The organism is Litoreibacter janthinus, from assembly GCF_900111945.1.
GTDB classification, from domain to species: domain Bacteria; phylum Pseudomonadota; class Alphaproteobacteria; order Rhodobacterales; family Rhodobacteraceae; genus Litoreibacter; species Litoreibacter janthinus.
This window is the reverse complement of the sequence record NZ_FOYO01000001.1, coordinates 2117490-2174597: the sequence shown is the minus strand read 5'-3', so window position 1 is coordinate 2174597 and position 57108 is coordinate 2117490. Positions and strand designations below refer to the sequence as shown.

General features: G+C 59.1%; 55 protein-coding genes (2 of these 55 running past the window's edge). 33 read left to right on the top strand and 22 right to left on the bottom strand.

The window, feature by feature from the left end; translation table 11 throughout:
- From BM352_RS10885 to BM352_RS10870, 4 genes are all read right to left on the bottom strand, one after another.
- Positions 1 to 134, bottom strand: the 5' portion of a protein-coding gene (locus tag BM352_RS10885; RefSeq protein WP_090216657.1) for a DUF1203 domain-containing protein. The gene continues 331 nt to the left of window position 1, outside the view; the window shows 134 of its 465 coding nt (coding positions 1-134); it begins with the start codon at positions 132 to 134; the stop codon falls past the left edge of the window.
- 65 nt (positions 135 to 199) lie between these two features.
- Positions 200 to 1450, bottom strand: coding sequence for a vWA domain-containing protein (locus BM352_RS10880; RefSeq protein WP_090216654.1), 1251 nt, complete (start codon positions 1448 to 1450; stop codon positions 200 to 202).
- Positions 1451 to 1458: 8 nt separating this feature from the next.
- Positions 1459 to 2145, bottom strand: a complete 687-nt coding sequence (locus BM352_RS10875; protein ID WP_090216651.1) for a hypothetical protein — start codon at positions 2143 to 2145, stop codon at positions 1459 to 1461.
- Positions 2146 to 2203: 58 nt separating this feature from the next.
- Positions 2204 to 3115: an AAA family ATPase gene (locus tag BM352_RS10870; protein ID WP_090216649.1), complete on the bottom strand. Its 912-nt coding sequence runs from the start codon at positions 3113 to 3115 to the stop codon at positions 2204 to 2206.
- Between the two features lie 109 nt (positions 3116 to 3224).
- Between BM352_RS10870 and BM352_RS10865 the strand changes: the two genes are divergently transcribed.
- Complete coding sequence (locus BM352_RS10865; RefSeq protein ID WP_090216646.1) at positions 3225 to 4445, top strand: acyl-CoA dehydrogenase; 1221 nt, start codon at positions 3225 to 3227, stop codon at positions 4443 to 4445.
- A 174-nt stretch (positions 4446 to 4619) separates the two neighbouring features.
- Positions 4620 to 5642: an extracellular solute-binding protein gene (locus BM352_RS10860; protein WP_090216644.1), complete on the top strand. Its 1023-nt coding sequence runs from the start codon at positions 4620 to 4622 to the stop codon at positions 5640 to 5642.
- Between the two features lie 55 nt (positions 5643 to 5697).
- Here BM352_RS10860 and BM352_RS10855 read toward each other — a convergent pair whose 3' ends face one another.
- The 3 genes from BM352_RS10855 to BM352_RS10845 form a co-directional block, all read right to left on the bottom strand.
- Positions 5698 to 7347, bottom strand: a complete 1650-nt coding sequence (locus BM352_RS10855) for an ABC transporter permease (RefSeq protein ID WP_090216642.1) — start codon at positions 7345 to 7347, stop codon at positions 5698 to 5700.
- A gap of 65 nt (positions 7348 to 7412) precedes the next feature.
- Positions 7413 to 8504, bottom strand: coding sequence for a glycosyltransferase family 2 protein (locus tag BM352_RS19290; RefSeq protein WP_425434555.1), 1092 nt, complete (start codon positions 8502 to 8504; stop codon positions 7413 to 7415).
- Between the two features lie 1168 nt (positions 8505 to 9672).
- Complete coding sequence (locus tag BM352_RS10845; protein ID WP_245780974.1) at positions 9673 to 10704, bottom strand: glycosyltransferase family 2 protein; 1032 nt, start codon at positions 10702 to 10704, stop codon at positions 9673 to 9675.
- A gap of 140 nt (positions 10705 to 10844) precedes the next feature.
- Between BM352_RS10845 and BM352_RS19155 the strand changes: the two genes are divergently transcribed.
- Genes BM352_RS19155 through BM352_RS10820 form a run of 4 tightly spaced genes read left to right on the top strand, consistent with a single transcriptional unit; the run spans position 10845 to position 16269 of the window.
- Positions 10845 to 12380 (top strand): class I SAM-dependent methyltransferase, encoded by a 1536-nt coding sequence (locus BM352_RS19155; protein WP_245780973.1) that lies wholly within the window; start codon positions 10845 to 10847, stop codon positions 12378 to 12380.
- A complete protein-coding gene (locus BM352_RS10830; protein ID WP_175500663.1) occupies positions 12377 to 13387 on the top strand; it encodes a glycosyltransferase family 2 protein in 1011 nt (336 codons plus the stop codon). Before BM352_RS19155 ends, BM352_RS10830 begins: the two co-directional genes overlap by 4 nt.
- The gene (locus tag BM352_RS10825) at positions 13384 to 14346 is read left to right on the top strand and encodes a hypothetical protein (protein ID WP_090216635.1); all 963 of its coding nucleotides are present in this window, start codon (positions 13384 to 13386) and stop codon (positions 14344 to 14346) included. The genes BM352_RS10830 and BM352_RS10825 overlap by 4 nt, the downstream gene beginning before the upstream one ends.
- A 27-nt stretch (positions 14347 to 14373) precedes the next feature.
- Positions 14374 to 16269, top strand: a complete 1896-nt coding sequence (locus tag BM352_RS10820; protein WP_090216633.1) for a hypothetical protein — start codon at positions 14374 to 14376, stop codon at positions 16267 to 16269.
- A 91-nt stretch (positions 16270 to 16360) separates the two neighbouring features.
- Here BM352_RS10820 and BM352_RS10815 read toward each other — a convergent pair whose 3' ends face one another.
- Positions 16361 to 16579: a hypothetical protein gene (locus tag BM352_RS10815; protein ID WP_090216631.1), complete on the bottom strand. Its 219-nt coding sequence runs from the start codon at positions 16577 to 16579 to the stop codon at positions 16361 to 16363.
- Between the two features lie 129 nt (positions 16580 to 16708).
- Positions 16709 to 16999 (bottom strand): DUF4156 domain-containing protein, encoded by a 291-nt coding sequence (locus BM352_RS10810; protein ID WP_090216628.1) that lies wholly within the window; start codon positions 16997 to 16999, stop codon positions 16709 to 16711.
- A gap of 205 nt (positions 17000 to 17204) precedes the next feature.
- On the opposite strand from BM352_RS10810, the gene pyrC reads away from it, so the two are divergent.
- The 3 genes from pyrC to BM352_RS10795 all read left to right on the top strand — a co-directional run bounded on the left by pyrC (position 17205) and on the right by BM352_RS10795 (position 20716).
- A complete protein-coding gene (gene pyrC, locus BM352_RS10805) occupies positions 17205 to 18239 on the top strand; it encodes a dihydroorotase (RefSeq protein ID WP_090216626.1) in 1035 nt (344 codons plus the stop codon).
- Between the two features lie 40 nt (positions 18240 to 18279).
- Positions 18280 to 18954 carry an orotate phosphoribosyltransferase gene (locus BM352_RS10800; RefSeq protein WP_090216624.1) on the top strand — a complete coding sequence of 225 codons (675 nt, stop codon included), beginning with the start codon at positions 18280 to 18282 and terminating at the stop codon, positions 18952 to 18954.
- Positions 18955 to 19201: 247 nt separating this feature from the next.
- The gene (locus BM352_RS10795; protein WP_090216622.1) at positions 19202 to 20716 is read left to right on the top strand and encodes a replicative DNA helicase; all 1515 of its coding nucleotides are present in this window, start codon (positions 19202 to 19204) and stop codon (positions 20714 to 20716) included.
- 187 nt (positions 20717 to 20903) lie between these two features.
- Here BM352_RS10795 and der read toward each other — a convergent pair whose 3' ends face one another.
- The 3 genes from der to BM352_RS10780 form a co-directional block, all read right to left on the bottom strand.
- Positions 20904 to 22376 carry a ribosome biogenesis GTPase Der gene (der, locus tag BM352_RS10790; RefSeq protein ID WP_090216620.1) on the bottom strand — a complete coding sequence of 491 codons (1473 nt, stop codon included), beginning with the start codon at positions 22374 to 22376 and terminating at the stop codon, positions 20904 to 20906.
- A gap of 51 nt (positions 22377 to 22427) precedes the next feature.
- Entirely contained in the window at positions 22428 to 23771 is a 1344-nt protein-coding gene (locus BM352_RS10785; RefSeq protein WP_090216618.1) for a PQQ-like beta-propeller repeat protein, read from the bottom strand.
- A gap of 85 nt (positions 23772 to 23856) precedes the next feature.
- Positions 23857 to 24507, bottom strand: coding sequence for a hypothetical protein (locus tag BM352_RS10780; protein WP_090216615.1), 651 nt, complete (start codon positions 24505 to 24507; stop codon positions 23857 to 23859).
- Between the two features lie 260 nt (positions 24508 to 24767).
- On the opposite strand from BM352_RS10780, the gene BM352_RS10775 reads away from it, so the two are divergent.
- The 12 genes from BM352_RS10775 to BM352_RS10720 all read left to right on the top strand — a co-directional run bounded on the left by BM352_RS10775 (position 24768) and on the right by BM352_RS10720 (position 37450).
- Positions 24768 to 26006, top strand: a complete 1239-nt coding sequence (locus BM352_RS10775) for an efflux RND transporter periplasmic adaptor subunit (protein ID WP_090216613.1) — start codon at positions 24768 to 24770, stop codon at positions 26004 to 26006.
- Positions 26003 to 29665 (top strand): efflux RND transporter permease subunit, encoded by a 3663-nt coding sequence (locus BM352_RS10770; protein ID WP_090216611.1) that lies wholly within the window; start codon positions 26003 to 26005, stop codon positions 29663 to 29665. The genes BM352_RS10775 and BM352_RS10770 overlap by 4 nt, the downstream gene beginning before the upstream one ends.
- A 57-nt stretch (positions 29666 to 29722) precedes the next feature.
- Positions 29723 to 30742: an alanine racemase gene (gene alr, locus BM352_RS10765; protein WP_090220149.1), complete on the top strand. Its 1020-nt coding sequence runs from the start codon at positions 29723 to 29725 to the stop codon at positions 30740 to 30742.
- A gap of 5 nt (positions 30743 to 30747) precedes the next feature.
- The gene (locus BM352_RS10760) at positions 30748 to 31524 is read left to right on the top strand and encodes an MlaE family ABC transporter permease (RefSeq protein WP_090220154.1); all 777 of its coding nucleotides are present in this window, start codon (positions 30748 to 30750) and stop codon (positions 31522 to 31524) included.
- On the top strand, positions 31521 to 32267 hold the full coding sequence (locus tag BM352_RS10755) for an ABC transporter ATP-binding protein (protein ID WP_090216609.1): 747 nt from the start codon (positions 31521 to 31523) through the stop codon (positions 32265 to 32267). Before BM352_RS10760 ends, BM352_RS10755 begins: the two co-directional genes overlap by 4 nt.
- Before the next feature lie 166 nt (positions 32268 to 32433).
- Entirely contained in the window at positions 32434 to 33213 is a 780-nt protein-coding gene (locus tag BM352_RS10750; protein WP_090216607.1) for a DNA repair protein, read from the top strand.
- A gap of 48 nt (positions 33214 to 33261) precedes the next feature.
- A complete protein-coding gene (locus tag BM352_RS10745) occupies positions 33262 to 33690 on the top strand; it encodes a paraquat-inducible protein A (protein WP_090216605.1) in 429 nt (142 codons plus the stop codon).
- Positions 33687 to 34022 (top strand): hypothetical protein, encoded by a 336-nt coding sequence (locus tag BM352_RS10740; RefSeq protein WP_090216603.1) that lies wholly within the window; start codon positions 33687 to 33689, stop codon positions 34020 to 34022. The genes BM352_RS10745 and BM352_RS10740 overlap by 4 nt, the downstream gene beginning before the upstream one ends.
- Positions 34023 to 34028: 6 nt before the next feature.
- Positions 34029 to 34337: a hypothetical protein gene (locus BM352_RS10735; RefSeq protein ID WP_090216601.1), complete on the top strand. Its 309-nt coding sequence runs from the start codon at positions 34029 to 34031 to the stop codon at positions 34335 to 34337.
- A gap of 15 nt (positions 34338 to 34352) precedes the next feature.
- The gene (radA, locus tag BM352_RS10730) at positions 34353 to 35726 is read left to right on the top strand and encodes a DNA repair protein RadA (protein WP_090216599.1); all 1374 of its coding nucleotides are present in this window, start codon (positions 34353 to 34355) and stop codon (positions 35724 to 35726) included.
- A gap of 12 nt (positions 35727 to 35738) precedes the next feature.
- The gene (locus BM352_RS10725) at positions 35739 to 36311 is read left to right on the top strand and encodes a CvpA family protein (RefSeq protein ID WP_090216597.1); all 573 of its coding nucleotides are present in this window, start codon (positions 35739 to 35741) and stop codon (positions 36309 to 36311) included.
- An 86-nt stretch (positions 36312 to 36397) separates the two neighbouring features.
- Positions 36398 to 37450 carry a fatty acid desaturase gene (locus BM352_RS10720; RefSeq protein ID WP_090216594.1) on the top strand — a complete coding sequence of 351 codons (1053 nt, stop codon included), beginning with the start codon at positions 36398 to 36400 and terminating at the stop codon, positions 37448 to 37450.
- A gap of 1 nt (position 37451) precedes the next feature.
- Here BM352_RS10720 and BM352_RS10715 read toward each other — a convergent pair whose 3' ends face one another.
- The gene (locus BM352_RS10715) at positions 37452 to 38153 is read right to left on the bottom strand and encodes an SGNH/GDSL hydrolase family protein (protein ID WP_090216591.1); all 702 of its coding nucleotides are present in this window, start codon (positions 38151 to 38153) and stop codon (positions 37452 to 37454) included.
- Positions 38146 to 38682, bottom strand: coding sequence for an rRNA large subunit pseudouridine synthase E (locus BM352_RS10710; protein ID WP_090216589.1), 537 nt, complete (start codon positions 38680 to 38682; stop codon positions 38146 to 38148). The genes BM352_RS10715 and BM352_RS10710 overlap by 8 nt, the downstream gene beginning before the upstream one ends.
- A 117-nt stretch (positions 38683 to 38799) precedes the next feature.
- Here BM352_RS10710 and purF point away from each other — a divergent pair, with 117 nt between their 5' ends.
- Both purF and BM352_RS10700 read left to right on the top strand, forming a co-directional pair.
- Entirely contained in the window at positions 38800 to 40287 is a 1488-nt protein-coding gene (gene purF / locus BM352_RS10705; protein WP_090216587.1) for an amidophosphoribosyltransferase, read from the top strand.
- A 168-nt stretch (positions 40288 to 40455) separates the two neighbouring features.
- Complete coding sequence (locus BM352_RS10700; protein WP_090216585.1) at positions 40456 to 40749, top strand: hypothetical protein; 294 nt, start codon at positions 40456 to 40458, stop codon at positions 40747 to 40749.
- A gap of 338 nt (positions 40750 to 41087) precedes the next feature.
- Here the strand turns inward: BM352_RS10700 and BM352_RS10695 are convergent, their stop codons facing one another.
- Entirely contained in the window at positions 41088 to 41660 is a 573-nt protein-coding gene (locus tag BM352_RS10695; RefSeq protein WP_090216581.1) for a biotin transporter BioY, read from the bottom strand.
- Positions 41661 to 41766: 106 nt separating this feature from the next.
- Here BM352_RS10695 and BM352_RS10690 point away from each other — a divergent pair, with 106 nt between their 5' ends.
- The 5 genes from BM352_RS10690 to BM352_RS10670 all read left to right on the top strand — a co-directional run bounded on the left by BM352_RS10690 (position 41767) and on the right by BM352_RS10670 (position 44456).
- Positions 41767 to 42429 carry an SDR family NAD(P)-dependent oxidoreductase gene (locus tag BM352_RS10690; RefSeq protein WP_090220146.1) on the top strand — a complete coding sequence of 221 codons (663 nt, stop codon included), beginning with the start codon at positions 41767 to 41769 and terminating at the stop codon, positions 42427 to 42429.
- 41 nt (positions 42430 to 42470) lie between these two features.
- A complete protein-coding gene (locus BM352_RS10685) occupies positions 42471 to 43289 on the top strand; it encodes a trypsin-like serine peptidase (RefSeq protein WP_090216579.1) in 819 nt (272 codons plus the stop codon).
- 108 nt (positions 43290 to 43397) lie between these two features.
- On the top strand, positions 43398 to 43589 hold the full coding sequence (locus tag BM352_RS10680) for a proline racemase family protein (protein ID WP_425434554.1): 192 nt from the start codon (positions 43398 to 43400) through the stop codon (positions 43587 to 43589).
- Positions 43590 to 43712: 123 nt separating this feature from the next.
- A complete protein-coding gene (locus BM352_RS10675) occupies positions 43713 to 44153 on the top strand; it encodes a hypothetical protein (protein WP_090216569.1) in 441 nt (146 codons plus the stop codon).
- Between the two features lie 12 nt (positions 44154 to 44165).
- The gene (locus tag BM352_RS10670) at positions 44166 to 44456 is read left to right on the top strand and encodes a PAAR domain-containing protein (RefSeq protein WP_073140996.1); all 291 of its coding nucleotides are present in this window, start codon (positions 44166 to 44168) and stop codon (positions 44454 to 44456) included.
- 43 nt (positions 44457 to 44499) lie between these two features.
- On the opposite strand, the gene BM352_RS10665 is transcribed toward BM352_RS10670, so the two are convergent.
- Together BM352_RS10665 and BM352_RS10660 are read right to left on the bottom strand one after the other, a co-directional pair.
- Complete coding sequence (locus BM352_RS10665) at positions 44500 to 45162, bottom strand: DJ-1/PfpI family protein (RefSeq protein ID WP_245780971.1); 663 nt, start codon at positions 45160 to 45162, stop codon at positions 44500 to 44502.
- Entirely contained in the window at positions 45113 to 45376 is a 264-nt protein-coding gene (locus tag BM352_RS10660; RefSeq protein WP_245780970.1) for a DUF1272 domain-containing protein, read from the bottom strand. The genes BM352_RS10665 and BM352_RS10660 overlap by 50 nt, the downstream gene beginning before the upstream one ends.
- A gap of 62 nt (positions 45377 to 45438) precedes the next feature.
- Here BM352_RS10660 and BM352_RS10655 point away from each other — a divergent pair, with 62 nt between their 5' ends.
- Entirely contained in the window at positions 45439 to 46413 is a 975-nt protein-coding gene (locus tag BM352_RS10655) for a GlxA family transcriptional regulator (protein ID WP_090216563.1), read from the top strand.
- On the opposite strand, the gene BM352_RS10650 is transcribed toward BM352_RS10655, so the two are convergent.
- Entirely contained in the window at positions 46410 to 48209 is a 1800-nt protein-coding gene (locus BM352_RS10650; protein WP_090220142.1) for an ABCB family ABC transporter ATP-binding protein/permease, read from the bottom strand. The genes BM352_RS10655 and BM352_RS10650 overlap by 4 nt on opposite strands.
- 248 nt (positions 48210 to 48457) lie before the next feature.
- Between BM352_RS10650 and BM352_RS10645 the strand changes: the two genes are divergently transcribed.
- A complete protein-coding gene (locus BM352_RS10645; RefSeq protein WP_090216561.1) occupies positions 48458 to 49102 on the top strand; it encodes a PEBP family protein in 645 nt (214 codons plus the stop codon).
- A gap of 5 nt (positions 49103 to 49107) precedes the next feature.
- A complete protein-coding gene (locus BM352_RS10640; protein WP_245780969.1) occupies positions 49108 to 50085 on the top strand; it encodes a YHYH protein in 978 nt (325 codons plus the stop codon).
- Between the two features lie 42 nt (positions 50086 to 50127).
- Here the strand turns inward: BM352_RS10640 and BM352_RS10635 are convergent, their stop codons facing one another.
- The 4 genes from BM352_RS10635 to BM352_RS10620 all read right to left on the bottom strand — a co-directional run bounded on the left by BM352_RS10635 (position 50128) and on the right by BM352_RS10620 (position 56257).
- On the bottom strand, positions 50128 to 50748 hold the full coding sequence (locus BM352_RS10635; protein ID WP_090216557.1) for a TetR/AcrR family transcriptional regulator: 621 nt from the start codon (positions 50746 to 50748) through the stop codon (positions 50128 to 50130).
- Positions 50749 to 52254 carry a trimethylamine methyltransferase family protein gene (locus BM352_RS10630; RefSeq protein ID WP_090216555.1) on the bottom strand — a complete coding sequence of 502 codons (1506 nt, stop codon included), beginning with the start codon at positions 52252 to 52254 and terminating at the stop codon, positions 50749 to 50751.
- The gene (locus BM352_RS10625) at positions 52254 to 54656 is read right to left on the bottom strand and encodes a GcvT family protein (RefSeq protein ID WP_090216553.1); all 2403 of its coding nucleotides are present in this window, start codon (positions 54654 to 54656) and stop codon (positions 52254 to 52256) included. The genes BM352_RS10630 and BM352_RS10625 overlap by 1 nt, the downstream gene beginning before the upstream one ends.
- Before the next feature lie 152 nt (positions 54657 to 54808).
- Positions 54809 to 56257 (bottom strand): LysM peptidoglycan-binding domain-containing protein, encoded by a 1449-nt coding sequence (locus tag BM352_RS10620; RefSeq protein ID WP_139229820.1) that lies wholly within the window; start codon positions 56255 to 56257, stop codon positions 54809 to 54811.
- A 33-nt stretch (positions 56258 to 56290) separates the two neighbouring features.
- Here BM352_RS10620 and BM352_RS10615 point away from each other — a divergent pair, with 33 nt between their 5' ends.
- Entirely contained in the window at positions 56291 to 56845 is a 555-nt protein-coding gene (locus BM352_RS10615) for an LOG family protein (RefSeq protein ID WP_090216548.1), read from the top strand.
- Between the two features lie 85 nt (positions 56846 to 56930).
- On the top strand, positions 56931 to 57108 hold the 5' end (the start) of the coding sequence (locus BM352_RS10610; protein ID WP_090216545.1) for a hypothetical protein. 281 nt of this gene lie beyond the right edge of the window; only the first 178 of its 459 coding nucleotides appear in the window; the start codon lies at positions 56931 to 56933; its stop codon lies off the right edge, out of view.

Sequence of the window (57108 nt, the reverse complement as noted above, 5' to 3'; positions counted from 1 at the left end):
ACTTGGCCAAGGCAACATCGGCAAGGCGAGCCGTGGCCGTCACTTGTGGAAACTTCGGCCTTTTGCCCATTGGCATCAGGGCCGCCAGCCCGCACGGCATCGACGAAGGCTTGATCATAGGGTGTGTAGCGCATGGGGTTCTCCTTTTCCTGCGCCCAGTCTGGCGTTGACCAATCATCGAATCGACCCGCTTCTTGCGCTAAAGAAGCGCCATCAGGCGGGCTTTCTCGCCCGCATCATCGGGTCGGGAGATCGCCTCGGCCAACGCTTCCAGTGCGGCAATGTTGTGGCCTGCGCGAAAGCTGTCGACATGGGGCAGCATCGCCTTGATGCCGCGTGCTTTCGGAGCGAATTCCTCCCACCTTAAAAGCGGGTTTAACCATATGACCTTCTTGGCACTGAGATGCAGTCGCTTCATCTCATGCTCCAATGCGGCGGGATCGTCGCGGTCAAGCCCGTCAGTGATCAGCAACACAACTGCGCCGCTTCCCATCACGCGCCGCGACCAGTCGCGGTTGAACTGGTGCAAGCACGTGCCGATCTTGGTGCCACCTTCCCAATCCTGCGCCTGCGCGCCTGCGGCAGCGAGTGCCGCGTCCACGTCGCGGGTCGCCAAATGGCGGGTGATGTTGGTGAGTTGCGTGCCAAAGGTAAACGCATGCACTTTGGCCCATCCCGCGCCCTTTTCATTGCTGACCGCATGCAAGAAATGCAGCACCGCGCGGGAATATTGCGACATCGACCCCGAGATATCGCAAAGCGTCACCAGATTGGGCCAGCGTTCGCGGCGGGCTTTCAGCGCGAAGTTCTGCATTTCGCCGCCCTGTCGCATCGCCGCGCGTAGGGTCGCAGGCCCGTCAATCAGCGAGCCGTTCGGATTGAGACGTGTTCGGCGGGAGACCAGCGGCCTAACAGGCAAGGTCAGCTTGGCGAGCATTCGTTTCGCCGCAGCCATCTCTTCGTTGCTCATCAGCTCAAAATCAAGCGACCGCAGCCGTTCCTCGCCGGACATGGTACGGGAGGCGTCGATCTCGATCTCGGTCTCCTCGCTTTCCTCTTCCGCCTCCGGCAAGTCGCGTTTCACACCGTCCAGCAAAGCCTCCGCCGCGCGCTTCTCGGCGGGCTTTGCCTTTTGCTCCTCCTGCACGCCCCGGATCATTGGGCTGAGGGCTGCGATCATGTGTTCCAGATAACGCGGGTCTCGCCAGAAAAGCCGGAAGACTTGGGAGAAGATCGTACGGTGTTCCGGCCGAGACACGAAGCAGGCCTGAAGCACATAGAAAAAGTCGGCCTTACGGGTAAACCCCGACGCCTCCACCGCGCGGATGGCGTCAATCACACGCCCTGTCCCCACAGGAATACCCGCTGCACGCAACGCGCGGGCGAACCATGTGATGTTGTCAGACAACTTGCCGCTGTCGGGAATTTCTAGGGGTGGGAATTCAGCCATCTGTCCAATCAATCCGAAGGGACCACTGCGACTTCATAGTCGCTCGTATTGACTGGATAGACCGAGTGCACCTTCAAATATATCCGATCTTCAAAGTCAGATTTAATCTCAAGATACTTGGCCCCTTCCGAGGTCTTGATCCAGCCCTTATGCTCCTCACGGGCGTTATATAGCTCCAAGCGGACTTCGTATCCGCGCACATGCTTCAACATGACTTGATCACCGACAATGCCTCCGTCGGGCACTAAGATCACAAACCAGTCCGGCTTGTCCTTGATCACAGTGCCTTTCGCACGCTGTCCCAACGCAAGTGCGTTCGCTTCGAACGCCCCGTCGTTCGGCTCCACCTCTTCAATCATCGCACCGTCAGCTATAACAATTGGATTGGCAGGTTGCGTCTCAGCAGGCTGATTGCTTGGAGCCCTAGGGCTGGATGGCGCGTTCGGCACAACCGCAATCGGCACATTTGGTTCAATCTTTTCCTTCACGAACAGCGGGAGCGACATGAAGGCGGCGCCGACCAAGAATACAAGAAGACCTGCGGAGGAGCTTTCGAATTTGAGCCCGAAAAGCTCGATCTTCGCGGCACCTTCTGGTTTGGGACGCAAAAGCAGGTAAAGGCCGACGCCTGCAAAAACAGCGCCTGCAATCATCAAAATTATCAATTTCGTGCTGTCGAGGGTTTCGAAACTCATGGGCCCTCCCGTTCAAATATGCTGCCAGCTTACCCTTGATATGGCTTTCGCACCAGTTTTACGCGTCTGCCAGTTCCTCGCGTACCTCTTCGAGAATGCGCTTCGCCTCGGAGCCTTGGATTTTCTGGATGTCGTCTTGGTACTTCAATATCGCGCCAAGGGTGTCGGCGATGACCTCTGGGCTCATTGCGATGACGTCCAGCGCCAGCAGGCATTTTGCCCAATCGATGGTTTCGGCGACACCGGGGGATTTGAACAAATCCTCCTTGCGCAGCTTTTGCACGAAGCCCACAATCTCTTGGCTCAACGCCTCCTGCGCCTCGGGCGCGCGCGCGTGCAGAATTTCCATCTCTCGCTCGAAATCCGGGTAGTCCACCCAATGATAAAGGCAGCGCCGCTTCAGAGCGTCATGCACTTCGCGGGTGCGGTTGGAGGTCAGGATCACGATCGGAGGCTCGGCCGCTTTGATCGTACCAAGCTCTGGGATCGTGACTTGGAAATCGGAAAGCGCTTCCATCAAGAACGCCTCAAACGGCGCGTCGGTGCGATCCAGCTCATCAATCAGCAATACCGGCGGGCCACCCTCTTGGGGCTGCATGGCTTCCAACAGCGGGCGGGCGGTCAAGTAGTCGTCGGAAAACAGTTCGGCCTGCAATGCATCACGATCAGCCGATCCGGTCGCTTCCGCGGTGCGGATCGCCACCATCTGCGCAGGGAAGTTCCATTCATAGACGGCGGAAGACGCGTCCAACCCTTCGTAACACTGCAAGCGGATCAACCGACGGCCCAATGCGGCGGCGATGGCCTTCGCGATCTCGGTCTTGCCGGTCCCAGCCTCGCCCTCCAGAAACATCGGGCGCCCCAGCTTCAGCGATAGGAAAACCACGGTCGCCAATGCCCTGCCGCAGATGTAATCCTGCTTGGCCAGAAGTGCGATGGTGTCGTCGATCGACTGGGGTAATGGGGTCATGGGGTCTCCTCCGTGCGCCATAGCTGCATCTACCATCCCTGCCGTCAAGCATTGCCCCGCACCAAGCGCGACTATAGTCTAAGTCGAACCCTTCAATTGGAGTTGCCCGATGAACGTTACCACCCCGATTTCCGCAAAAGACGCCCCAGACATGGCCCGTTTTGATTGGGAAGATCCGTTCCGGCTAGAGGATCAACTGACCGAGGACGAGCGCATGCTGCGCGACGCGGCCCGCAGCTTTGCCGAAACGGAACTGGCACCAAAAGTAATCGCAGCCTACCGCGAAGAGACCGTCGATCCAGGTATGTTCAAAGCGATGGGGTCCGCTGGCCTGTTGGGCCTGACTGTGCCGGAGCAGTACGGCGGCTTGGGCGCGTCCTATGTGACTTACGGCCTTGTCGCGCGCGAAATTGAGCGAGTGGATTCGGGCTACCGGTCGATGATGTCGGTGCAGTCGTCGCTGGTGATGTATCCGATCTATGCCTACGGCTCTGAAGAGCAGCGACAGAAATATCTGCCCGGTTTGGCGTCTGGCGATCTGATCGGCTGTTTCGGCCTGACCGAACCCGACGCAGGCTCCGACCCAGCTGGTATGAAAACCGTCGCCAAGAAGACCGACAGTGGCTACGTGCTGAACGGCGCAAAGATGTGGATTTCCAACGCCCCATTCGCAGATGTATTTGTGGTCTGGGCAAAGTCCGAAGCCCATGGCGGTAAAATTCGTGGCTTTGTGCTTGAGAAAGGCATGGACGGCCTGTCTGCGCCCAAGATCGGTGGCAAGCTGTCCCTGCGCGCATCCACTACGGGCGAGATCGTTATGAAAGACGTGGCCGTTGGCGAAGATGCGCTGCTGCCCAATGTCGAAGGCCTGAAAGGCCCGTTCGGTTGCCTGAACCGTGCGCGCTACGGCATTTCTTGGGGTGTGCTGGGCGCCGCCGAGTTTTGCATGCACGCCGCCCGCCAATACGGGTTGGACCGCAAGCAATTCGACAAACCTCTGGCGCAAACGCAGCTCTATCAAAAGAAGCTGGCGGATATGTTGACCGAGATTTCGCTGGGTCTTCAGGCCTCTTTGCGCGTAGGGCGTCTGATGGACGAAGGTCGCGCCGCTCCAGAGATGATCTCGATCGTCAAACGCAACAACTGCGGCAAAGCACTGGATATGGCGCGAATGTCGCGGGACATGCATGGCGGCAATGGCATTCAGGAAGATTACCAGATTATGCGCCATATGCTGAACCTTGAGACAGTGAACACCTATGAGGGCACACATGACGTCCATGCGCTCATTCTGGGGCGCGCCGTCACGGGGCTTCAAGCGTTCTTCTAAGGCGTGGGTCATATTTGATGCGGTGCATGGGCGGCCATCTGGTCGCCCATTTTACGTTTCTCACTCCGCTCCAAATAATTCTGATTGTTTTAGTCGGAAACACTTGCATCCCCTGCTGGATGTAGTAACCAATCAAAACAGTAAGAAATAACAAACCCAATTGGATCGCTAAAAATGACCAAAGCTACCACCACCCTCCCGTTGATAATTGCAGCCACCTTTGGCGTCGCCTTGCCGGCTTTCGCCGCAGAAGAGCTGAACCTCTATTCCGCGCGCCACTATGATACGGACGAGCAACTCTATTCCGACTTCACCAAGGCCACCGGCATCACCATCAACCGCATCGAAGGTCAATCCGACGAATTGCTGACACGCATGGGTGCCGAGGGCGCGAACTCTCCCGCAGATATTCTGATCACTGTAGATACCTCACGCCTGAAACGCGCCAAGGATGCGGGCGTCCTGCAATCCGTAGAGAGCGAAATTCTGGAAGCCGCCATTCCCGCGAACCTGCAAGACAGTGACAACCAGTGGTTCGGCATTTCCCAACGCGCGCGGATCATTTTCTACGACAAAGACGCCGTGGCCAACCCGCCAAAGACCTATGCCGATCTGGCCGATCCGGCCTACAAAGGCATGGTGTGCATCCGCTCTTCGAGCAACACCTACAACCAGACTTTGCTGGCCGCGATCGTCGAGCATGAGGGTAAAGAAGCTGCAACGGCATGGGCGCAAGGCGTGGTCGACAACATGGCCCGCTCCCCCCAAGGCGGCGACACGGACCAGCTGCGCGGTATCGTCTCGGGTGAATGCGCGATTGCCGTGTCCAACACCTACTATTTCGCGCGCGCCCTGCGCACTGACGTCGACGGCGTCTCGCCCCAGGTCGACCGCATCGGCTGGGTCTTCCCGGATCAGGACGGCAATGGCGCCCATGTGAACTTGTCGGGCGTCGGCGTGGCTAAACACGCCCCGAACCGCGAGAACGCTGTGAAGTTCCTCGAATACCTCGTGTCCGAGCAAGCGCAGCGCTACTTCGCAGACGGCAACGACGAATACCCCGTCGTGTCAGCCTTCAAGGGTAACGACGCCCTGCAACAACTTGGCGAGTTCAAGGCTGACGAAGTGGATTTGTCCGCAGTCGCAACCAAGCTGCCCGTGGCGTTGGAAATTTTCAATCAGGTAGGCTGGAAATAAGCGTCTTCTATCCGAGACGACCTCAGGGCGCGGTGGGCAACCTCCGCGCCTTTTGCTATTTGCGCCTGACCTGACGGCAGATGAGGACCACCGGAAGCAAGCCGATAGCGACGATCACCAAAGACGGCACAGCCGCCCCTTCCAGCCGCTCATCCGACGCCAATCGGTAGGCCTGCACGGCCAGCGTGTCATAGTTGAACGGCCGCAGGATCAGGGTGGCGGGAAGCTCCTTCATCACATCCACGAAGACAATCAGCAACGCGGTCAGAAGGCTTGGACGCAAGATGGGCAAGTGAATGCGGCGCAATGTGCCCAACGCAGTTTGCCCCAAAGCGCGCGACGCCATGTCCATATTCGCATTCACGGCGACCTGACCACCCTCATAGGCCCCAAGTGCTGCGGCCAGAAAGCGGATCATATAGGCGATCACCAGCAACCAGATGGAGCCAGTGATCAACAATCCTGTCGAGATGTCAAACGTCGCCCGCATCCACGCGTCCAGTGCGTTGTCGAAATTTGCGAAAGGCACCATCAGCCCCACAGCAATCACCCCGCCAGGCACGGCATAGCCCAAGCGCGCGACAGACGTGGAAATGCGAGACAACGGCCCGTCATCAAGACGCTGCAAATAGCCTAATGTCACCGCCGCAATTACAGTTACAACTGCCGCGATACTAGCCAAAGTCACCGAATTCAGTGCGAACGCCAGATAGCGCGGTGACAGCAGGTCCTGCTCACTACCCAGTCCCATGATCATCAGGGCCACGCCCGGTACGACCCAGCCGAATAAGACGGGCACCACGCAAAGTGCCATTGCCCCCCACTTCGCCACGCCGGTCAAAGCGATCGGGTCCATCGGCTCTTGCCGCTTGGAGCTGTCATGGTATTTCGCCCGCCCGCGCGTTGACCGCTCCAGCACTGCCAGTACCAAGGCGACAGACAGGATTCCCAAGGCCAGCTGAGCGGCCCCGGCCCTATCGCCCAGCGAGAACCAGCTTGTGTAAATCCCAGTCGCAAAGGTCTGCACGCCGAAATATGCCACAGTGCCGAAATCCGCGATGGTTTCCATCACCGCCAGTAAAACTCCGGAGGCAATGGCAGGCCGTGCCATCGGGATCGAGACCAGCAAAAACGCCTGCCACGGGGTCTTCCCCAAGGCGCGGGCGGCCAGAAACGACGTAGCGCTTTGCTGGAGGAATGCTGCACGGGCCAACAGGTAAACATAAGGATACAGCACGAGGATCAGCATCATCGCCGCCCCGCCGATGGATCGAATTTCGGGGAACCAATAGTCCCGTGCGCCCCAGCCTGTCACATCGCGCAACGTCGATTGAACAATGCCGGGATGGTCGAGGATATGTGTGTAGGCGTAAGCCAGCACATAAGCCGGAAAGGCGAGCGGGATGACCAACGCGATTTCCAGCATCTTGCGGCCCGGAAATTCCGTCATAGTCACAAGCCACGCAGCCCCTGTGCCGATCATCAACGTGCCAATAGACACCAGCAACACCAGCAATGCAGTGGTGCGCGTGTAGCGCCCCAGCACAGTATCGGCCAAATGTTCCAGTGTTTCGCTGCCGCCGGTCAAAGCGGCTAACGCCACAGCAATCATCGGCAAAAGGCACACGGCCGCAAGAACCACAGCGGCGCGGCGCAGGCTCTTGGGACCGGTGACGGTCTGGCGGGAACGGATGGCGTTCAACATGACCCCCCGTCTCTACGCGCGTCTAAGCATGTTGGAAAGGCATAACCCACCAAAACGGTCAGGCTCTAATGCGTCGTCTTGGCGCGCTCCACCGTGAAGAAGAACTTCTCGGGGATCTCCTCCATCAGCGCCACGTCGTCAGGGATCACGTCCGGGCCTGACAGAAAGACATTCGCGCCGAAATGGTCATGCATTCGGGCAAGCCGCTCCATCCTTGGCCCAGTCAGGTCCCTGTAGAAGCTGGCGTAGTTGTCTGTCGCTTTCAGCTCTTCGATTTTTTCGCGGTGCTTGCGGACGGAAAAGTCATGCGCCGCGCGCAATTCAGGGTCGGCCATCAGACGCTCAAACTCGGCCTGCAAAAGCGGCAGCTTCGTTTGGGCAGAGCGATCCTCTTGCCAGTTGTTATTCATGCGGAACCAATAGCTTAACCCCTGATCCCTATCCACATGGTTGACCCGACCGCGATCCCGTTTGACCAAAAAACTCTCGGCAGAGCGCACAGCATAGTGGTTCAGCGTCACCAGATCATAACCGTAGCTGTCCGTGGTGGAGCGCCAGCCATTGCGGATCAGCTTCTTCGGCATCGGCTTGCCCGACCCGTTCACCCATTTGATCTTGTCCCATAAGTCCGGCTTCAGACCCTTCGGGCGATGGACCCCCATCTTCTTGTAGATGCCGATGTTGCGGAACAGCGTCTTAAAGCCCCATGCTTGATGCGGTTTGCGGCACAGCTCCGGCGCGCAACGGGTGAACTGGGAGATCAGGAATTCGTCTTTGTATTCATGGATATCGCCGTTTCCGAATAGCCGCCACGTCAGCGAAATCATATTCGCATCACCCACCGCCTTATAAAGATCGTCCAGCTTGCCCTCGCCTACATGGATGTTGATGAACTCATCCACGTCCATCGAGATTGCCCAGCCGGCGTTCTTGAACACCTCTTCGCTGTCTGCGGCATCCAAGGCCCAGTGCTGGGGCTTCAGGTCGGTGCCTGCAAATTTGTTATCACGGCGTTGCAGGATGCCCCGATCTTGGAGCAGGTCCAGCAACTCGTCCGTGCCGTCATTGCAGTCATTGGTATAGACTAGAAAGTCATCGACCCCGATGGCACGGTGGTAGGCAATCCATTCAAGGATGAACGGCCCTTCGTTCTTCATGCAGGTGACGATCACCGTGCGCCCGCCGTCAATGGCCTTGCCCGCAGGTTCTTCCATCTTGCTTTCTGGGGCGCGGACGGGCTTGTGATCCCAAATGTCCTTCGCCATCGCCAGCAGCATGTCATCTTCGATCAGAGAAGTTTTTGGCACCAGTTCCGCAGCCGAGTTTTTCGGGTGGCGAATGGCCATGGCGCGAAGAAAGCCCATGGTTTCTTCGGGTTGCGGCTCTGCATCGACGATGCGGACGAAACGCCAGACCTTGTCGCTGCCCAACCGCGACGGCGAGATGCACCAGCGCCTGTTGGCGCGTGGATTGTCGAACTGGCGGCAGATGTGATCGCCAAATCTCGGCTTTTTCTTCGGACGCACGCGCCAAGGATAGATGCGCTGGCCGATCAGCTGTATGATCCCGACAGAGCTGTCATGGACGGCCTCAAAGGGTTTCGCGTCTAGGGCCAGAAGGTCCATCAGGTCAATATTCATGACCGCCCGCGCGCGCCCCAAGAAGCGCCACTTCGCCCATTCGTACAGCGACAGATCAGCCAAGGGCGACGATTGCGGGTCACTCGGCAAGTCTTCCATGCGGTCTTTGCCCGGCGCATCGGGCGCGTTGAAAGGGTGTGATGCAGCGGGCAGATTGGTCTCGCCAAGAGGCACCGACGACTTCACATGGACAAGGCGCTTAAGCCCGACCTCCTTCGCAAGAACTTTAAGTTTGCGCTCGAACCCTTTCTCGCTGCCTGGTTTTTCACGATCAATCATCAACACGGCCTGCAAGCCGTGACCCGTCACGTGGTAGCGCAGCCAGTCTTCGATCACATCGATGGTCTCGCCGTTGCGCTCCACCATGCAGACAGTCATGTCTTCAAACAGGTCCGTTTCAGGTTGCTGAACGGGCAGCTCCAGCTCTCCGTCCTTCAACGCCATTTTGATATGGTTCGAAGGTTCTCCTGCGGTGCCGACAAACATCGGGCCGCCATTTATCATGCGTGCCTCGGAAAACGTCGCGCAACCGTCGCGAGGTTCGGGGCTGAACGGATCGTAGGAGGTACCGGATTTGAAAAACACGCGCAGCCCCATCCCGCCGACAGGATCTTCCCAGCCGATGCAATCAAGCGCCACAAGGCCTTGATCCTCAACAATATTCAATTCGCGCTTTAGATAGATATCAGTTTGAGCCATGGGCCCTTCCATAGCGTCTGATCAGGTCAAGCGCCACCGCTTCGGGCAAATGCGCGGCCCCCTCTGCCAACAAAAGGCGACCGTATAACTTCAACTCTTCCGGTTCCTCCATCATGTCCGCAAACCGTTGCCGGTGCCAATTCCTGCAAGCGTCAAGCGCGTCAGATACCCCCTCCAGCGCCATAAACTGCTGTAAAACTTTCTGTGTCGCGGCAGACATGTGGGCGATTGAGCGATCTTCGACAGTATTGAAGTTCCGCTCCACCCAATAGGTCAGATCGACCTGTTTTTGTTGGTGATTGGGCAATCCTCGCCCGCGCTTCAGCATGAACTCCGCCGCCGAACGGACAGAGTAGTGGTTCAACTGCACCAGATCACGGGCAATCGGTTGCCCCCAGAGCATGATCTGCCCTTCATTTGCCGCCAAACTGTCGGGCACAGCCGCGCCGGAGCCATCTACGATCCGGGGCAGCCCGTGCCGATCAGCGTTCTTTTGTTTCGGGCGGTGGACTCCGAGCTGACGGAATGGGCCACGCCGCCGGAACAGGGTTTTAAAATAGCTGCCAATCGCGGGGTAAAGCAGGGTTTCGGGAGCTGCGCGGGTGAAGCGTTCCGTCGTCGGCGCGTCAGAGAATCCGACCTGCCCAGCATGACCAAACAGTCGCCAAGGCAAAAGGATCATATCTGCCTCAACCTTCTCGATCAGGTCAGGAATGGATGATATACTGCTGTTAATGTTTATAAATTCATCGCAGTCTACGCAAGCGATCCAGTCTGCACCCGCAACCAAGGGGTGGTCCCAAGCAGCCTTCAGAGCACGCCATTGCGGGGGCTTCTTACCGTCTTCCAATGGCACATGGACAACATCGGGCAAAAGCTTCAACAGCGCCTCGGAGCCGTCCTCGCAGTCGTTGGTGTAAACGAGGAAATCAGTCACGCCAGCAGCGCGGTGGTGAGCAATCCATTCCAGCAGATGCGGCCCTTCATTGCGCATCGTCGTGACGAGTGTGATTTTCATATGACGCCTGTTGCCCTCACGACCCGTTTTCCCTGCGCAACGAATCAGCTTTTCCTTGCGTTTTAACCCCTCCTTTGCGAGAATCGAAACAATCATAAAGAACGGGCAAGGATTAACCTTGCTTTCGAGAGGCAGATAACGTGTCCAAAGACTATGCAATTGCCCAGCTGTGGATCGGCGGCAATCTTTCCTACATGGAGCAGCTCTGCGCCGTGTCTTTCCGCGACGCGGGCCATCACGTCAAAATGTACACCTATGGCGACGTGGGTAACATTCCCGATGGGATCGAGATTTGCGATGCGAACGAGATTATGCCACTTGGCAATGTCATCGCGCATAAGCGCACCGGCTCCCCCGCACCGCAGGCGGACAAGTGGCGCTACAACATGCTGGCCAAGACGGACGACCAAATCTGGGCAGACACCGACGCCTATTGCGTCAAGCGCTTTACCTCCTCCAACGGGCATTTCCACGGCTGGGAAAGCGCGCATCACATCAATAACGGCGTGGTCGGCTTGCCTGCCGACAGCGACACACTTGCTGGATTGATAGACTTCACATCTGACGAATACGCCATTCCCGACTGGTTCTCCGACGACCTGAAGGCAGAAATGCGCGCCAAAAAAGAAGCCGGTGATCCCGTCCATGTGGGTGAGCAGTCTTGGGGTGTCTGGGGCCCGCAGGCCCTGACCCACTTCCTGCACAAAACAGGTGAGCACAAATATTCCATGCCGATCGAGGCGCTGTTCCCGATCAGCTTCAAAAAGCGTCGGATGATGCTGAAACCGAACATGGATCTGAGCCACTACGTCACCGACAACACCCTCTCGATCCACTTCTGGGGGCGCCGCATGCGGATGAGGATTATCGAACGCGAAAATGGCGAGCCCCATCCAGACAGCCTGATCGGCAAGCTGATCAAGAAGCACGGCATCGTGCCGTCCGACGCCCCATTGCCAAAGTCGAACCCGCATCGCCCAAAAGAGCCGAAAATGATCCCAGGCACGGCGATCCCAGAGATTACGAACGCGGATCGCAAGGGTCGTGGCATTGTGAACCTGACCGATATGGCGGACGAGCGCGGCTTGGATCAAGGCAGTGCCAAACACCGCTTCACCGAGCTGTATCAGATGCTGTTCAACCCGCTTCGTGGACGCGCCATTCATATGGGGCTATTGGGCCTCAGCGAACCAGCTGCGGTGGATATGTGGCTGGAGTATCTGTCAAAAGCCAAAATCACCGGCGTCGACATGGACGCCTACGCGGGCAAAAAAGACGCCCGACTAAAAACGATCCGCGCCTCCTCGGATGCGGTGGAGACAGTTGAACGGGCAACCAGTAAGGCGGCCCCGTTCGACGTCATCCTTGATGACGCGTCTCATGCATCGCATCACCAACAACATGCCTTTGCAGCGCTGTTCCCCAAGCTGAAATCCGGTGGGCTCTATATCGTCGAAGATTTGCGATTCCAGCCCAAAGCCTTGGAAAATCACGGCTATCCGCGCACGGCAGTTCTGTTTCAGGGTTATCTGCGCGAAGGCGGCTTTGCCCACCCCGACACAAATATCCAGGACCTGTTAAACGGCTTTCGCGAAGACATCTCTGGCTGCTTCATCTTCCAAGCCCAATGGCACAAAGACAAACGCGACCAGATTTTGGTGGTGCAAAAGCGATGACCCAAAAGCACCTGATCCTGACATGTATGAAGAATGAAGGCCCCTACATCCTAGAGTGGGTCGCCTATCACATGTCGATCGGTTTCGACCATTTTCTGGTCTACACGAATGACTGCAAGGATGGGACGGAGCAGATTCTGCGTCGCCTTGAAAACATGGGAATTCTGACCCACCGCCGCAATCCGGCGCGTGAAGGCGCCCGCGCCTCGCATCAGGTGCGTGCGTTCCGCAAATCGACCAAAGAGCAGGTTTACCAAGACCATGACTGGGTGGCCGTGATTGATGCCGATGAATTCGTCAACATTCATGCTGGTCGCGGCCAGATCACCGATCTGACTGCCGCCGCCCCTGACGCAAAATGCATTTCATTGGCGTGGCGCTTGTTCGGTAGCGCTGATGTGACCTCGTTCCATGACGGCTTCCTGACCGAGACCTTGCGCCGCGCCGCGCCTCAGCATTGCCCCAGCCCTGCACAGGCATGGGGGATCAAATCCATCCACCGGACGGATGCGGTTGATCTGGTCGGCTGCCACCGCCCTAAATCTGTGCCCGACAACGATTGGAGCGCACTGAACTGGACGGGGCCGGCTGGAACGCTGATGCCACAAAGTTATCACAAAAGCAGCTGGCGTCTGAACCGCGACACCATCAGCTACGAACTGGGCCAAATCAACCACTACGCGGTGCGCACACGCGAAAGCTTCTTGCTGAAATCCGCACGCGGTCGCGCGTTTGGCGAAGGTATCCGTGGTGCGGAGTACTGGGCCGACATGAATCGCAACGAGGAATATGACGCCTCGATCCAGCCAAAGCTTGGTGCGATGAAAGACATCTATGACGAACTGATCTGCGACCCCAAGCTGGGCCGCCTGCATGATCGCGCCGTGCAATGGCACCGTGACCAAATCCAGCACATCATGGACACTGAAGTTGGTCGTGCGTTGTTCGCAGCGATCTCTCCCTCAATTGATCTGTTCCCCGGCCTGCGCAAACGGGTGGCCGCATGAGCGACGTGATCGATCTCAAAGCGCCGACCGAAGAAATGGACCGCGACGTGTGGAATGCAGAATTGCGCGCCATGGGGGAGGAGCACGGCTTTTTCGAGGAACTCGGCGCGGACCACACCGCCCTGTTCGTCAAATCCGGCAAGACGCTGATCGTGACGTTCGAAAACCTCGACCATGTGTTCGAGCACGGCAATCGCCTGCCATGGGGCTTTGACTTCGTGCAAAAGCAGGGCTGGTCGATCCTTGGCCTGATGGCCCATGACTGGACATGGTATCGCGACGAAGACGTCATCGCATTCTTCAACCGACTGAAAAAAGAGAAGTTTTTCTCCCAATTCGACACGGTCGTATTCTACGGTGCGTCCATGGGCGCCTATGCGGCTTGCGCTTTCTCGGCCGCCTGCCCCGGTGCGACTGTGGTGGCAATCAGCCCGCAGGCGACGCTCGACCGCGACGTCACATCGTGGGAGACGCGCTACCAAAAAGCGTGGAAGCGCAACTACAACAATGATTACGGATACGCCCCTGACATGGTTGCCAAGGCCAAGGACGTCTTCATTTTCTACGATCCGCTGGAACCGCCCGATGCCATGCATGCGGCGCTGTTTCGCGGCAAGAACATCACCAAGCTGAAATGCCGGTTCCAAGGCCATCGAATCGCGTCAGGGCTCATCCAAATGGGGCTGCTTAAGCCCGTCGTCGGCGCCTGTGTCGACGGCACCCTGACACGCACCAGCTTTTACAAAATGCTTCGGGCGCGGCGCGACTTCCGCCGTTATCTGCGCGAACTCATCCTGCGCATCCCCGAGGACAAACATCCCCTGCTCATCGCCTATCTGGCCGAGCGGGTACTCAGCACCGGCAATGGTCCGGTGTTTCGTCGCAAACTCAACGCGGCAAACGCGCTTCTGCAGAAGCGTGGCATAACGCCCCCCGGCAAAAGAGGGGGCCGCAAATGAAATACTTAGGCAAGGCGGGCAGATCACATGGGAAAGATATGGCTTCATATCGGGTCACCTAAAACAGGGACCACATCGCTTCAGAACTTCCTGAACGACAATGCAGATACGTTGCGGGACACGGGGCGTATCAACTTCATGTCGACCGGCCGCGCGCATATCGCGCATAACCAGTTGGCTGCTGCCGCGCGCACCGGCAATGCACAAAAGCTCATGGAAGACATGCTCCGCGAAGCCGACGCTATGCCTGATGTCACGCATGTGGCGTCGTCCGAGATGCTGTTCAACCTCTATACTGCCCGCAAACTGTCAGGTGCCGCCCCCGACGAATTCAAGCAACGCACCAAAGTCATTTGCTACATTCGCCGCCAGGACACCTATCTTGAGGCACTGTATAAGCAGTTGCTCAAGAACAGCCGCATCCAGCCTGACCGTCAGGCCTTCCTTGATGATGCCAAGCGCCGCCTCCACTATCTGAACACGTTCAACACCTACGCCGATATGTTCGGCGAAAAGAACATCATCGTGCGCCCCTTCGGCCCCAAATGGCTGGTTGATGGCGACGTGGTGCGCGACTTCGCCCATCAATTGGACATGCCAATCACCCGCGATCTGCGGGTCACGGAAGGGTTTTCCAACAAGACGTTCTCGGCTGAAATGTCCGAGCTTTTGTCCCTGATGGGCGAGCGCACCGACTTCAACACCCGCGAAATCATTCGCGAATTGATCGCCCTGAACCACCCCGGCACGATCAAATCGCGCGACGTGTTCTCCCGCTCCGAACGCCGTGGCTTGATGGATCAAGTCACCCGTGAAAACCGCCGTTTGGTGAAACGTTTCATGCCTGACTGCAAGGCCTTCTTCGAAACTCAAGATCTGGATGGGGATGACGAATTCGAAAGCACCGAGGATCAATTGGCGACACAGCTCGCCGACCGGTCCGCCGCGACCGAAGCGTTGATGATCGCCATGGGCAATCTTCAGGCCCGCCGCAAGCAAGAGGCCGAACTTGCCGCCGAAGAGGCCGAGCGCCCTGCCCCAAGCCCCGCCAATGACGCATTGGAAGAAGCGCTTGCCCCGCCCACATGGTATCGCGAGATTTACCCCGGCGGCGACAAATGCGGCTGGTTCCGGTCCTATGGCAACTACGCCGCCTCCTTCGTGGAGCGCGACAAAGACCAGTTGGTCGTCTCTTTCGACAATCTGTCCCAAGCCGGCAACGATGCATACGCACGGGAACCTTGGGCGCAAAAGTTTTGCGCTGACCGAGATTTCTCCCATTTGGGCGTGTATGCGCAGGAGCCAACATGGTTCCGCGACCAAGACCTGATCGACCACCTTGAAAGCCTCCGCGATGAAGGCTTTTTTGCCGGTTTTAAGCGTGTGGCCTTTGTTGGCACGTCGATGGGTGCGTTTGGCGCTTTGACCTTCTCATCGCTGGCGCCGGGCGCCACCGTCGTGGCCTTTTCGCCGCAAACCACTTTGGACGAGCGCAAAGTGCCTTGGGAGGGTCGCTTTGCCAAAGGCCGAGCCGCCGATTGGTCTCTCCCCTATTCCGACGCCGCCAAGCAGACCAAAGCCGCCGAGAATGTTTATCTGGTTTATGACCAATTCCACGAAGGCGACCGCAAGCATGTGGAGCGCCTTAAAGGTCGCAATCTGGTGCATCTCAAAGGGGCCGGATTGGGCCACAAATCCGCGCTCGTGCTCAGCCGGATGAACGTGCTGAAAGACGTGATGGAAGGTGCCGTCTCTGGTGGTTTGACCGAAATCGACTTCTACCGCGCCATTCGTGCACGCAAGGATATCTACCTCTACCGTCAAGCAATGGAAGGGTATCTGACCGACCGTGGAAAGGTCGATCGTGCCGAACGCTTCGCCAATGCCTTCAAGAAGCGGCGCAGACTGCAAGCCGCGTCATAAAGTGGCAAGATCATAAGCCAAGCATAGAAAAGGGCGCATCGAGCGCCCTTTTGCGTTTCATTTTGTAAAGCCGTGATCGGCCCAGAGTGACTTAGATGTGGTAAATGTCGCGGAAAACATGGCGGATGATGTCTTCGCGGCGCAGGCCCATCTTCGCCAGTTCCTCGTCAGATTTCGCATTCAGCTTTTCCATCTGCGCGATCCGCAGGTTGGCGCTGGCGGCCAAATCAATCGATTTATAGAGCGACATAAAGAAATCACCGATGCGTTCAAAGAACGAGTGTGGTCGGGCATGCGTGATATAGGCCATTTTATGTCTCCGTCGCTCTGCAGGCTTAACTCCCTGCGTTGACTAACAGATAGGTAAAGAATGGTGATATAACGAGCCACAATATCGCAATGCCGCGTTGCAGCAAGCGCAACCCTTACAGCGACTTCCCTAGCAGCTGTAGACCTGCGCCCGCACTTCGAAGACGTCCTCCCCCTGCGGAATCGGGTCGAACACCACCGTATTGCCACCGACTTCTTTGGCCTTCTCCTTGGCAGCGCGACGGGCGTCTTTCAGCCCCAATTCCTTCAGCGGACCATACACTCCGGGGATGCCTCGGACGCGGCCTTCGAATTGGCAGTCAGCTACCTGAGCGACGCTGCGTTCTGTGATCGAAGGAACCTCGTAGATCGCTGGAGTGCAGGCTGCCAAGGCCGCCGCTGCAAAGACTGCTTTTTTCATATTGTGCCTCATAACTCTTGTGTTCGAGTGATTGCCGCCTTCCTAGCACAGCAAGCAATGGCTGCCTCCTGAAAAGCGCGTGACCTCGATGACTTTGCTGGTTCCCGCCGACGTGCGTTGCGGCTTTTTCCCCCAACTCTCCTTCCGCCTCTGGCATTGCGCGCGTCAAACCGCTAATCACCGCCAAAGACCAAAGGGGGCCCACATGACCAGCTTGACCATCACCCGACCTGATGACTGGCACCTGCACCTGCGCGACGGCGACATGCTTAAGGCCGTGCTGCCCGAGACCGCCCGCCATTTCGGCCGCGCGATCATTATGCCAAACCTTATTCCGCCTGTGGTGACTGCCAAAGACGCCGCCGAATATCGCGACCGGATCATGGCCGCCAAGCCTGACAACTCCAAATTTCAACCGCTGATGACGCTGTATCTGACGGAAGAAACTGACGTCAAAGACCTGCGCGCAGCCGCCGAGATCGGGCTAATTCATGCAGTGAAGCTCTACCCCGCGGGCGCCACCACCAATTCCGCCTCAGGCGTATCGGACTTTACCAAGGTCAAGCGCGTGTTGGAGAACATGGCGCAGATCGGGCTGCCGCTCTGTGTCCACGGCGAAGTGACCAATCCTGACGTGGATATCTTCGACCGTGAGGCCGTGTTCATCGACACTGTACTGGACCCGATCCGCCGCGACGTGCCCGGTCTGCGCGTGGTGATGGAGCATATCACCACCAAGCAAGGGGCCGACTACGCACGCGAGGGTGGCGACGATCTGGCCGCGACGATCACCACGCACCATCTGGTCATCAACCGGAACCACATCCTCGCCGGGGGCATCAAGCCGCACTACTACTGCTTACCCGTCGCAAAACGCGAAGAGCATCGCCTTGCCTTGCGCCGCGCCGCGACCTCTGGTGACAAGAGCTACTTCCTTGGCACCGACAGCGCGCCGCACACGGATGCCAACAAGTTGCTGCCCTGCGGATGTGCGGGCTGCTTCACCGCGACCAACACAATGTCCGTGCTTGCAGAGGTGTTCGAGCAGGACGGCGCGCTGGACAAGCTGGAAGGTTTCGCCTCGCTCCACGGACCGGCTTTCTACCGGATGAAACCCAATGCCGACACAATCACGCTGACCAAGGGCAATCCTGTTAGCTACCCCGACCATATCGCCACTGCCCAAGGTCCCGTCACCGTGTTCGATCCGTTGATGCCCTTGCATTGGCGTGTCGAATAATCCCGTTTCTGCTTGATCCACCCTGCTGCCGGAGGCCCACATGATCCCGACCACCTACCCGACCCGCGAAGAAATCGCTCGCCTCTCGGCCTCCATGTTGCTGGAAGTCGGCGCCATCCACTTCAACGCGCGCGAGCCGTTCACCCACGCCTCCGGCAAAAAGGCCCCGACCTATGTGGATTGCCGCAAGCTCATCTCCTACCCGCGCATCCGCACCACGCTGATGGATTTTCTGGCCTGCACCGTCATGCGCGACGCGGGGTTTGAGGCGTTCGACAACATCGCGGGCGGCGAGACTGCGGGTATCCCCTTCGGGGCGCTGGTGGCGGAGCGGCTGGAACTGCCGATGACCTATGTGCGCAAGAAGCCCAAAGGCTATGGACGAAACGCCCGTATCGAAGGTGTGATGACAGAAGGCCAGCGCGTGTTGCTGGTGGAAGATATGACGACCGATGGCGGCTCCAAGATCAGCTTTGTCGAAGCGATCCGTGAAACGGGTGCAACCTGCGCCCACACGGCGGTGATTTTCTTCTACGACATCTTCCCTGACACCCGCGAGGTTTTGGGTGGTCACGGCATCACGCTCCATTCGCTGTGCACATGGTGGGACGTACTGGCGGTTGCCAAGGAACAAGCAACCTTCGATGTAGAAACCCTGACCGAGGTCGAGAAATTCCTGCGCAACCCAGCTGAATGGCAAGCGGCGAACAGCTGACGAATCGTAACAGGGCGCGCAGTTTTTCGCTTGTGTGCCCAAAGGCCGTTAATGGGACTGCGTTAAGGTTGCCGTTGCGTTAAGAGATTCCGTCAAGTTCAGAAATATTGTCTACATGTTGACGAATGACCTTCAAAAATCGCAATATGCACGCCTATCTTGCCACTCATAAGTTACCCACAGGATATCCAGATTGATCCGTGTGTCGTGATCCGTCATTGGTCTATTCAGGGACAAGGGGACTGTAATGAATGATTTGAGTACGGCGCCACATTCGGGGCCAGGGGCATCTGTGCATGTGGATGCAGGCGGGGCATTGCCGCATAACATCGAAGCAGAGCAACAGCTTCTCGGCGCAATTCTGACCAATAACGATGTGTTCGACCGTGTTGCTTCCGTGATCACGTCCGAGCATTTCTTCGACCCGGTCCATCGTCGGATCTATGAAACTGCGGCTGCTCGTATCCACAAAAACCTGCTCGTTTCCCCCGTCACTCTGAAACCCTATTTCGAAGACGACGAAGGTCTCCAAGAGCTGGGTGGTCCCGCCTATCTTGTCCGCCTGCAGGGCGCGTCGATTTCCGCCTTTGCCGCCCGTGACTACGCACAAATGATCTACGATCTGGCAATCCGCCGCGAGTTGATCGAGTTGGGGCAGGAAATTGCACTGAAAGCAGGCAAGGTCGAAACCGAAAGCGACCCCCGCAGCCAGATCGTTGACGCAGAGCAGCGCCTCTATGCGCTGGCAGAAGCCGGCCAGACCGAAAGTGGCTTCCAAAGCTTCCTGAAAGCCGTGACAGACGCGGTCGAAGTCGCCAACGCCGCCTACCAGCGTGAAGGCGGCCTTGCAGGTGTCTCCACCGGCCTGATCGACATGGACAAGAAGCTCGGCGGGTTGCACCGTTCGGACCTTTTGATCCTTGCAGGTCGTCCTTCAATGGGGAAAACCTCACTCGCCACCAACATCGCGTTCAATGTGGCAAAGGCCTACAAGAAAGGCATCACCCATGACGGCTCCGAAGGGGCTATCGAGGGCGGCTCTGTGGGATTCTTCTCGCTCGAGATGAGCGCCGAACAGCTTGCCGCTCGTGTCTTGTCCGAAGCTGCCGAAGTGCCCTCCGAGCAGATCCGTCGCGGTGACATGAACGAAACCGAATTCCGCCGCTTCGTCGAAGCCGCCAAGGCGCTCGAATCCTGCCCGCTGTTCATTGACGACACGCCCGCCCTTCCGATCTCGCAACTGGCCGCCCGCGCGCGCCGCCTGAAGCGGACCCATGGCTTGGACGTGCTGATCATCGACTACTTGCAGCTAGTCCGCCCCGCGACCGCCAAAGACAGCCGTGTGAACGAGGTGTCCGAAATCACCCAAGGCTTGAAAGCCATCGCCAAAGAGCTCGACATTCCGGTGATCGCCCTGTCCCAGCTATCACGGAACGTGGAAAGCCGTGAGGACAAGCGCCCGCAGCTGTCCGACCTTCGGGAATCCGGATCGATCGAGCAGGATGCGGATGTCGTGATGTTTGTGTATCGCGAGGAATACTACAAAGAGCGCGAGAAGCCTGCGGATCACGAGCTAGAGAAGATGGCGAACTGGCAAAACGAGATGTCCCATTGCCACGGCAAAGCGGAAGTTATCATAGGCAAGCAGCGTCACGGCCCCATCGGGTCGGTGGAGCTGAGTTTCGAGGGTCGTTTCACCCGCTTTGGCAACCTGATCAAGCCTTGGCAGGATGGCGGTGGCGACGGTGGCGGCGAGTTCTAAAACCCGCACTTCACCGCATTTGGCAAGTACGCAAAGCTGTAGGTGCGACTCAGCAAAAAATATGCTATGAACATGCTTAGAAGCTGGTCCGTCCTGCTCTAATTCCAGGAAAACCCTCTTAACATAAAGCAGGTGTGAAGCTTCCACGAACCGCCGCAAACCCAGCGGCGGTTCTGCTTTTGCAGCCTTACTTTTTGCGGCCGTCGAGGTGTTTACGCAGCTTCGAGGGCGGCGCTTTTTTGCGGCCTTTGAACGGGTTCGCCTCGTTCTGAGATCGCATAAATAGGCGGATTGGTGTGCCGGGCATGTCAAAATCTTCACGCAGGCCGTTCACAAGGTAGCGCGAATAGCTTGCTGGCAGCAGATCAGGGTGTGACGCCATCACAACGAATCCCGGTGGACGGGCTTTCACTTGCGTCATGTAGCGCAGCTTAATGCGCTTTCCTTGCGGCGCGGGCGGCGGGTGCTGTTCCAGCATTCCGACCAACCAACGGTTGAGCGCGGAGGTGCTAACACGGCGATTCCAGACTTGGTGCGCCTCCAGAATGGCGTCATGCAAGCGTTCCAACCCCCTGCCCGTCAATGCGGACACTGTGATCAGTGGCGCGCCGCGAAGCTGCGGCAAAAGCCGCCCGAACTGCTCTTTCAATTGCTTGAGCTTGTCCTGCTTGTCGCCTTCCAAGTCCCATTTGTTGACCGCCAAGACCACCGCGCGCCCCTCGCGCTCGGCCAGATCGGCGATGCGCAAATCCTGCTGCTCGAACGGGATATCCACGTCCAGAAGCACCACAACGACCTCGGCGAATTTGACCGCTCGCAGCCCGTCTGACACCGATAGCTTTTCCAGCTTGTCCTGAATCTTGGCCTTCTTGCGCATCCCCGCCGTGTCGAAAATCCGCATCGGGGTGCCCGACCATTCGGTCATCACAGAAATCGCGTCACGGGTGATCCCGGCCTCCGGGCCAGTCAGCAACCGCTCTTCGCCGATGATCTTGTTGATCAGTGTCGACTTGCCCGCATTTGGTCGCCCGACAACAGCAATTTGCAAAGGTTTCGAAGGGGTTGGAGGGATATATTCAACCTCTTCATCCTCGTCATGTTCTTCGTCTGTGTCCGTCAGATCAACGTCGACCTCGGGGGTGTAATCCTCGTGCTCGGTCTCGGCCAGATCGATCATCGGCCGCAGCACATAGGCCAGGTCGGCCATGCCTTCGCCGTGCTCTGCAGACAGTCCCAAAGGCTCGCCCAGCCCCAAGGAATAGGCCTCCATTAGTCCAGCTTCACCCGCCTTGCCTTCCGCCTTGTTGGCGGCAAGGATCACTTGGGCGTTCTTCTTGCGCAGGATGTCAGCGAAAATCTCGTCCGCTGGCAAAACACCTGCACGGGCATCGATCAGAAACAGGCAGGCGTCGGCCATCTCCACAGCACGTTCCGTCAGCATTCGCATCCGGCCTTGCAGCGACTCGTCGGTGGCCATTTCCAGACCCGCTGTGTCGATGATAGTGAATTTCAGATCCCCCAAACGCGCAGCCCCTTCGCGCAGGTCTCGGGTCACGCCCGGCTGGTCATCAACAAGCGCCAGACGCTTGCCCACCAAACGGTTGAACAGCGTGGATTTACCCACATTGGGACGGCCCACAATGGCGAGGGTGAAGGACATGACTTTTGGCTCCGAAGGACGGTCAGACGCGGGTCATACAGGCAAACGCGCTCAACGGAAAGCGGCGAGTTGTCCCTTGCCCGTCATGACATAAAGTGTGCTGTTGACGATCACTGGTGCAGACGCTGCCCCGCCCTTCAGCGCAGTCGTACCGACAAGCGCGCCGGATGCGGGATCGTAGCTGCGGATCTGTCCGTCGCTTGAGGCGACAACAAGACGGCCGCCTGCCAAGATTGGCCCGAAATGCGCGTAAATCTCGTCACGTTTGCGCAGTTTACGCGCTGTGTAATAGGGCAGCTCGACGCCCCAGATGCGCTCTCCGGTTTCACGGTCCAAACGCAGCAACTCGTTGCGATCAGACACAAGGAAGACACTGTCACCTGACGGCCAGACTGGCGAATAGGACCCTTCGCGCGCGGTCCAGATCCGCTCGCCAGAGGAGGCTTTCATCGCGACCAATCGCCCGGCTTGGTTCGCGGCATAGATCACACCGTCCACGATCACCGGGTCGCCTGTCACATCAGAAATGCTGGCGTAGGACACGCCTTTGCGTTGCCCAGCGACCGAAGACCCCCAGACACGGATGCCTGATTTCTTCAGTGCGCCGACTAATTCACCCGACCCGAAAGGGAAAACCACGACGCGCGGCGCGATCGCGGGGCCTGCGCCGCCATTGATCACAGCAGTCGACGGTGTGCCCGGCAGTTGCCATTTGATCCGGCCTTGCGCAGTGTCCAGCGCCCAAGCCTGGCTGTCTCGGCTCACAACATAGACCAGCCCGCCATCAATCGTTGGGGCAGAGGTGAGCGGCGCATCAAGCTTCTGGCGCCATTTCACCGCGCCGGAGGTTGCCTCCAGCGCGAACAATTCACCAAAGCCCGTGGTAACGAAAACAGTGCCATCCGCGAAGGCCAACCCGCCCCCGGTGGCGTCGCCATCTTTGTCGGTGGCCGGAACCAGCGCGCGGCTCCACAGCGACGCGCCATCTGAACCTGTCGCGACCACGTTGGACGCGCTGTCCAATGTGAAAATGCGGCCGCCCGCGACAACCGGATCAGAGGTGATACGCGATTTGCGGCTGTTGCCCTTGCCGATATTGGCGGTCCAGATCGGGGTCAGGTTTGTGTTCAGCGCGGGATGGGCGACAATGTGCGTGGTGCTCCCGCCGCGATGTGTCCATGAGGCGTGGTTGACTGTCGCGGGTGCACGGAACTCTCGCGTCAGGTTCACGCTGCCGCCTGCAACTCCGGTTGCGCCTTCGCTTCCAGGCAGCGGTGCGCGGATTTCGTAGCGCTCGCCGTCCAGAACCAGCTCTTCTTCGCTGCATGCGCCCAATGCCAGCAGCGCGCATAGTGCGACACCCGACAGTTTAGTCTTGGAAAATCTCAAGCCCATAGCCCCTGTTGACCCTCTCTCGTCCTGCTCTGCCACGCTGTTACCTCGCGTGGTCATGTGGTCCGTCTCGCGCTGCGTCCGTCTTCTACTGCGTCTCAGCAAGGTCGCCGCCCAAAGCCACAATCAACTCTGAGGCGCGACGTTGCAAGCCTGCTGTGATCTTTGCCGATTCCAGCAGCCCGCGGAGGATGGTAATCGCCTCGTCCGTATTGCCCGTTTCAGCGGCGATTAAGGCGAGCTGTTCTTCCGCCAAAGGCTGAAACGGAGCGCCGGGTGTTGCCAATGCCTCAAACGCCGCCCGGCGTTCTTCGACAGGGGTTTCCGGCGGCAAAGCCAAAGCGCGCTTAAACTTGGCAAGCGCGACATAAACTTCGGGGGCCCCGTCGGTTGCGATGACCTTGTCCAACCCAGCCAAACCGGCGTCCGATTTGTCGCCAGATAGCGCGTCAGCGGCCGCCAAGTGGCCCGCGATTGCGGCTTGCTGGGGATTTGCTGTCGGCACTGTTGCCAAAGTTGCGCCTGCATCATCGGCATCGATGCCTGCCAATAAGGCGTCGCCAAATGCTTCCGCTTCAGACTTGATCGTGGCTTTGCGATATTCGTTATAGGCGGCACTGCCAACGATCAGCAGTACAGCCGCCACGGCGACCCAGCCCCATTTCTTGATCATCGCGAACAGGCGGTCACGACGGACTTCTTCGGTTACCTCTTCGATGAAGCTGTCAGTTTGGCTCACAGGTGTTCTCCGCTTATCTGTTGCGCGAGGCATACCCCGAAGGGTTAAACCTTGCCAAGGGCAAAGGCGCATTGAAGATTTGAGGGGCCGCATTCAAATTTGCGACATTGCCCCTCTGAGCGCACAACTGATGCGCAAAACTGCGATTATCCTGCCCTTGCGGCCCTTGGCACAAAAATGTAATCTGAACCGGTCGGTTTAGCGTATTGCTATCGACAGCCCGTTGGACATAGGCCGAAAACGGCTTGAGGATTATAGAAATGCGCTTTTTCTCGATCGTCACTGCAATTGTGGTGACCCTCGTTCTTTATCTCATCGTATTCGAACGCGATCGTCTTTTGTCCTTTGCATCAGGCGACGCAGACGCGCCGGTTGAAGAGATCGTTGCCGAACAGCCTGCTTCATCCGAGAGTGACGAGGCGGAGCGCGTCGTGTCTGTCGTTGCCATGCGGTCTGCCGCTCAGGCCATCGATAACGCCGTCTTGCTGCGGGGTCGCACCGAAGCAGCCCGCCAAGTCGATGTGCGCGCCGAAACATCTGGCCTTGTCAGCTCGGAGCCGCTTCGCAAAGGCTCCTATGTCGAAGCCGGGCAGTTGCTGTGCGAGATCGCGCCGGGAACGCGTCAGTCGGCCTTGGCCGAAGCGGAGGCGCGCCTGCCTGAAGCAAAATCCCGCCTTCCCGAGGCCGAAGGGCGTGTGCTAGAGGCCGAAGCGCGCCTGAAAGAAGCTCGGATCAACGACAACGCCGCAAAACAGCTATCTGCCGACGGCTTTGCCACGGATGTGCGGGTGGCTGGAACACAAGCGTCGGTGCAATCCGCGCTTGCCGCCGTTGAAACAGCCCGTGCCGGTGTCGAAAGCGCCCGCGCTGGCATTCTGGGGGCAGAGGCGGCAATCGCGTCGGCCAGAAACGAAATTAGCCGACTTCAGATTAATGCACCCTTCGCAGGGCTGCTGGAAACCGACACCGCAGAACTTGGCGCCCTGATGCAGCCCGGCGGGCTCTGTGCCACGATCATTCAGCTGAACCCGATCAAACTCGTGGCCTTCGTTCCAGAGACCAATGTCGCCAAAGTTGAGGTCGGTGCGCGCGCGGGGGGGCGTACAACGGCGGGCCAAACCGTTGAGGGCCGCGTGACCTTCATGTCGCGCTCCTCCGACCCCGAAACCCGCACGTTCCGTGTCGAGATCACTGTCGACAATAATGACCTTGCCCTGCGCGATGGCCAGACCGCCGAAATCATCATCGGTGCAGAGGGACAGAAAGCCCATCTGTTGCCTGCCTCTGCCCTCACCCTGAATGATGAGGGTGCACTTGGCGTGCAACTAGCGACGGAAGACAACAAGGCCAGCTTTGCTAAAGTCTCAATTTTGCGCGACACGGCGCAAGGCATGTGGGTCGCGGGTCTGCCAGAGGAAACTGCCGTTATCATCGTCGGGCAGGAATACGTCACTGACGGGGTCACTATCAAAACGACCTACTCGGAGCCGAAATCATGACTAGTCTGGTCGATTGGGCAGGCGAACGCGCACGCATGATCATCGCCTTCATCATCATGTCAGTGGTGATCGGGGCATTCGCCTATAAGGGGCTTCCGAAAGAGGGTGAGCCGGATATCGAGATTCCGGCCCTGTTCGTCTCCGTCCCCTTCCCCGGTATTTCTGCCGAGGACAGCGAGAAGCTGCTTGTGAAGGTCATGGAAGCCAAGCTTCAGGACCTCGACGGGCTAAAAACCCTGTCCGGCACCGCCGCCGAGAACTATGCGGGCGTGGCCATGGAGTTCGAATTCGGCTGGGACAAAACCAAGATCCTCGCCGATGTGCGCGACAAAATGGGACAGGCTCAGGCCGAATTCCCTGAAGGCGCTGAGCAATACAACCTTGTCGAGATCAACTTCTCCGAGTTTCCGATCATCATCGTGTCGCTGTCCGGCGACCTGCCAGAGCGCACACTGCTGCGCGTCGCCAAGGACTTGCAGGACACGATTGAGGCAATGCCCCCGATCTTGGAGGCGGGCCTTGCGGGCCACCGTGACGAAATGCTGGAGGTCATCATCGATCCGCTGGCGCTGGAGGCGTATAACGTCTCCGCTGGGGAGCTGATCAATGTCGTCAACAACAACAACCTGCTGATCGCAGCTGGCGAAGTCGAAACCGCTCAAGGCGCGTTCTCGGTAAAAATCCCCGCGTCGTTCGACGAACCGCTGGACGTCTACGAGTTGCCAATCAAGGTGAATGGCGACCGCGTGGTCACCCTTGGCGAGCTGGCCGACATTCGCCTGACCTTCGAAGACCGCACCGGCACCGCCCGGTTCAACGGCAACGACACTGTGGCGTTACAAGTGGTGAAGCGCAAAGGTTTCAACATCATCGACACTGCGCAGCTGGTGCGTGACACCGTCGCCGATGCGCAGGAAGACTGGCCGCAGGAACTGCGAGAAGCGATCCGTGTTGACGTGACGCTTGACCAGTCCAAGACCGTTGGCAACATGGTCCAGCAGCTCGAAGGGTCGGTTTTGACCGCCATTGCCTTGGTGATGATCGTCGTGCTGGCGTCCCTTGGCACGCGCTCCGCCCTGCTGGTGGGCTTCGCCATTCCGACGTCCTTCCTACTCTGTTTCATTCTTCTGGGGGTCATGGGTATTTCGATCTCCAATATCGTGATGTTCGGGCTCATTCTGGCTGTGGGGATGCTCGTCGATGGCGCCATCGTTGTGGTGGAATATGCTGATAAGGAAATCGACTCGGGCAAGGGCCCGATGGATGCCTTCACCACCGCGGCCAAGCGGATGTTCTGGCCCATCGTGTCTTCCACCGCGACAACCCTGTGTGCCTTCCTGCCGATGCTGTTCTGGCCAGGTGTGCCTGGCGAATTCATGGGAATGCTCCCGGTCACGTTGATCTTCGTGCTGTCCGCTTCATTGATCGTGGCTCTGATCTACCTGCCCGTCATGGGGGGCGTGTCGGGGCGTATATCGCGCCTGATCAACCGCGCGTCCAACTTCTTACGCGGCTTTAACATTATCATCCGGTTGGTGCTGGCGGCTGTTGCGATGCTGGGCTTGTTCGTTGCCGCAATGCAGGTGCTGAACCCCAGCTACCTGCTGCCCATCCCGCGCGGCCAAGGCGGCGCCCTTGTCATGGTCTTCGGGGGCGTGTTGTTCACGTTTATGGCCATGTTCGCCTCCGCCGCGATGGGCGCGGTGTCCCGCCCCCGTCGCGAACGGCGCATCAACGCAGGCTACCGCCGGACGCCGTTTGGTCACTTCATCAAGTTTATCGCGGGTAACCCGATTATGCCGCTCGTGGCAATCGGCGCTGTCGGCTTCTTTGTGGCCGTGACCTTCATGACATTTTCGGCCAACAATAACGGGGTCGAGTTCTTCGTCGAATCCGAAACTGAACAAGCGATCATCTACGTGCGTGCACGCGGCAACCTGAGCCTTCAGGAAAAAGACGAGCTAGTGCGGCAGGTCGAGGAACAGATCGCCACGGTTGACGGCATCGACTCGATTTTTGCCTTCGCGGGCCAAGGCGGCTTGGATACCAACACAGGTGGTGCAACCGGCCCGCTGGATACGGTCGGCCAAATTCAGGTGGAGCTGGCGGAATGGGGCAACCGCCGTGATGACAAGGTTATCCTTGAAGAGATGCAAGCCAAGATGGATACGATCCCAGGTATCTATACAGAAATCCTGAGCCAAGACCGTGGCCCCGCAGGCGGCAAGCCGGTGAACCTGCGCCTCAAGGGCGACAATTGGGAAGACCTGAAAGAGGCGACGCGTATCGCCCGCGCCAAGTTCGAGACCATCGAGGGCCTCATCACAATCGAGGACACGCTGCCCCTGCCCGGCATCGACTGGCAGATCGACGTCGATGTGGAGGCCGCGGGCCGTTACAAGGCCGATGTCGCAACGGTCGGTGCCATGGTGCAGCTGGTCACACGCGGGTTGTTGCTCGATACCATGCGCGTTGACAGCTCGGACGAGGAAATCGAAATCCGCGTTCGTCTGCCAGAGGAAAGCCGCGTGCTGTCCACGTTGGACAATCTCAAGGTGCGCACGCCGGATGGGTTGATCCCGCTGTCAAACTTTATCACCCGCAAGCCGGTGGCTAAATTAAGTCAGATCGACCGCATCGATCAGCAACGCTTCTTCGACGTGAAGGCCGATGTGACGCCCGGGCTGGAAAATGCAGATGGCGAGATCATCAACGCCAACGAACGGATCGCATTCATCACCGACTGGCTTGAGACAGAGAAGCCCCTCCCCGCCTCCGTCACCTTTGAATGGGCTGGCGACACCGAGGAGGAGGCCGAAAGCCAAGCCTTCCTTGGCAATGCGTTTCTTGCGGCGCTTGGGTTGATGTTCATCATCCTGCTGGCGCAGTTCAACTCGTTCTACAACTCGGTGCTGGTGCTGCTGGCCGTGGTGCTGTCGACCACCGGCGTGCTGATCGGGATGCTGGTCATGGATCAGGCGTTTTCCATCATCATGACCGGCACGGGGGTGGTCGCCCTTGCGGGGATCGTGGTGAACAACAACATCGTGCTGATCGACACCTATCAGGAATACTCGCGCTACATGCCGCGGCTGGAGGCGATCACCCGCACCGCCGAGGCCCGCATCCGCCCTGTTCTGCTGACAACGATCACAACTATGGCAGGCTTGGCACCTATGATGTTCGGGCTGTCGCTTGATTTCATCGGCGGCGGCTACTCCGTCGACAGTCCCACCGCCCTGTGGTGGAAGCAGCTCGCAACTGCGGTTGTGTTCGGCCTTGGCGTGGCAACGGTGCTGACGCTGGTGTTGACCCCTGCCATGCTGGCGCTGCGGGTGTGGATTTCTATCGGGGCCTATGCGTCGGTCCGGCAGTTGCGCGCACTTGGCGGGCGGGGCTCGCAAACCGCGCGTGATCTGGCGCTGAACCGCAACGCACGCAAAGTACGTGATCCGTTGATACTTTGGTCAGACCCAACCGAGCCCGAGGCTGTCGATGTTTTCACAGACACCCGCCAAACCGTAAAAGCCGCCAAAGCCAAGCTGGCAAAATCGGCAACCGAGGCAGACGCAACCGTACCAGAGGCGGAGCAGGCAGAAGCCAAAGGCGACGACCCCGACAAGGGGCCAAAACCGCCACGGCTGCGCGCGGCGGAATAGAGCTCAGGGGCTTCAAAAGCCCTTGACCTCTCCGCCGCCATGTCTCACCCAGAACTTATGGGAACCGGAACTCTACAGATTGACCTGAACGCGTTGGTTGAAAACTGGCGCGCCTTGGATCGCCAAACTGCGACCGAAACGGGCGCCGTGGTCAAAGCCGACGGGTACGGGCTTGGTGCAGGCCGCGTGGCGAAGGCTTTGGCTGGCGCTGGCGTGCGCACGTTCTTTGTTGCCGTGGTCGAAGAGGTCGCAGCCCTGCGCGCGGTGCTTGGACCTGATCCCGTTATCAACGTCTTCTCCGGCCATATGGAGGGCGACACCCAGGCGCTGGCCGATCTTGGCGCCATCCCGATGCTGAATTCGCCCGAGCAGGTCGCCCGTCACAAAGTTCGCCTTCCCAATCATCCGTTCGGACTGCAAATCGATACGGGCATGAACCGGTTGGGCATTGAAACCTATGACTGGTCCCCAGAGATGAGCCGCGACGCCACATTGGTGATGTCGCATCTGGCCTGCGCCGACGAGCCGGATCATGCGGGCAACAAGGCCCAGCTCCGGGCATTTTTGGACATGACCGCAGGCATTCTTGCGCCGCGCTCTTTGTCAGCCACCGGCGGCACCTTGTTGGGACCGGAGTACCATTTCGATTTAACGCGCCCCGGCATTGGCCTGTATGGCGGCTTGCCCTTTGCGGGGGCGTCCCCGGTGGCGCGGCTTGATCTGCCGGTGGTGCAAACGCGCAGCGTTAAACCGGGTGAGCCAGTGGGCTATGCCCACGCGTTTATCGCCGAGACGCCGCGCATCATCGCGACCGTTTCTGCAGGGTATGCGGATGGCCTGATCCGCGCCTTGTCGGGCAAAGCGACCCTGTTTGCAGGCGACATTCCCTGCCCGCTGGCCGGTCGGGTGTCGATGGATTTGCTGACGGTTGATGTCACACATATTGAAGACATGCCCGACCATCTGACGATCCTTGGCCCGCAGCAGACTGTGGACCAATTGGCCGATGCGGCCGGTACAATCGGCTACGAAATCCTCACGTCTCTCGGGCATCGCTACAAGCGGGCCTATTCGTGAGCCGTATCCTCACCCCATTGGCCATTCTTGGTGCGCTGACATTGTCGGCGCTGGCGGCCCTTGGGCGTCTGGCGATCTTCACCGGTCAAACCTTCGCCCATATGGTCCGCCCGCCCTTCTACTACAAAGAGTTCGGCGCGGCGCTGTTGAATGTAGGGTACTTCTCCCTGCCCGTCATCGGCCTGACCACGCTGTTCACTGGTGGCGCGTTGGCGTTGCAAATCTACGCAGGTGGCGCACGCTTTAACGCGGAAGCCGTAGTGCCCCAGATCGTCGCCATCGGCATCGTGCGCGAGCTTGGCCCCGTCATGGTCGGCCTAATGATTGCCGCGCGCGTGACCTCTTCCATCGCCGCTGAGATTGCAACGATGAAAGTGACGGAGCAGCTCGACGCGCTTGTGACGCTCTCCACCCATCCAATGAAGTATCTGACCGTTCCACGTGTGCTGGCAGGGATCATCGTGGTGCCGCTGCTCGTCGCCGTCGGCAACATCATCGGCATTATGGGCGGTTGGGCGGTCGCGGTGGGCACGCTGGACTTCAACTCCGCCACTTACCTGCAAAACACCGCTGATTTCCTTGAGGCGTCGGATGTCATGTCCTCGTTGGCCAAGGGGGCCGTCAATGGCGGGATCGCGACCTTGATGGGCTGCTATTACGGCATGAACTCCGGTCGCGGCGCTATGGGCGTGGGCAAGGCCACCAAAGGGTCGGTTGAGGCCGCAGCCGTTTTGATCCTTGCCGCCAACTTCATTCTGACAGGGATCTTCTTCACGTCATGATCCGGTTTGAAAACGTCCATAAAGCTTTTGGCTCCAACCGCGTGTTGCGCGGGGTGAACCTGCATATCCCTAAAGGGGAGAGCATGGTGATCATTGGCGGTTCAGGCACCGGTAAATCCGTGGCGCTGAAGTCAGTGTTGGGGCTGGTGACGCCTGATAGCGGCACCATTCTGGTCGACGGCAAAGATTCGACCAAAGGCGACCACGACGCCTTCCTCGCCCGGTTCGGGATGCTGTTCCAAGGAGGCGCCTTGTTCGACAGCCTCCCCGTTTGGCAGAACGTGGCCTTCCGCCTGATGCGCGGCTCGCTCAAACGCCCTGCCGAAGAAGCCCGCGCCATCGCCGTCGAGAAGCTGCGCCGCGTGGGACTTAAAGAAGAAGTGGCCGATCGCTACCCTGCCGAGCTGTCAGGCGGGATGCAGAAACGCGTGGGCCTCGCCCGTGCTATCGCCGCCGAGCCGGAAATCATCTTCTTCGACGAGCCGACCACAGGGCTAGACCCGATCATGGCTGGCGTGATCAATGATCTGATCCGCGAAATCGTGGTGGAGATGGGGGCGACCGCCATGACCATTACCCACGATATGTCCTCGGTCCGCGCCATCGCCGACAAGGTTGCGATGCTGCATGACGGGGTGATTCAGTGGACGGGTCCGGTCTCCGATCTGGATAACTCCGGCGACCCTTATGTCGCGCAATTCATCTCGGGCAGCGCCGAAGGGCCGATTGAAGCCGTCCGCTAGGGGTATCGTTTCCAAGGCGGAAACAATTCAGGCAATCTCTCAAGATTTTGCGGCACCCATCTGAAACTACGCCATATTTTGGACAAATTTCCCCGTAGCAAATCGGCGGTTTTTCGCTACTATGAAGTAATGATTTTTTAACCAGTACCTTTGGGGGGTGTCTGAGATGACTGGTGCAAACCAGACCTGGCTGCAGCTCCAGCAGTTTTTTCAACGCGTGGCCTTGGTCGCCGTTATCTTGTTTTCCTGCGTCGTTGTCGGTGCCACGCTTGCCGCAGCCGTGGGCTTGGCACCATGGCTCAGCTTTACCGCAAACTATGGCGAAACAGTTGTGCCTTATGCGGGCATGGTGACGCAGATATTCCTTGCGGCCCTCGCGATTTCGCTTTTGTTCTACCTTCCTTCGAACCGTCGCATCCTTGAGCTGGAAAAATCGCATCGTCAGTTCCATATCTCGATGGAAGATGTCACACGCGCCTATCTGACCGCCCACAAAGCGGACAAAGAACAGCTCTTCTCGCTGTCGTCAGAATTCGATTCCGTCCGCGAACGCATCATGCACCTTCGCGATCATCCAGAGCTTCACACGCTGGAACCCTCGGTTCTGGAAGTCGCCGCTCAGATGAGCCATGAGTCCCGCAATCTGGCTGGCGTCTATTCGCAAGAGAAAGTCGAACGCGCCCGCACCTTCCTGCGCCAACGTCAACGCGAGATCGAGGATTACCGCGAGCAGATCGCGATGGCCCAGCAAACCTGCGCCGACCTGAAGCGCTGGTCGCAGCAGGTCAATGTCGAAGACAGTGTGGTCTCGGCTCAGATGCAGCGGCTTGAGGCTGATCTGGCTGAAATCCTGCCACTGATCGGATACGAGATGGCCGACGCGCCAGAGCCGGAGAATGTCGTCCCTTTGCCCAAACCAAAATCCTCGGACAAGAGCGCAGGCTAAGCATAAAGAGCGCTTGAGTTTTTCGCCCAAGCGCGGTTCAAAGGCGCCATGTTCTTGAAGATCGCCAATCTGTCGCTTCTGCTGCTGTTTCCGATTGCTTGGGTCGCCCCGCTTTTGAAGGCGGGGCTTTTGCCATTCTTTTCACTGTCGGAAATATCGGTGCTGACGGGCATTCAGACGCTTTGGGCCAAGGACGTCGTTCTGGCATTGATCGTGACCTTCTTCGCACTGGTTGCGCCCTATCTCAAAACCATCGGGCTGGCATTGATCCAATTCCGCCTCGCCTCTCCACGGCTGCTGCCCGCAATCACGTTGATGGGTAAGCTGGCAATGGCCGATATCTTCTTGATCGCGCTCTATATCGTGCTGGCCAAAGGCGTCGGTGTCGGGCGAGTGGAAACAGGCTGGGGGCTCTACCTGTTCACCGCCTGCGTTCTGGCATCGCTCGCCATATCCTTCATGAGTGCGCGCAAGTGATTGATATCCTGCATTTCATCCTCGGCATCACCGCCGCGGTGGCCTTTAGCCTAGTGGTTCTGGCGCAACTGGTTTGGCAAGGCTATCGGGTTTACGCAGGCCCAACTTGGCTGAAACCCGTTGCCTTTGGCATTTTGGCAGCAACCGCCGCCGTCATTGCCCCGCCCTATGGATACCAAGATCTTGACCGGGCAATGGTCGCCACCTTGCTGCTCTTTCCGCTTTGCCTTATCACACTGGCCGCAGATCCGGGGTATTGGAAGCTGCTTTCGCTGGGCTACCTGATCGCCGCGTGCATCGTGATGACCGCGCTGTTCCAAGCTGCAAGATAACGCGCCATGTTCCTCCTTTTCGCCATCGTCATTGCTGCACTGATTTTCGCGGCCTTCATCTGGCAGGTCTACCGCGCGGTCACGACCTCCGGCCTGATCCGCGCCAATGCGGCGGGTCTGAGCATCGCGACCTTGATGATTATGGCATCTGTGTCTCTGGGCAGCTTCCCTCTGCTGATCATCGGCGCTGCGCTCTGCGTGGTTCTGGCCCCTATCGCCATCTGGGCCGACCCGCGCTGGTCCAAACTGTTGCCCTTGGTGCATCTTGGCCTTGGACTTTACATCATTATCAACTTGCCTGCCCAATTCGCCTGAGCCACAACACCCGCCATGGCAAAGCAACCAACCCACAAATGCACCGAATGCGGCGCGGTCCACTTCAAATGGTCCGGCCAATGTGACGCTTGCAACGCATGGAACTCCATCGTTGAGGAAGCCCCCTTGTCCACCGGGCCGGGCAAAAAATCCTTGGGGGCCATGCGAGGCAAGGCGTTGGAGCTGTCCGACCTAAATTCCAAGGACGATCCGCCCGCTCGGACTGCCTCTGGCGTGACCGAACTGGACCGCGTTTTGGGGGGCGGCTTGGTCGAAGCGTCTGCCATTCTGGTTGGCGGCGATCCAGGGATCGGCAAGTCCACTTTGCTGTTGCAGGCCGCAGCACGGTTCGCGCGCAACGGGATGCATGTGATCTATGTATCTGGCGAAGAGTCGGCAGAGCAAATCCGCATGCGCGCCGCCCGCCTGAAGCTGTCAGAAAGCCCAGTGCGACTGGCAGCCGAGACCAACCTGCGCGACATCCTCACCACCTTGGACAAAGAACGACCGAAGTTGGTGATCATCGATTCAATCCAAACAATGTGGTCCGATCAGGTGGACAGCGCGCCCGGCTCTGTCAGCCAAGTGCGGGCCGCCTGTCACGAGCTGGTCACCTTCGCCAAACGCACCGGCACGGCGATCATCCTTGTGGGCCACGTGACAAAGGAAGGCGCTTTGGCTGGCCCGCGCGTGGTCGAGCATATGGTGGACACCGTGCTGTATTTCGAGGGCGAGCGCGGCCATCAGTTCCGCATCCTGCGCGCGGTGAAGAACCGCTTTGGTCCCTCCGATGAGATCGGCGTGTTCGAAATGACAGGCCGCGGGTTGGCGGAAGTTACCAACCCCTCTGCCCTGTTCCTCAGTGATCGCGATAAACCCGCCCCCGGCTCGGTGGTGTTTTCCGGCATCGAGGGCTCCCGCCCCGTGCTGACCGAGATCCAAGCGCTCGTAGCTCCGTCGCCGAATCCCCAAGCGCGGCGCACGGTTGTCGGGCTGGACAGTCAGCGCTTGGCGACCATTCTGGCGGTGTTGGAATCACGTTGCGGAGTGCCGTTTGCAGGCTTGGATGTCTATTTGAACGTCGCTGGCGGCATGCGGGTGATTGAACCTGCCGCCGATCTGGCTGTTGCTGCGGCGCTACTTTCGGCCCGCGAGGACGTGTCTTTGCCCCCTGAATCCGTGGTTTTTGGTGAAATTAGCCTCTCAGGTGCGCTAAGGCAGGTCACACAGGCGGAAAACCGGTTGAAAGAGGCGTCCAAACTGGGCTTTACCTCCGCAATCGGCCCGGAGCAGAAAAAGCTGCCACGGGTAGACGGAATGACACTGCGCACGATGCCTGATCTGGCAACCTTCGTGCAGGAACTATTTGGCACCGATCCGGCGCCCTAGGAGAGAGACGAGATGGAAGGTTTCACGATTATTGACGGCGTCGCCGCTGGGGTCATCGTCATCTCGGCGATTCTCGCCTATTCGCGCGGTCTGGTCCGCGAGGCACTGTCGATTGTAGGCTGGGTCGCGGCTGCGGTCGTTGCTTATATCTTTGCCCCGCAAGCCGTTCCCCTTGCAAAAGAAATTCCCTATCTCAACACGCTGATCGAAGGCTGCGAGCCGGCGACGATCACCGCTTTCGCGCTGGTCTTTGCTGTGGCGCTGGTCGTCGTGTCGATCTTCACCCCGATCCTGTCGGGCGCTGTGCAGCGCTCGGTGCTAGGCGGTCTGGACCAAGGTCTCGGCTTCCTGTTCGGCGTCGCGCGCGGGGCTCTGCTGGTGGTTGTGGCCTTTGTGATCTACGACCGCGTGGTTGCCGATCAGGCTATTCCGATGGTCGACGATTCGCGCACGGCCAAAGTCGTGGCACAGATGTCCGGCTCGGTTGACGAGGTGATCCCCACTGACGCCCCCGGCTGGATTGTGGGAACCTATGAAGATCTGATCAGCCACTGCACCGAAACAACTGGTCAATCTGACGCATAAGAGCCAAGACTGCTTAATAAACTTGCGTTAATGCTTCATTGCTATATCGCTACTTAGAACCGCCCCAGAGAGACGGACGTAGCAGTATGTTCCAAGACCCCAACGCGCCCGAGGCGCTCACCCTGCCTGCTGGCGCCCCTGCCAAAGTTTGGATTCGCCATCTGGCGAAGTACCGCGATCCTGATCCGGTGCGCTCTGGGTTCGAGTTGGCGGTGACGCTGTTGCCGTTCGTCGCGATTTGGGCTGCCGCTTGGGCGATGTTGTCGGTCAGCTACTGGCTTGCTGTGGCACTTGCGCTGGTCAACGGGCTGTTTCTGGTTCGCATCTTCTGTATTCAGCACGATTGCGGGCATGGGTCATTCTTTTCCAATTCAACGTTGGGCGACTGGGTCGGACGGGCTTTGGGCGTACTTACCATTACGCCGTATGATGTCTGGCGCCGCAGCCACGCGATCCATCACGGGGCCGCAGGTAACCTTGATGCGCGTGGGATGGGCGATATCGACACTCTGACCGTGGCCGAATACGAGGCCCGCAGCTGGTTCGGACGTTTGAAATACCGCGCCTATCGTCACCCGATTACGCTGTTTTTGGTTGGACCCGCCTTCGTGTTCTTCTTCGAGCAGCGCCTACCCGTAGGTCACATGCGCGATGGCGCGAAATACTGGGTGTCCGCGATGGGCACTAACGTTGGCATCGCCATTGCCCTTGGCTTGATCGTCTGGTTTGGCGGCATCATGCCATTGTTGCTTGTCTTCGTTCCCTCGACCATGATGGCCGCTGCCCTTGGCGTTTGGTTGTTCTACGTCCAGCACCAATTCGAAGAAACGCATTGGGATCACAAAGAACACTGGCAGGTCCACGAAGCGGCCCTCCATGGCTCTTCCCACTATATCCTGCCTCCAGTGTTGGCATGGTTCTCGGCCAATATCGGCATCCACCATGTGCACCATCTTTATTCCCGCATCCCGTTTTATCGTCTGCCCGAAGTGCTCAAAGACCATGAGCAACTGGCAGAGGCGAACCGCCTGACGATCCGCGAAAGCATCAAAACCGTTGGGCTGCAATTGTGGGATGAGAAAAACCGCCGCCTGCTGTCCTTCCGTGACGCGCGTCGCGCCCGTTTGGCTGCAACGTAAGTTACAGATACGGACGCATCTGGTCGAAGATGGCCGCTGCCCACATCTCGTAAACCTCCGGTCCGGGGTGAAACCCGTCCTTAGACATCTGATGTGGCTCTAGGCTTTCGGCCGCCTTCACATGATAGCATCCGTCCATCCCGTCGAGCATTTTGATCAATGCACGGTCCCAGCGACGCCCCTGCTCCGCCAGAACCCAGCGAAGCGGATCCGGCAGCAGTGGAAAAGATCCGATCGGCGGCATCCCTGAAACGAACACTTGTGTGCAGCCGAATTCCTGCTGAAGCCGCTCACACAGCTCACGCTGATGCCCCAGCCAGCGCCGCAGCGTGGCCCCTTTGGTCACGTCATTGACCCCAAGCGCAGTTACGGCCATGTCGAAAGGGCCGGTTTCCTCTGCGGATAATCGGGCCAAGGTCGCCGCTGTGGTCGCCCCGCTCACCGCATTCAGTCGCCAATGGACCTTGCGCGTTTCGGCCAGCGTTCGCGTCAGATGGCCCGTTATGGCGTCCCGCTGATGGGCCACGCCAACCCCTGCGGCGGAGCTATCGCCAAGGATCAGCAAACGCAGCTCAGGGCCTTGCCCGACGATGCCCTCGCGCGGGCCATCAGGTTCGGGCAACTGACGCGCTGTCGTGCGGGCGCGCCAGCCTTGGGCCGCCAGAATCGGCAGCAAGGCCAGCTTGACGGCCGCGTCACGCATCGCGCCAGTGCCCTTGCTCAATCCCCTCCAGCGACCAGTCCCCCACTTGCACGCGGATCAGACGCAAGCACGGGTGGCCCACAGCGGCGCACATACGACGCACTTGGCGGTTGCGCCCCTCGGTGATGCTGAGGCGCAGCCAGCTGTCGGGCACAGTCTTTCGCACCCGCACAGGCGGGTCACGCGGCCAGAGCCAGTCTGGGGCTTCCACCTGTTCCACCTTCGCGGGGCGCGTGCGCCCGTCCTTCAGCACGACACCATTACGCAAAGCGGCGATCGCAGCTTGCTCGGGAAGTCCCTCAACCTGAACCAGATAGGTTTTGGCAGATTTGAACTTGGGATGTGCAATGCGCGCCTGCAACTTGCCGTCATCGGTCAGAACCAACAGGCCCTCACTGTCGCGATCAAGGCGCCCTGCGGCATAAACTTTTGGAATATCGATGTAATCTGACAGGGTTGCGCGCGCCTGCCCGTCGGTGAATTGCGACAGAACCCCATATGGTTTGTTGAAAAGGATGACCCGAGACATGTGATAATCTTCGCATGCGCCTCTTCTGGTCGCAACGGGGCAAAGGCCCGTGACTTCCCAGCTCAAAACCCGTATCCCTTGTCACGAACTTGTCACGCGGATTCGGAGCTGCCCCAAATGACGCATGCGGACCACGACCAAAGCCCAGAGCCTTGGCTCACCAACCCGTTCGATGACGATAAACTTAAAGAAGAATGCGGCGTATTCGGCGTCATCGGAACAGCCGACGCGTCCAGCTTTGTCGCGCTTGGCCTTCATGCGTTGCAGCACCGTGGCCAAGAGGCCGGTGGCATCGTGTCCTATGACGCCGAGGTCGGATTTCAGCAGGCCCGCCGCTTTGGCTATGTGCGCGACAACTTCACATCTCACAAGGTGATGGAAACCCTTCCGGGCGAATTGGCCATCGGCCACGTGCGCTACTCCACCGCTGGCAACAAAGGCCAGACCGCTATTCGTGACGTGCAGCCCTTCTTCGGGGACTTCTCCTTGGGCGGCGCGGCGATTGCGCATAACGGCAACATCACCAATGCTGTGGCCTTGCGCAAAGAGCTGGTCGAGCGCGGCTCGATCTTCCAGTCCTCCAGCGACTCGGAATGTATCATCCACCTGATGGCACGCTCCATGGGGCGCACCATACCGGACCGCATGGAAGAGGCGCTGCGCAAGGTCGAAGGCGCATTTTCTGTCGTGGCCATGACCCGCACCAAGCTGATCGGCCTCCGCGACCCGTTGGGCGTGCGCCCGCTGGTGCTGGGGAAAGTCGGGGACGGCTGGGCGCTGTCTTCGGAAACCTGCGCGTTGGATATCATCGGCGCAGAATTCGTCCGCGAGATCGAGCCGGGCGAAATGGTGGTGATCACCAAAGCGGGCGTTGCCAGCCACTTCCCGTTCCGCCCTGCCAAGTCGCGCTTTTGCATCTTCGAGCATGTCTATTTCTCCCGTCCGGACTCGATCCTTGGCGGGCGGTCTGTCTACGAAACCCGCGAAAACATTGGCCGCGAATTGGCCAAGGAAAGCCCCGTGGACGCCGATCTGGTCTGCCCCGTGCCCGATTCCGGCACACCGGCCGCCATCGGTTTCAGCCTAGAGAGCGGCATTCCCTACGCGATGGGGATCATCCGCAACCAATATATGGGCCGGACCTTCATTGAGCCTACCGAGCAAATTCGGAACATGGGTGTGCGCCTGAAGCTCAACGTCAACCGCGCGCTGATCAAGGGCAAACGGGTGATCTTGGTGGATGACTCCGTTGTGCGTGGCACGACCTCTCGCAAGATCAAAGAGATGATCCTTGATGCAGGGGCCGCTGAAGTCCACTTCCGCATCGCGTCGCCGCCAACAGCATGGCCATGCTTTTACGGCGTCGACACCCCGCAACGTGAAAAACTGCTGGCGGCGACAATGTCCGAGGAAGAGATGCGTGAGCATTTGGGTGTCGATAGCCTGAAATTCATCTCGCTCGACGGGCTCTATCGTGCGGTGGGTCAAGCCAAACGCGACAACAAAAGCCCGCAATATTGCGATGCGTGCTTCTCGGGTGAGTACCCGATTGCACCAAGTGACCAGATCACAAATGGCTTTGTGCTGAAGACCGCAGCAGAGTAAATCCCGGCTCACTGCCGTGAGACAGGCCAGAGGCATCTGACAGTCGGCCTCACGAAAATGCTGCGCTGCGGCAAAAACCCGCTTACGCAGGCAAAGCCCGCTTTCCATTCGACGCCACGCCCCTTATCTGCCGACCGCTAGACGCGTTCAGCGACAAGGACAAAGACCGTGACCGAAACGACCGAAACCCCCATCGAGGCCCTGAAAGCCGCAACGGAAGACAGCACGCTGCCGTTGACCCAACTGGCGCTCATCGGGACCGTAGAGAGACCAGGCGAAACCCGCGCTCTGATGCGGCATGGGAACAACCGTATCGAAATTGTGGCAACTGGCGATGTGATCGACGGTCGCAAAGTCGTAGCGATCGAGACAGGCTTGGTGATCCTAGCCCGTGAGGGAAGCACCGAGCGGTTCGTAATCCCAGAGCGCGAAGCGGAAGAACAGCAGCTTGGCGCGGCCTGAGTGTCACGCAACGCACGCAAGCCTAACGCTGTCTTAAGGCAGCTGGCATAAACCCCACCTCGGATCCAACACGCCGCGTGGAACCACGACCCTCCGCACGGCACCTGAAACCCACGTGACCGCGGTATCGGCATTTCAACCGGTACCATCGCGCCTCACCGGTGAACCGAAGCGGGCCTTACGCCCCCGCAATGATGCGCCCCTGACAGTTGGGGTGTCGCGCAGCCACATACCTTGTTTCAAGGCGGCCGCCTCTTTTTCACCTCCGAGACCAACAAAAACGCCGCCCCCAATCACTTGGGCGCGGCGCTAAAATCTTAGGAAGGGCGAACCCCGCCTTATTTTGCGAGAAGTTTCATCCCGCCAGCAACGGCCAATGCGGCAAGCACAGCTTTCACAGCATCGCCCAGCAGGAACGGAGTTGCGAAGGCGCTCAGCACTTTGTCAAAGCTCAGACCGGCCCAGCCAGCTTCAACGCCGGTGGCCTGTGCCACGCCCAGTGGCCATGCAAGACCCGGCACGTAGATGAGAGCAGCAGCAGCAAGCGAAGCGACCAGCATTGCCACCATACCGCGACCGGCGGCGAGACCAGCAACATAGGCCATCGCGACGAAGCCTAGCAGGAAGCCAGCCGTTGGGCCAGCCATGTAAGCAGGGCCCGCGCCCATGTTGGCGAACACTGGCAAGCCGGATGCGCCCTCAGCCAGATAGGCCAGAACGGTAACGGCACCAAGGCGCGCACCGAAGGACAGACCAACGATCAGGATGGCCAGCGTTTGCAGGGTCATCGGCACAGGGAAAAACGGTACGCTCACTTGCGCAGCCAGTGCGATAAAAAGCGATCCGCCGACGACGAGCGCCAGTTTTTTGGTGAAAGTGTCTGCCCCGAAAGCGGCTTGGGTCAAAGTCATGGCTGTTCCTCCAGCGTTATACGTTACGATCTTTTTCGGCAGCGCAGCATGGAAAGTCAAGCAAATGGGCTTGATCCGCGCCCCTGCCAGTGAGAAAGACGCGGCTATGACAGATCAAACTCAGAAAATCGCCCTGGTTACAGGTGCGTCGCGTGGCCTTGGGGCCGCAATGGCTGAAGCGCTGGCAGGCCGTGGCTATCATGTGATCGCCCTCGCCCGCACCGTTGGCGGGTTGGAAGAGCTCGACGACCGGATCAAAGCAGCGGGCGGTAGTGCCACCTTGGTGCCCGTAGACATCAATGACGACGACGCGATGGCGCAGATTTGTCATTCCATCCATGACCGTTGGGGCCATGTGGACCTGTTGGTGCATGCGGCGATCCATGTGCCGCCCCTTGCCCCGATGGAGCATGTGGACGCCAAGGATCTGGACAAAACACTGGCGACGAACATCCGCGCCACCGCGCGATTGATCCTGAACACCACACCGCTGCTCAAGGCTGCCGAAACTGGTCAAGCGGTGCTGTTCGACGACCCGGAACAAGCCGACAAGTTCCATGGCGCCTACGGGCTGACCAAAGCCGCTCAGATGCGCATGGCGGCAAGCTGGCGCGACGAGACGGCCAAGACTGGCGTGGCTGTGCACATGCTCATCCCTGCCCCGATGCCGACTGCGACACGTGGGCGGTTTTATCCGGGCGAGGATCGCAGCAAATTGGCTGACTGCCATGCGGAGGCTGCGCGTCTCTTGGACCAATTGTCCCTCTGAGGCCCTAATCCTGCCAAATTGGGCGCGTAAAGCTCGCGCCCATGAAACGCGTTCTACTTTCTCTTTTGATGCTCTGCGCTTCGGCGCAGCCGTCTCTTGTGGCCAAAGAAGCATCCCCCCATCAGGCCTTGGACACGCCGTCTGAGGTGTTGCCTTGGCAAGCGGTGGGACGGCTTGATCTGGGGCGGTCGGGCTTTTGCACTGGCGCATTGATCTCGCAAACCTTGGTGCTGACGGCGGCGCATTGCGTTTACGACAATCGCACTGGCAGGCTTCGTGACGCAGAGGATATCGTCTTTCGCGCCGGTTACCGCCAAGGGCGATCTGCCGCCAACCGCAACGGCAAGCGCTTTGTGGTGCATCCAGAGTATGACTATGGCGGCGGCACCAACACCTATTCCGAAATTGCCACCGATGTGGCCGTGATCGAGTTGGAGCACCCGATCAACAGCGCCGCGATCCAGCCGTTCCGCACCCATCGCAAGCCGTCTGCCAATGACCGCGTGATGGTCGTCTCCTATGCGCGCGGGCGGTCCGAGGCGCCGTCACTGGAAGACGGGTGCAAGATGACCCACGCTGCTGCGGATGTGTTGCACTATACCTGCGACATCGACTTCGGCTCCTCCGGTGCACCTGTCTTCGTGATGACCCACCAAGGCCCGCAGATCGCATCTGTAATGTCATCGAGTGGTCAGCGCGGCAGTCGCGAGGTTGCCCTTGGCGTCGCTATGGGGCCCTCGGTCGACAGGATGATCCGGCAATTGCAGACGTCGAACGCCAAATCCAAATTCGTCAAAGTCGGCGGGCAGACCCGCTCCACCGGCGTCGTGACATCGCGTTTGCCGCAGATCACAAACTAAACACATCGCACCTGACATGGCCTGACTGCCGTTGCCATCGTGCAATGCCTTGACCATTGTCAGGACTGATCCCGCACGTTTGGGCCCGATATGCGCAGCAGCAAAACCATCCACGTCGTTTCCTGCCATGCCGAAGGTGAGGTTGGGGATGTCACCACGGTTGGGGACACGCCTGCCATCATCCCTGAGATCACCGGCCGCGCTTGGATCACTGGCACCCGTCAGCACATGCTTGATCCTGACGATCCTTGGCCCGAAGGCTACCGGCTGACGGATACGTGGCCGTCCTACACCGACTAACCCGCTATTCGGTCAGCAAATCCGATTCTTGCGGCCGACTGCTAATAATAGAGGTCGCGATACCATTTCTCTTTATATCGCAGTGAATTTCTGGTCTGATAGTGCTATTGAAGGAGACGCATTATGAGTGACTTGAGCACAAAAACCCCGCTCGACATCAGCTATGATCAATCTGAGGGACGCCTTGTCATTACGACACCCGGCGGTCTGGTCGTGCATATCGAGGATCCGAAAGAGGCGAAAGCCCCGTCCAAAACGCCTGATCTGGTGATCACCCCTGACGAGGACAGCTTGCGCATTAACGCCCGCCAGTCCCTGTCGGTGAACTCGATGGGCCACCTGCACCTGTCCGGCCAGGAAGGCGTGACCATTAACAGTGGCGGCGACGTCACACTGATGGCGGATCGCAACGTGACCAGTGCCGCGGGCGAGACGATGACCCTGAACGCCACCGACATCAAAGCCGACGCGACCAAAACCTTTACCGGCGGAAGTGGTGAGGAATCGACGCTGATTTCCGAAGGCGAGACCATCGTGCGCGGCGCGATGATCCGCATCAATTAAGGAGGCGTTGACATGCCCCCCGCAGCCCGTCTTGGCGACAACCACGTCTGCCCCATGGTCGATCCCGGCCCAAAGCCCCATGTTGGTGGCCCGATCTCCGGCCCCTGCGCGCCCAATGTGCTAATCGGCGGCGCACCTGCCGCCGTGCTGGGCGATATGTGCGTCTGTGTCGGCCCGCCCGACACGATATCGGCAGGTTCCAGCAAGGTGATGATCAACAACAAACCCGCCGCCCGCATGGGCGATGCAACCGCCCATGGCGGCAAGATTGTGGTTGGCTTTCCGACTGTTATTTTCGACTAATTACAATCGGTTCGGGGCGGAACTTCTATTAAGGAACCGCCTGTCACTCCACACCGAAATGGACCGCGAACGGATCGTTCGCGGGGTCGGTTTGGCGTACATACTCGGAATGGGTCGCAGCCTCTTCGGCGGCATTGGTCCCGAGCAGATGCTCGACAACTGCCAAGCTCATATCCATTCCCGCTGTCACCCCTGACGAGGTAAAAAACGTTCCGTCCTGCACCCATCTGGCACGCCCTTTCCAATCGACCGTCTCTCCAAACTGCGTGACCCAATCGAAGTTGAGTTTGTTCGTGGTCGCAGACCTGTTCTCAAGCAGTCCGGCATTGGCAAGGAAAGCTGCCCCCGTGCAAACCGACATGACCGCTTCGGCCCTGCTCGATGCGCGGGTGAGCCAGTTCAGAAGGCCCGCATTTTGGATTTGATCCCACGTTCCCGGACCGCCTGGCACAAGAATGAGGTCATAAGGGCGTTCGTCTTGGAACCTGTGATCAACTTTAATCTGTTGCCCATGCCGACTGGTCACGTGTCCTGAGGTCTGCGCCACCATCGAGATGTGAAACGTATCGCGGACGGAGCCGAGCATTTGCACAGGGCCGAACAGATCCAGCGTCTCGAACCCGTCAAAGACCAAAGCCCCGATGCTGCGGGTCTGACTACCCTGCATGATCTGACCTTGCTTCAAGACATGTCGGTTGGGTGCCATAGATGCGCTTTTCCGACGCTGGATACTTCTGCAAAAGCTTTGCGGGTCGGACCGGGCGGGTTGTGAAGTTTCCACCACAGTTCGGGCAGGCTCCGTTCAGACGCGTCTCGACGCAATCGGCGCAAAACGTGCACTCGAAGGTGCAGATGCGCGCATCGGCGGCCTCTGGCGGCAAGTCCTTGTCACAGCATTCGCAGTTGGGCTTGAGTATCATCAACGGCTTTCTCCTCTTGTTTCCACTAGCATATCCTCACCGCATTTGGCATGAATGACAGTATGACCTCAATTTCAGCCAAAACAGTGGTGTTCATCGTCTTCCCGAACGTCAAGCTGCTGGATCTGACAGGGCCGATGCAAGTCTTCGCGGACGCCAATCTGGACTGTGCGGGGCGGTACGACGTGAACGTCGCCGCGCGTCTGGGCGGAGATGTCTGCACTGACGCTGTCATACCGATTTCAACGACGCCGTTTTCTGACCTGCGCTCAATGGACATCGACACGTTGATTATCGCCGGAGGCTCTGGCGCATTCGGCGCGGCTGAGGACCGCGACTTTCTGGACGACATTCGGGCATTGGCAGCAAGAAGCCGACGCGTGGGATCAGTCTGCACAGGAGCGTTTATCCTCGCACATGCGGGCTTGTTGGCGGGACGGTCGGCCGTCACCCACTGGGAGTCTTGCGACAGGTTCCGCGAGACGTTTGACGACATCACAGTCGAGGACGATGCAATCTACGTCAAAGACGGGAATGTCTGGACCTCGGCGGGGGTAACGGCTGGCATAGACATGAGCCTTGCGATGGTAGCGGAAGATTTCGGGCGACAGTCCGCACTGGCTTTGGCGCGGTCTTTGGTGTGCTACATGGTGCGCCCGGGCGGCCAGTCGCAGTTCAGCACGACATTGCGCCAACAAAGCGCGGGGGCGTCCGGCAGGTTTGATGAGCTGAATGCGTGGATTGCCAGTAACCTGACGACGACGTTGTCGGTTGAAGACCTAGCGGACAAGGCGGCGATGAGTGCCCGCAACTTTGCGCGGCTTTACAAAATACACACGGGGCGTTCGCCCGCGAAAGCTGTGGAACAGATGCGCGTGGATGCCGCGTGCCGCCTTTTGGAGGAGACCGACCTTCCGCTGACCTCAATCGCCAAGGCGTGCGGCTTTGTCGACGACGAGCGGTTGCGGCGCGCAGTCACACGGGCGCATAACATTGCGCCGGGGGAATACAGGCAACGGTTCGGACGCGGCACTTAGGCGGCTTCTGCTTCTTCCGCCTGCTGGCGATGCCACAGCGACGCGTAACGCGCCTCAATGGACAAAAGCTCCTCATGGGTGCCCTGCTCTACCACCACGCCGTTCTCCAACACCACGATCATATCCGCATCGGCAATCGTCGATAGGCGGTGGGCGATGGTGAGAGTGGTACGGCCTTGGGACATCTCTTGAAGAGACTTCTGGATGTCGGCTTCGGTCTCTGTATCAAGGGCAGATGTCGCCTCGTCGAGCAGCAGAATCGGCGGGTTCTTCAGCAAGGTGCGCGCGATGCCCACCCGTTGCTTTTCGCCGCCAGACAGCTTCAGGCCGCGCTCCCCCACGGCGGTCTCATAGCCTTCGGGCAGGTCCATGATGAAGTCGTGAATTTTGGCGGCCTTCGCGGCATCCTCGATCTCGGCGCGGGTTGCACCAGCCTTGCCGTAGGCGATGTTGTAGAGGATCGTATCGTTGAAGAGCACAGTATCCTGCGGCACCACGCCGATGGCGTCATGCAGGCTTTCCTGTGTCACGTCGCGGACGTCTTGGCCGTCAATCGACAGGCTGCCGCCATTCACGTCATAGAACCGGAACAACAGCCGCCCGATGGTGGATTTACCCGACCCTGACGGCCCGACGATAGCCACCGTCTGCCCCGCCTGCACTTCCAACGAAACGCCTTTAAGAATGGGACGCGCGGCGTCATAGCCGAAATGAACGTCATGGAGCCGCACGGCCCCGTCCGTGACTTTGAGCTCCGGTGCGTCTGGCTTGTCGTTCACTTCTGCGGGTTGTTCGAGCAGGTTGAACATCTCGGCCATGTCGACCAAAGCCTGACGGATTTCGCGGTAAACGGTGCCAAGGAAGTTCAGCGGCATAGTGATCTGGATCATGTAGGCATTGACCATGACAAAATCCCCGACCGTCAAAGTGCCGTCCTGAACGCCCATGGCGGCCAAGACCATCACTGTGACCAAGCCCGCGGTGATCAACACGGCCTGCCCGAAGTTCAGGAAGGCGAGTGAGTAAGAGGTCTTAAGAGCCGCGGCCACATAGCCTTCCATCGCGCCGTCGTAACGGGCGGCTTCGCGTTTCTCGGCACCGAAATACTTCACCGTCTCGAAGTTCAGCAGGCTGTCGATGGCTTTTTGATTGGCGTCAGTGTCCTGATCGTTCATCTGTTTGCGAATTTTCACCCGCCATTCGGTGACCGCGAAGGTGAACCATGTATAGAGCGCAATCGTGCCAACAACGACCACCAAGTACCAGATATTAAAGACAAAGGCCAAGATAACGGCAATCATCAGAAGCTCTAGGATCAACGGCCCGATGGAGAAGAGCAGGAAGCGCAGCAGGAATTCCACGCCCTTCACGCCCCGCTCCACGATACGGCTGAGGCCACCTGTTTTACGGGTGATGTGGTAGCGCATGGACAGGCGGTGAATGTGGGTAAACGTCTCCAGCGCCAACATGCGCAGCGCCCGTTGGCCAACCAGCGCGAACACCACGTCGCGCAGCTGCTGGAAGCCGATATTCATCACCCGCGCCATACCGTAAGCCACGGTCAGCCCGACCGCGCCCAAGGTCAGCATCCACGCGGCGTCGCTTGCATCCCCCGACAGCGCGTCGACCGCGCCCTTGTAGAGCACCGGCGTGCCGACCGCGACAAGCTTGGAGATAATCAGGAAGGTCAGCGCAAACACGACGCGCCGCTTCACCCAAGGCTGATCATCCGGCCAGAGATAGGGGACAACTTTGCGAACGACATTGAAGCCGTCCTTGCGCAAATCTTGGTTCATGCGGGCGTCGGAGACTTCGGTAACCATATTAAGCAGGCTTTCTGGAGTGTGGGCCACTCAACTTAGGGCCACCCCGCACGAAGGACCAGAGGGACGCGAAAAGAAAGCGCAACTTGGGTGAGGTTTCGGCGATTTGCTTGCCGTGACCCGAACTCCGACAAGGCAGCGCCTATATTATTGTTTATGTGGTCGACGGAACCGTATGTCTTGGCCGTATAAGAAAAAGTTGCACTGGTCAGGATCACAAAATGATACGCACATTCACCATGATTTCGCTTTTATGCGGCCTGACGGGCACGGCCCTGAGCGCCGAGACGTTTTCCGCGGACGTTTGGGCTGACAACTGGTTCGAGATGCGGATCAACGGCACACAGGTTGCCGAGGACAGCGTACCGATCACCACCGAGCGATCCTTCAACGCTGAAAGCTTCGACTTCGAAGCAGTGCGGCCCTTTGTGATCGGGATCGTTGCCAAGGATTTCAAAGAGAACGACTCCGGTTTGGAATATATCGGCACGAGACGACAGCAGATGGGAGACGGCGGGCTAATCGCGCAAATCAAGGACGCCGCTGGCAATCCGGTTGTCGTCAGCAGTGCCGATTGGCAGTGTCTTACCATTCACACAGCTCCTGTGAACAAATCCTGCGAGAGCGAAAGCAATCCCGTTGCGGGTGAAGGGGCCTGCGCATTTGAAGCGATGGATGAGCCGGAAGGCTGGGATACCGCTGGTTTCAATGCATCGGACTGGCCGCAGGCCAACAAGTTTTCCGAACGCGCCGTGAGCCCCAAGGACGGTTACGATCGGATCAACTGGGACAAGGACGCGGCTTTGATCTGGGGGCCGGATCTGGAACAGAGCAACACAGTCTTGTGCCGCATCACGGTGGAATGATCAGCATGAAATCCGCGCCGAAAATCCCCCGTCCTGCCGCCGTTGCGTTCACTTTACTGACCGCTTGCGCCTCCTCTGCGGCCTTTGCACACGAGGATCACTGCGCTGCTATCGCTGCATCGGTTGCGGATGCTGGGTTTGACACAAGCGTCACCGTGATCTGCACTGACGACCACGCGATCATTCAGTCCGACACCTATCCCGACCACCAACTGATGACGGGAATTTCCGGCACGAACGAACAAGTGCCTGTTCCGGCTGACTATGCCGCGCCGGTCCTGCTGTCTCCGAAACTGGGGACAACGCCCCTGACCCGCGATGCGGCCTTGGGTGTCGCCGTCAACGGCGTGCCGATTTATGACTACACCGGAGGTGGAGAGATGGCGCAATCCGACCTTGCACACCACCAAGCCCAGCACGACACGCTCCAAACCAACCAGCTTGACTTGTGCGGTGGCCATGCCGGACGCGGGGACGACTATCACTACCATGTCAAACCGACCTGCATGATCGACCAGATGGCAAATGCCGGCGATGAGGCAATTATTGGCTGGGCGTTCGACGGCTTCCCAATCTATGGCGACAACAATCCCGACGGCACTGAGATCACGGCGGGCGTGCTGGACGTGTGCAATGGCCAGACAGACGAGGCGTTTGGCTATCGCTACCACACATCCTCCCGTGCGCCCTACATTGTGCAATGCCTTATGGGTGAAGTTGCCGATTTCGACCGCTTGCCCCGTGTGCCACCGCTTTCAGCGTCCAGTGGGGGTGGTGCCGCGCCGGGACGCCCCCCGCGCGGCGGGGTGCAGAACCTCGTCTTCACCGAAGATGCGAATGGGCGTCGCAGCATGGATTACAGCCATGAGGGCGAAAGTTACTTCATCCGCTATGCGCCGTCCGAGCAGACTGGGTGCTATGATTTCACCACGCGAACCGTTACCAATGACGGAGAGGTGAGGACGGGTGAGTTTTGCCGATAGCCAATTAGACCATGCTTGGTTCGGCTCAGGACAGGGGCTGATCTAGGTGCCGCCGATCTTGTTCGCAAAGGTGGTAAAGTCGTCTATGACCGCCTGCTCCGGAAACTGTCCGGTAAACCCTTCCAGATAGCCCGGCAGGCGCGCCATGCGGACCTGCATCGTTTCCTGAACCTCCAACGCGTGATAGCCGAGTTGCATGAAGTAGATGATCCGCGCGCGCCAGTCGGCCTCTGCTCCGTCATAGCCATGGCGCATGAACATCGCTTCCAAGGCCTCCAAGCGGGCCGCGTCGGCGGCATCGATACGGGTACGCACTCTTGGGTCCTGCCGCGCCCACGCGCGCACCGCGAAATCGAGGCCGCGATTGAACAGCGCGGGATCAATGAAGCAGCGGAAAAAGTTGCACGCGGCCTCGTTAATACAGCTGGTGTCCAACGCACACTGGCGGACTATCGAGCGCGTGTTCCGCTCCTCCCAGTGGTCCAGCAGCGCGGCCAGAAGCTCATCGCGGTTCTTGAAATACCAGTAGAAGCTGGAGCGTGACACGTCCAACTCAGCCGCCAGCGCCAGAACCTTTACCGTGTCGACCCCGTCGCGGATCAGCGCAGCGCGTGCTGCGCGAAGCCAGTCATCGCGGGTGACCTTGATATGCCCGTCTGCCATCTAACTCTCGGGCGGGGCGCCGCCCGCCTCCGTGCGCTTTGCGATATAGGCCTGCAAATGCGCCAGCTTCTCTGCGTCTACGTCTGGCCCCGTCCCTTCCGCCAGGATCCGTTCCCAGACGCCGGTCGCCCGCTCATTGGCACCTTGGGCGCCACGTTCCGTCCACGTGCCGAAATTTGCGTAATCATGCACGATCGGCTCATAGAACTCCGTGTTGTAGCGCCCCATCGTCTGGGTCGTTGCGAAAAAATGCCCACTTGGGTCAACTTCCTGCAACGCCGCAAACCCGATTTCGTCTGGTCCAGCTTTCGCGCCGCCGCAGAGTTCCGCGATCATGTTGAGCACCTCGACGTCAGTGATCAGCTTCTCATATGACACACTCAACCCGCCTTCCAGCCAGCCGGCGGAGTGAATGATCACTGTCGCCCCGGCCATCAGGCAGCCCCACAGGCCCATCTGGTTTTCATTCGCGGCCTGCACATCATTCGAGTTTGACGCGGAGCCAGCGGCGCTGCGCCAAGGCAAGCCGGTAAACCGCGCCAATTGCCCCGCCGCCAAAGAGGCTTGGAAATGCGCGGGGGTGCCGAAAGCCGGTGCGCCCGATTTCATGTCCACGTTGCTGGTAAACGTCCCGTAGCACACCGGTGCACCGGGCTTGACCAATTGCGTCAGGGTCAACGCGGCGAGCACTTCCGAATGGCTCAGCGTGATTGCGCCCGCCACCGTGATCGGGGCCATCGCGCCCATAAGCGTAAATGGCGTGACAATCGACAATTGCCCGTGCTTGGCAAAGTCGATCAAACCTTGCGCCATTGGAACATCCAGCGTGCGCGGACTGTTGGTGTTGATGATCGTATAGGCGTGAGGTGTGGCCTCGAACTCGGCTGCGGAGACACCGCGAAATTCCGATAGCATCTCGAAGCTTTCCATCACCTGCGGCGTTCCGCGCGAAAAGATGAAGGGGAATTTGTCCGAATGCACCAGCTGCGTTTGGGTCATGAAATAGTGACGCAGATGGGTCGGCACGTCTTGCGGCTCGATCAGCGGGGCGACCATCTGGAACACGTCAAAATGCTGCGTCAGGCGCACCAGTTCTTCGTAGTCGCGCGCGGACCCGGGGCGCCTGCCGCGCTTGAGGTCCGTCGCGTGGGGCGCTCCTGCGCCGGGCTGAAAGGTAAGCGCGCCAAGTTCCAGTACCATATCGCGATGGGCCGCTCCTGCGCGACATTCGATGGATTTGGGCGCGGACGCCAACGCCGCTTCCACCATGTCACGGCCGATATAAACCATCTCCCGATCTACGCGGGCGCCGCCTTTGGCGAACATGTGTCGCGCCTCTGGCAGCAGGATTTTCATCCCCAATTCTTCCAGGGTCCGCAGCGCCGTTTCATGCATGGAGGCGATCTCGTCGGCCGAGAACACCTCCATAACCGGAAACGGATTGCGCAACTGGCGGTAATTTACATCTCGAACCACTGGAGCTTTGTCGCGGCTGCGGCGGGCCATTAGGTCCGCATCGCTTTGCCTGCGGGATCATAGGGCGAAGGCGCGATGACCTTTGCTGCGCGTTCGACACCGACGATATGGACAGACAGATCGGTCCCCTCCTCCGCCAGTTCTGCATCCACCAGCGCCATGGCGTAAGATTTGCCCATCGTGTGGCCGTAGCCGCCCGATGTCACGAACCCGACGCGGGTGTCACCGCTCCAAACCGGCTCGTAACCGCTGGCATCTGCCCCGTCAGCGGCGACGTCTAGCGTGACAAGTCGGCGTTGCGGGCCGTTTCCATCCCGCTCCTTCACGGCGGCTTCGCGACCGACAAAAGCGTCCTTGGTCCAATCAATCCAGCGGTCCATACCAGTCTCGGCGGGCGTGTAGCCTTGGGTGAACTCCGCGTTCCAGATGCCGAAGCTCTTTTCCAACCGTAAGGATAGGAGCGCGTTAAAGCCGACCTCCTTCACCCCCAAATCCGCGCCTGCTTCCAGCAACAGCTTGCGCAACCCGATATGCTCCGCCGCGTGGCAATGGATTTCGTAGCCAAGTTCTCCGGTCACCGATAAGCGGCCCACTTTGGCCCGCAACAGACCGACATCCATCGTCCCGCACCCCATGAAGGGTAGGCTTACAGGGCCATCGGTGACGCGTTCCAGAACCTTGGTGCTGTTCGGGCCTGACAAGGAAAAGCCGACGATTGCGTCAGACACATCGCGGACCTCCATATCCTCCATCATATGATCTGCGAACCAACGCTTGTGCCAGTCGCGCAGGTAGTAGGACCCCATGACCCACCATGTGCCGTCGCCCCAGTTGAAGACGGTCAGATCCCCTTTGAGTTTGCCTTCTGCCGACAGCATCGGCGCAAGACGTGCGCGTCCGGCCGTCGGCAACTTGGAGGCCATGACATGGTTCAGCCAAGCCTCGGCACCGCCCCCCGTCACCTCAAACCTAGAGAAGCCGGAGATATCCAAAAGCCCGACATTCTCACGCACGGCCCTGCATTCCTCGGCCACGATGTCGAACGCATTAGAGCGCCGCAGAGACGGTGCTTCTTCGAACCCGTCAGGTGCGAAATAGAGCGGAACTTCCAACCCGTAAGACGCGCCCCAACGGCAGCCTGCTGCAGTCATGTCGGTATAGGCAGGTGCCATTTTCAAAGGACGCCCCGCTGGCAGTTGCTCGTTTGGATAAGTCATAATGAAACGGCGCGAGTAGAACTGGCCCGTGGTTTCCTTGATGAACCGCTTGTTCTGCGCGAAGTCGCCATAGCGGGAGACATCCATTCCAAAGACATCGGCTTCAGGCTCTCCGTGGATCATCCATTCCGCCAGCGATTTGCCAACGCCTCCACCTTGCAAGAACCCTGCCATCACAGCGCAGGCGCACCAATACCCAGGCTTGCCTTGCACAGGCCCGACAAGCGGGTTGCCATCAGGCGAGAAGGTGAATGCCCCGTTCACCCATGTCTTCACACCGACCTCCTGCAAGGCGGGATAGCGTTCGAAGCCCAGGATCAGTTCTTTTTCAATGCGGTCCGTGTCTTCTTTTTGCAGCTCGAACCCGTAGTCCCACGGTGCGCCGTCAACCATCCAGTGTTCATGATCGACCTCGTAGATGCCCAGCAAAATCCCCTTCTGGTCCTGCCGCATATAGGTGAACCCTTCGAGGTCCACGGTCATCGGGACTTCGAAATCGAGTTTCTCCAGCTCTGGGATCGTGTCCGAAATCAGGTAATGGTGGTTGAGCGGGGATACCGGCAGTTCGATCCCGGCCATGCGCCCGACCTGCTTGGCCCAAAGTCCTGCGGCGTTGATCACGTGCTCTGTCTGAATCGTGCCTTTTTCGGTCACGACCTCCCAGCCATTGGCCGTTTGGTTGAGCGCCAGCACGCGGTTATTCTCGACAATCTCTGCGCCGTGTTTCTTGGCCGCCCCTGCATAGGCATGGACGGTGCCCGTTGTGTCAACATACCCCTCGCGATCCGCCCACATGCCGCCCAGAATGCCCTCGGTGGACATGATCGGGCACAGGTCGCCAGCTTCCTCGGGAGTAATCAGGCGGCAGTCGTCGATGCCAATAGACTGGAAGGTGCGGTAGGCTGATTGCAACCACTCCCAACGATCCGGCGTTCCCGCAAGGGTCATGCCGCCGGTCATATGCAGGCCGATGGATTGGCCGGATTCCCTTTCTATCTCGGGCAACAGATCAATCGTGTAGGCCTGCAACGCGGCAATATTGGGGTCTGCGTTCAGGGCATGGATGCCGCCAGCGGCGTGCCAGCTGGACCCTGCGGTCAGAACCGACCGTTCAATCAGCAGCACGTCCTTCCAGCCGAATTTAGCCAGATGATAAAGGACAGATGTCCCGACGACGCCGCCACCGATTACGACAGCCCGATAATGCGTTTTCATGGAAAGACCCTTTTGCAGACAGACCTACCGTGACCCTGCACGCATCTGGACAGACCTGTCCAGAATTTTTAACGCACAAGGTTTGAGGACCGCCTGAACCGGTCAAAGGTGCACGCTTTCTGAAATAGCGTTTGGAGGTAAAGCCTGCTGCCCTACCCTTCGGGTAAGGCAAACACCTGACCGGGATAGATCAGATCGGGATCGCGGATCAGGTCGCGGTTTGCCTCATAGACGCGGACATATTGCTCCCCTGCTCCGAACCGGTCACGGGCGATGGCCCATAGCGTGAAGCCCGGCTGGACCGTCACGGCAGTGGCCGTCTGCGGTGTTGCGGTGGCAACCTCGGGTGCCTCGCGCTGGAACGGGGTTTCCACGCGGCTGGTCACAATGCCGCTCTCGTCGACCTCGTCCACCCGCAAACGGTAGACACCTGCGTCGATATCAGGCAGCGGGGCCTGCCAAGCGCCGTTCTCGGCAATGCGCGTTGTCTTGACGGGTTTGTCGTTCAGGTAGACGCGCACGAAACCTTGTGAGGCCCCGCGCCCTGCCAAGGCCACTTCGCCTTCGGCGTCATAGGAGATGGTGTCGATCACCACGTTGGCTGTCACCGGCGCATCCGCCTGCGCCTTTGGGCTGGCCGGTTGCGGCGCGGGCTGAAGCACCGTTACGCCTGTGTTGTCGGCAAGAACGACGGCGGGCGTATCCTGCGGTGCGGGCTGCTGGGCCTGCGGCGCGGGGGTATCATCGGGCACGTCATTTTGCGCCGATTGAGGAGGCTCGGGGGTATCTGACTGACGGGGCCCCTCTCCATCTGTTTCGGTGTTCTCAGCAACTTCGACCTCAGGCGCGGTCTCGGGTTGCGGTGCGATTTCGGGCGCGGGTTCCGCAGACGCCGTCCGAACCGGCGAGATCAGGATCGTGCCCTCGGAGGTGACTTTTCTGCCATCGGCCAGTTCGGTCACAATAGACAAAGCGCGCGGTGTGTCCGAGGCGGGGAAATCCAGCAAAACGCCAAACTTGCCAGCGCCATCGGCTTTGCCGCGCGCGACCTCTGCACCATCGAGCAGAAACACAACATCGCTTCCTGGCGTTGCAGAGCCCGCGATGACGCCGCCGCCGTCAGGGGCGACCTGCACCACGTCAAATGAGGGGGGTGTTGGGGGTTCGATTGTAGCTGCTTCTGGCGGGTCAGCCTCTGCTACCGTCGCCGGCTCTTCCGCAGGCTCTGGTTCAGGCGCAGCTTGTCGTGCGGTCGCGGCTTCGACCTCAACCTTCGCCTCTGGTTCTGGTTCTGGTTCTGGTGCCGCAGGTTCAGCGACGATCTCCTCCTGAGCGGCTTCGGGTTCGGAGCGGACGGCATCAACGATTTCTGCGGCGGCCGCCTCTTGTGCAGAGGGCGGCGATGGCTCCGGCGGCGGCGGGTCGCGGCGTTGGGTCACCAAATATATACCGCCAATGATAAGCACGACAACAGCAGCCCCTGCCCCTGCCGCCTGCCCGCTCAATCCCAGTCTCGACCAGATGGCCATATGCGCGTCTTCCTTCTCCCCCAGCCCTTCCCAGAAAGGCGTTGTGGCAGCGTAGCAGCCCCAATAGAACAAGGCAAAGCCACTTATTTGTCAGGAGCATCCCTCATGTCTCAGCTGAAATCTGTTTGCGTCTACTGCGGCTCCCGCTTCGGGGCGGATCCGGCATACAAGCAGGCTGCGCTCGACCTTGGACAGGCGTTGGCGGATCACCATTGGCGGTTGGTTTACGGCGCGGGCGATGTGGGCTTGATGGGGGCCGTGGCCCAAGCGTCGCAAGCGGCGGGCGGAGAGACCTTCGGAGTGATCCCGACCCATCTGTTCCAGCGCGAAGTCGGAAAGCGTGACTTAAATACGTTCATCATCACTGAAACGATGCATGAGCGCAAAAAGGTCATGTATATGAATTCCGACGCTATCGTGGTTTTACCGGGCGGCGCAGGCTCGCTTGATGAGTTCTTCGAGGTGCTGACATGGCGCCAGTTGGGACTGCATGACAAGCCGATCTACCTGCTCAATACCAATGGCTATTGGGACCCGCTGGTGACGCTGAACAGCCATGTGGTGGCGCAAGGATTCGCGGATCAATCGCTGCTGGATTTCGTCACCGTGACAGACACAGTGCCGGCCCTGACCGATCTTCTTAGCGCGGCGCTAACCTGATCGCACCCGTCTGACCAAGACGTGAACGACACTTTTCTTCAGTTCTTGCTACCCTAGGGTCAAGAATCAGCGGAGGACGGTATCGATGAAGCTCACCCCAATCTTGGCAGCGCCCCTGCTCGCCATAGGCCTTGCAGCGCCAGCCAGCGCGGCGGAAGGCGAACGCATTCAGATCACCGGCGAGATCATTGACACATGGTGCTACTTCTCTGGCGTTATGGGAGGTCCAGACGCGGTGGTCGGATCGGCGCATCACACTTGCG

Excerpts from the sequence above, each read along its gene's own strand:
- BM352_RS10860 (WP_090216644.1), top strand. The coding sequence starts at position 4,620 with ATGACCAAAGCTACCACCACCCTCCCGTTGATAATTGCAGCCACCTTT.
- BM352_RS10870 (WP_090216649.1), bottom strand. The coding sequence starts at position 3,115 with ATGACCCCATTACCCCAGTCGATCGACGACACCATCGCACTTCTGGCC.
- BM352_RS10710 (WP_090216589.1), bottom strand. The coding sequence starts at position 38,682 with ATGTCTCGGGTCATCCTTTTCAACAAACCATATGGGGTTCTGTCGCAA.
- BM352_RS10625 (WP_090216553.1), bottom strand. The coding sequence starts at position 54,656 with ATGAAAACGCATTATCGGGCTGTCGTAATCGGTGGCGGCGTCGTCGGG.
- BM352_RS10725 (WP_090216597.1), top strand. The coding sequence starts at position 35,739 with ATGGAAGGTTTCACGATTATTGACGGCGTCGCCGCTGGGGTCATCGTC.
- BM352_RS10810 (WP_090216628.1), bottom strand. The coding sequence starts at position 16,999 with ATGAAAAAAGCAGTCTTTGCAGCGGCGGCCTTGGCAGCCTGCACTCCA.
- BM352_RS10770 (WP_090216611.1), top strand. The coding sequence starts at position 26,003 with ATGACTAGTCTGGTCGATTGGGCAGGCGAACGCGCACGCATGATCATC.
- BM352_RS10720 (WP_090216594.1), top strand. The coding sequence starts at position 36,398 with ATGTTCCAAGACCCCAACGCGCCCGAGGCGCTCACCCTGCCTGCTGGC.
- BM352_RS10825 (WP_090216635.1), top strand. The coding sequence starts at position 13,384 with ATGAGCGACGTGATCGATCTCAAAGCGCCGACCGAAGAAATGGACCGC.
- BM352_RS10670 (WP_073140996.1), top strand. The coding sequence starts at position 44,166 with ATGCCCCCCGCAGCCCGTCTTGGCGACAACCACGTCTGCCCCATGGTC.
- BM352_RS10755 (WP_090216609.1), top strand. The coding sequence starts at position 31,521 with ATGATCCGGTTTGAAAACGTCCATAAAGCTTTTGGCTCCAACCGCGTG.
- BM352_RS10650 (WP_090220142.1), bottom strand. The coding sequence starts at position 48,209 with ATGAACCAAGATTTGCGCAAGGACGGCTTCAATGTCGTTCGCAAAGTT.
- BM352_RS10645 (WP_090216561.1), top strand. The coding sequence starts at position 48,458 with ATGATACGCACATTCACCATGATTTCGCTTTTATGCGGCCTGACGGGC.
- BM352_RS10615 (WP_090216548.1), top strand. The coding sequence starts at position 56,291 with ATGTCTCAGCTGAAATCTGTTTGCGTCTACTGCGGCTCCCGCTTCGGG.
- pyrC (WP_090216626.1), top strand. The coding sequence starts at position 17,205 with ATGACCAGCTTGACCATCACCCGACCTGATGACTGGCACCTGCACCTG.
- BM352_RS10745 (WP_090216605.1), top strand. The coding sequence starts at position 33,262 with ATGTTCTTGAAGATCGCCAATCTGTCGCTTCTGCTGCTGTTTCCGATT.
- BM352_RS10865 (WP_090216646.1), top strand. The coding sequence starts at position 3,225 with ATGAACGTTACCACCCCGATTTCCGCAAAAGACGCCCCAGACATGGCC.
- radA (WP_090216599.1), top strand. The coding sequence starts at position 34,353 with ATGGCAAAGCAACCAACCCACAAATGCACCGAATGCGGCGCGGTCCAC.
- BM352_RS10785 (WP_090216618.1), bottom strand. The coding sequence starts at position 23,771 with ATGGGCTTGAGATTTTCCAAGACTAAACTGTCGGGTGTCGCACTATGC.
- alr (WP_090220149.1), top strand. The coding sequence starts at position 29,723 with ATGGGAACCGGAACTCTACAGATTGACCTGAACGCGTTGGTTGAAAAC.
- BM352_RS10845 (WP_245780974.1), bottom strand. The coding sequence starts at position 10,704 with ATGAAAATCACACTCGTCACGACGATGCGCAATGAAGGGCCGCATCTG.
- BM352_RS10715 (WP_090216591.1), bottom strand. The coding sequence starts at position 38,153 with ATGCGTGACGCGGCCGTCAAGCTGGCCTTGCTGCCGATTCTGGCGGCC.
- BM352_RS10735 (WP_090216601.1), top strand. The coding sequence starts at position 34,029 with ATGTTCCTCCTTTTCGCCATCGTCATTGCTGCACTGATTTTCGCGGCC.
- BM352_RS10855 (WP_090216642.1), bottom strand. The coding sequence starts at position 7,347 with ATGTTGAACGCCATCCGTTCCCGCCAGACCGTCACCGGTCCCAAGAGC.
- purF (WP_090216587.1), top strand. The coding sequence starts at position 38,800 with ATGACGCATGCGGACCACGACCAAAGCCCAGAGCCTTGGCTCACCAAC.
- BM352_RS10750 (WP_090216607.1), top strand. The coding sequence starts at position 32,434 with ATGACTGGTGCAAACCAGACCTGGCTGCAGCTCCAGCAGTTTTTTCAA.
- BM352_RS19290 (WP_425434555.1), bottom strand. The coding sequence starts at position 8,504 with ATGAAGAACGAAGGGCCGTTCATCCTTGAATGGATTGCCTACCACCGT.
- BM352_RS10830 (WP_175500663.1), top strand. The coding sequence starts at position 12,377 with ATGACCCAAAAGCACCTGATCCTGACATGTATGAAGAATGAAGGCCCC.
- BM352_RS10665 (WP_245780971.1), bottom strand. The coding sequence starts at position 45,162 with ATGGCACCCAACCGACATGTCTTGAAGCAAGGTCAGATCATGCAGGGT.
- der (WP_090216620.1), bottom strand. The coding sequence starts at position 22,376 with ATGTCCTTCACCCTCGCCATTGTGGGCCGTCCCAATGTGGGTAAATCC.
- BM352_RS10675 (WP_090216569.1), top strand. The coding sequence starts at position 43,713 with ATGAGTGACTTGAGCACAAAAACCCCGCTCGACATCAGCTATGATCAA.
- BM352_RS10685 (WP_090216579.1), top strand. The coding sequence starts at position 42,471 with ATGAAACGCGTTCTACTTTCTCTTTTGATGCTCTGCGCTTCGGCGCAG.
- BM352_RS10775 (WP_090216613.1), top strand. The coding sequence starts at position 24,768 with ATGCGCTTTTTCTCGATCGTCACTGCAATTGTGGTGACCCTCGTTCTT.
- BM352_RS10630 (WP_090216555.1), bottom strand. The coding sequence starts at position 52,254 with ATGGCCCGCCGCAGCCGCGACAAAGCTCCAGTGGTTCGAGATGTAAAT.
- BM352_RS10690 (WP_090220146.1), top strand. The coding sequence starts at position 41,767 with ATGACAGATCAAACTCAGAAAATCGCCCTGGTTACAGGTGCGTCGCGT.
- BM352_RS10660 (WP_245780970.1), bottom strand. The coding sequence starts at position 45,376 with ATGATACTCAAGCCCAACTGCGAATGCTGTGACAAGGACTTGCCGCCA.
- BM352_RS10635 (WP_090216557.1), bottom strand. The coding sequence starts at position 50,748 with ATGGCAGACGGGCATATCAAGGTCACCCGCGATGACTGGCTTCGCGCA.
- BM352_RS10795 (WP_090216622.1), top strand. The coding sequence starts at position 19,202 with ATGAATGATTTGAGTACGGCGCCACATTCGGGGCCAGGGGCATCTGTG.
- BM352_RS10820 (WP_090216633.1), top strand. The coding sequence starts at position 14,374 with ATGGGAAAGATATGGCTTCATATCGGGTCACCTAAAACAGGGACCACA.
- BM352_RS10815 (WP_090216631.1), bottom strand. The coding sequence starts at position 16,579 with ATGGCCTATATCACGCATGCCCGACCACACTCGTTCTTTGAACGCATC.
- BM352_RS10800 (WP_090216624.1), top strand. The coding sequence starts at position 18,280 with ATGATCCCGACCACCTACCCGACCCGCGAAGAAATCGCTCGCCTCTCG.
- BM352_RS10655 (WP_090216563.1), top strand. The coding sequence starts at position 45,439 with ATGACCTCAATTTCAGCCAAAACAGTGGTGTTCATCGTCTTCCCGAAC.
- BM352_RS10875 (WP_090216651.1), bottom strand. The coding sequence starts at position 2,145 with ATGAGTTTCGAAACCCTCGACAGCACGAAATTGATAATTTTGATGATT.
- BM352_RS10695 (WP_090216581.1), bottom strand. The coding sequence starts at position 41,660 with ATGACTTTGACCCAAGCCGCTTTCGGGGCAGACACTTTCACCAAAAAA.
- BM352_RS10880 (WP_090216654.1), bottom strand. The coding sequence starts at position 1,450 with ATGGCTGAATTCCCACCCCTAGAAATTCCCGACAGCGGCAAGTTGTCT.
- BM352_RS10640 (WP_245780969.1), top strand. The coding sequence starts at position 49,108 with ATGAAATCCGCGCCGAAAATCCCCCGTCCTGCCGCCGTTGCGTTCACT.